Raw genomic sequence first — 57,671 nt, forward strand, 5'->3', positions numbered from 1 at the left:
TCCAGCAGGTCCAGTCGGTCCAGCAGGTCCAGTCGGTCCAGCAGGTCCAGTCGGCCCAGCAGGTCCAGTCGGTCCAGCAGGCCCAGTCGGCCCAATGATACCATTAGAGGTTAACTGAACAACTTGTTTCAATTTATTATCCAGTAATAATTCTTTTTTAATAGCCATAGCGAGTGTATCTTGCACACTAGTATTTACTGTCAAAATATCCTCAAGAGAGGCTGGCGGGGATAACCCGGGGATTGTCCCTAATGAGTATTGTATTTTTTCACCTTCAGCATTAATGATATGTGCTAGACCCAATTCTTCCATAGCAATTGATGCTAGAAGTAGATTAATTACAGAATTTCTGCTTAGGGAAATATTAGGGGTTATATTTGGTAAATTTGGTTGAGACATTCCACTTCTCCTTTCATATTAATTTGGTTGAACATATAACCTGATTTGAGTAATGACCAGACAAATTTTCTGTATTTGTTTGGCCATACACTCTTCTGTAATGTATTCCTTACAAACCAAGTAGTTAAGAATAAAAGCCTATATTAGGGAAACTTTCCCAAACTAAGGAAAACCAGCTCAGTTATATCAGGACTAAAAAATCTAGTTAATAAAAAAACTAGCGAATTAAATAAAGAACAAATATTTGGTAGAGTTATAATCTAGATGAAAAAAAGTTGAGTATTGCATAATAAAAAACTCGTTTCCCACTAAGAGTCAGAGAGTAAATCAATTACTTGTTTTAATTTATTATCCAGTAGTAACTCTTTTTTTATTGCCATAGCAAGTGTATCTCTTACACTTGAATTGACTTCTAATATGTCATCAAGTGAAGCTGCGGGGGATAAACCTGGAATTGTACCAATGGAATATTGGATTTTTTCCCCTTCTGCGTTTATGATATGTGCTAGACCTAATTCTTCCATAGCTATTGACGCTAGAAGAAGATTAATAACATCTTCCCGATTAATGGAAATTATCGGTGTAATGTTCGGTAAATTTGGCTGTGACATACACTTTCTCCCTTCTTAATTGACCCGATAAGCATGGTTGATTTAATCAAAACCTCAATTTAATTACTTCGTTTTGCCTTTATTCTTGTTATTGAAGACATCTACTTTGTAATATATTCTTTGTTTTCAAAAATGGCCTTAAAAATTTATGAAAATACTTAATCCTGCTTAAGAGAGGCTTCAGAAATACAAGATGATTATTGTACTGTTGAGGAGTTACAAATTCGATAGGCCCTACAAACTGTCCTACGCATACTCCAATTAATTTCACCATTTCAATAAAACCAATTTTAATTGCTGATAAATCACTACAGAAATTTCTGAGAGAATCTCCCTTACTTATGAAGTTAAAGGAATTTTGTTGAATTTGAGTGGATCGGTAAATCGTTTATCAAAAAAAGGGTTAGGTTGTTAAGGAATATGGAGTAGTATGATTACATTAACATTGGGTTATTTAGGATGATTACTCTGTGCAGCTTCGAATCCTCATACTTACATTTTTTTGGTTTGGATCTTAGTATTCAATCCAACGAGTTAAACTTTATTAAGGGCTTTTAAGTCAACCCTTCGATGACGATAAGGCTGACGTTACGGGGAGGGGACCATTAGATTGATAAGGGGATGCAGTTAATATGCAGATGCAGAATGCGGTTGGCACATAGAAACATCTTTTTCTGACAAAGAGAAAAAGACAAACGGTATGTTCAATTTCAATATACCGTTTGTCTTCAATTTTGAATGGCGGATTGGCGTCTACCTTTCAATTTCAATACTTGTAAAGACCCTCGATGAAGGAGTTTTCAATATCTTTTCATCTTTCTTTCGTGAAAATAGCTTCTGCCATCTCTGGATAATCAATAAATGGGTTCCGATTGCCTTGCAGTTCATGGATAGCTAGGTTGCGATGCTTTTCATAAATCGATACCGGAAATGTTTGATGCCATTTTACCATTAAAGAGGTATCCGCTAGCTCTTTTTTTATTGTATATGGGTAGCGAATTAGGAAGTAGAGTGTTGCTCTCGCAATGATTCCCTTGCCGTATTCCGGTTCGAATTTTCCTTCTTCAGCCTTGCCGCAGCCATCTTTGATTACCGCAATCAATGCTTCAGGGCTATAATCGTGAAAGTCGTAGTATGGGAAGTTGCTACGTCTGCTATTGCAGGTAGGTTCGCACGCAAATAGGTGATGCAAGTCTCCTCTAAACGGTTCTTTTTTATCGAACCAAGATTGGGGCACTACATGTTCACAGTTAAACTGATCGTCCGAGAGAATGCTGACTAACCCTTTTGCTTGCATATCATGGAGCCGAATGTCCTCCTCTATGACAGTAAGGGGATCCATTCGATTTCCTGAATATAGGCTTTTTAATGTTCCGTTTTCTTGCAAGTCCACCCAAGGGTACAGATAACGATGCGGTCTATAGGTTAACTGATTTGTATGTGTCTTTTTAAGCAATGTGTGAAGGGTGTCTTCAAGATTACCATCCGTGAATCTAAAGTCCAGATAATATTGAGTGATAGCATTCTTATCTTTCTCTTCGTCAAAATAGGGGCGATTTTCTTTATAGGTTAAAAAGTCGGATTTGGCCATTTCCCATTCAAAGTCAAGAGAATCTAGTTTTCCCATTATATTTCCACCGCCTATGCAGGAGATTTTGGTTGAATCAATCCATGACCACTATAATCGGTAAATACATCAGGTTGTACATCAGCAGCGTTGAAATCCCTTCCACCCACCACTCTAATCAGATTAGTTGCCTCAGCCGCCTATTGTTAAAATCTCGGCAAGCGAAATCCTTCCTTTGAAATTTTTTTGCGAAGTTTGAACCGAATACTTTGTCGCACCACTTTTCACCCATTTCATTAACTTGATACTGAAATAAATTTAATGCTGGGGTGCTCCTTCCCGGACTTCCTGTGTATTTTTGGAAGTTAATAATAGTTTAACTATTCAGAATATGAATTAACAGTTACAATAGATATGATCCTATCGAACTACCGGTATACCAAAGAAATAGAGAATTGGATGTTTACTATCAGTCTGAACGGTATGTTTCAACAGCCAAACGAGATTGCTAGGTGTAGTTTGGCAGTGTCTCGATAAGGACATTTGTCCAGCAGATATCTATACGTATGGAAAACTCTATTTTAACGCCGTTTGAGAATGATAAAATTGCTTCACAAACGGGTCATATTACGTTTCTATGAAAAGGCTTACATGATGTTTTACTACTAAATGGAGATGAAGGCAAAGGATAATTGATTGAACGACTTCAGACTAGACAACTTGTATTCTAATCCAGGATACCAGATGAAATACGCGTATCTAACCTTAAACTATCATTTTATTAATCAAGATGTGTTCGTTGAGCAATTTATACTTTTTGAGGGTATTTGACAGATTCACTAGGAATGGCTAATTCTGAAACAGGGTCGAAGAAATGCAATTTATCCTGCTGGAAAGTAAAGGAATACTGTCCGCCTAAAGCGAAATGTATTTCTCCAGAAACCCTGCTAATAAAACTATGACCATTCACCGTACTATGAATAAAAGACTCTGATCCTAGTGATTCCAGTACCTCGATTTCAGAATGGAAGCTATTTTCACCGCTTTGTCCAACTAGAATATGCTCGGGGCGAATACCAACAATTGTTTCAGAGACATTTTTTAATGCGTTTCTGTACGCTGGTGGAATCGCAAATTGATGTTCGCCAATGATAAAATGCTGGCCTGAAACGGTAGCATTAAAAAAGTTCATTGCCGGGGAGCCGATAAAGCTGCCTACAAAAACATTATTTGGGTTCGCATACACTTCTTCAGGAGTGCCGATTTGTTGAATAACCCCGTCCTTCATTACAACAATGCGAGTTGCCATTGTCATGGCTTCCGTTTGGTCATGCGTTACATAAATGGTTGTCGTATTTATATTTTGATGTAATTTTTGAATTTCGGCACGCATTTGTACACGTAATTTCGCATCGAGATTGGATAATGGCTCATCCATCAGAAATACCTTTGCTTTACGGACAATAGCGCGACCTAATGCCACCCGCTGACGCTGACCGCCGGATAAAGCTTTCGGTTTTCTCTTTAAATAAGGCTGCAGGCCCAATATTGCAGCAGCTTCATTTACCCGTCGCTCAATCTCTTGTTTAGGTACTTTGGCAAGCTTTAAACCAAAGGCCATATTTTCAAAAACAGTCATATGCGGATAGAGGGCATAATTTTGGAAAACCATTGCGATATCTCTATTTTTCGGTTCTACATCATTCATTAATTGATCGTCAATGAAAAGCTTGCCCCTCGTAATGTCTTCAAGCCCCGCGATCATCCGTAATGTTGTAGATTTCCCGCATCCAGAAGGTCCTACAAAAACAATAAATTCCTTGTCCTTAATGTGTAAATTGAACGCTTTTACCGCTTCATTCTCTTTATCATAAACTTTATAAATATTTTCAAGACGGATTTCTGCCAATAGATCCAACCCCCTTATGATTATAGTTAAAGGGTAATGGAAATCGGATTACGTGCCTAGTGGAATTTCTTCCACTCTTTCATTCGGGTAAGTGTGCATTTTGTACAATTTTAATGCAATGCTTATTTTTAAAAGGTCATCGCTGTCCTTCAAATTTCTGCCGCTTAATTCTTCAAAACGTTCCAGTCGCTTTTGGAGGGTATTTCGATGGATATAGAGCGCTTTAGCCGTTTGACTAAAATTACCAGTATGTTGGATATAACATTCAACCGTTTCCAATAGCAACGTTTCATAAGCCGAACCTTTTAAGACGACTGAGACGAATTGTTCACTTTCATATTTTAGTACCGAAGTAAGCATTTTCGTTAAAATCATCTCGTCGAGTTCAAAAACAATCTTTCGCTCAAAATAGCAAATTTCCTTTGGAATACTTTGCAGCAATCGATAGCATTCCCTGAGCTTCTCTTTTTGTTCAAGAGGAGTTGTCATTATCGTGAAAGATGTTTTAAAATCATCTTCAATCAATGCGATAAAAGGAGTGAAATTTGTAAATTGTTCAACATTCACTAGCAGAATAAAAAAAGTACACTCATCCACCGGCAATAGATGGCAACGGCAACCTGCAATGGACTCTAAAACTAGTTGCAAGTCATTTAGTTTATTAAAAGGTTCATAGAAAACGATTTTTAATAATTGAAAGAGATGAATATCTTCGGGCGGTTGTATGGATTCGTCTGTAAAAAAATGCGCCCAAAGATGCTGATGTTCGAAATGCTCGGGAAGTGGCTTCAAGAAAATAGACAGCACTTTATATTCGTGAACAGTTAACTGACTCTTGGGCACCTCCAATAAACCGTGCTCACTTTGAAAGATAAACTTGTTTTTCGTATCAGTTCGATAATCTGTTAATTGCGGAAATGTTTCATTTAACAATTCATAATCCATTGCGTTCCCTCCACTTTGACTAAAGGAATGATTTAATGAGAGCGTTTATCAAAAAGTATAATACATTACATAACCAAATCTTTTTGTTATTTTCATTGGTGTCTGTCATCAGTATTAGTGCTGTTACTTATATCGGATATAATAAATTTTCTTCTGTTTACAATGACGTGGTGCAAGCACAGTTGGAACAAACAAGCGTCGAATTAAACAGTACCATTGATGCAAAGTATACGCAGGTAAGTATGATCGCTTCCCAAGTTTCAACAGATGAGGACATTCAAAATGCGATGTATCAAATGCTAGGCAACCCTGAAATGGCTGGTTTGCAAAAGCAAACGTTTAAGCGGACACTAAATAGTTATTATCCTTATGTTGATAGTATTTTAGATTACCGTTTTTATGCATTGGATGGAACGGGCTTGTTTCCAACTTCGCAAGAATTAAATTTAATTATTGATGATGCATCGATTCAAAAGGCTCTGGATGCGGAGGGACAACTCATATGGGTAGGGCAGGATACGAAGAGTTATCGGTATTCCTATGCGATAAAAGTCATAAGATTAATGAACCACTCCTATGAAAATAGTGGTTTTCTTGTCTTGAAACTTGCAAATGATTTTTTCGATACGCGGTTTGGCGATCGCGATAACTTTATCCAAATTTTCGATAATTCCGGGCGTTTTCTAACAGGACAAAATTCTTCTAAATTATTATTTTCGGACGACGGTGAAATTTCCATCTCAGGAGAGCCATTTTATGTTGTTAAAAGTGTGTCGACCCGAACCGAGTGGACAATCTATGTTGCACAGTCAATGGTGTCTTACAATCAAGAAATACAAAAAATTCGGTTATTTCTAGTTGGAATTGCGATGATCGGTGTAGTGCTCGGTTTTTTATTATCTTGGATTATTGCGTCCTATATCACGTCACCATTAAAACGGTTAATTGAGGCAATGCGCAAAGGACCGAAAAGGCAACTGCTGCATATTGAAGAGACGAACAGCTCTATCGAAATGTATACTTTGCATCATACGTACAATCAATTCATAACGGATATCGAGAGGCTCATTGAAGAGGTATATGAAAAGCAACTACACCAACAGCAAGCAGAATTGAAAGCATTACAATCCCAGATCAATCCGCATTTCCTATACAATACGTTAAATACATTTTATTGGAAATTAATTGATGATGGCAAGGACGAACTTGCGGAATACGTGTTATCAATGTCCGCACTTTTTAAATATAGCGTTAGCTCTTCAACAACTGCAACGGATGTTGTGAAGCTTCACGAGGAATTGGATCAGATTGAGCATTATTTAAATTTGATGAAAATGCGCTTGGATGAGCGGCTGTCATGGAGTATACAATGCGAACCTGAACTGAAGGACGTGCAAATACCAAAGCTGATATTGCAGCCGTTTATTGAAAATGCAATTATTCACGGGATTGAACCAAAACGTACAAAAGGTATCATTAATATAAACATTCAGTCAAATGGGCCAAAACGGTTATCGATTATTATTGAGGATAACGGAAAAGGGATTCCTGCAGCGATGCTAGAAAAATTAAATAAAGGAACAGATATTTCAACGGGGATTCATCATATCGGTATTCATAATATACGGATGCGGCTTGCTATTCATTATTCGGTAAATGTTGCAGATTCACTATGCTTCTCAAGCGATGAAGTGCGGGGTACAAAAGTATCGCTAGTTTTGCCAAAGGGGGAAATAGAAGGATGACAATTCAGTTGTTAATCATTGAAGATGAAGCGATTGTTCGGAAGAGCATAAAAAATATGATTGAAAAAAATAGACAGTCCATAACGGTCTATACAGCAGCCGATGTTTATGAAGCCAATGAGTATCTTAAGGTGGCGCCAATACATTTATTAATACTCGATATCCAACTTCCTGAGATTGATGGCCTTACTTTCTTAAAACAACTCCGGAAAAAACATCCTGATTTATGTGTGATTATTTTATCTGCGCATGCTGATTTTGCGTATGCGCAACAGGCGATCGATTTAAATGTCGTTAAATATTTGGTTAAACCCGTTTCCAGAGAAGCATTATTGGAGGTGATTGATCAAAGCATTGGGCAGATGGAGATACCTCCAAGCACAGATCACACAAGTATCCAACAAGCGTTGCATTATATCCACTCACATTATAGTGAACCTCTAACTTTGCAGGAATTATCAGATATTGTGCACCTTAATACAAGTTATTTCAGCTCTCTTTTCAAGCAAACGGTTGGCGTGAATTTTATGCAATACATAACCAATTACCGGATTAAAGAAGCGAAAAAACTTTTATTGGAACACAATTATTCGATTGAGGAAATTTCGATTCGAGTAGGCTACAAAACTTCTAAATACTTCATCCAAATTTTTAAGGAGCATGAGAAGATTACACCTAATCAATACAGAAAACAAAGACATTCCAAAGATAATGGTGTTTATCCTAAATAATTTGGAATTTTCTGTTTATTGAATCTGCTATGATAAAGATAATCAAATAAGGGGGAGAGATTCAAAAATGCAGAGAATTAAGAAAGCGCATACATTATTCCTGGCTTTTATTGTAGGGGCGATATTGGTCTTGGGCGGATGCAGTTCTTCAAGCAGTGATAGTAGTGAAGAGAGTGATGGAAGCAAAGTGATAAAGTTCATGCACATTTGGCCACCGGGCAGTTCGAAAACGCAAAATCAAATTGTTGAATCGGTGGTTGAAAAGTATGAGAGTGACAATCCGGGTGTGAAAGTACAAGTTGAATATTTAGAAAATGAGCAATACAAAGATAAAATTAAAGTTCTTTCTTCTTCCAACGAATTGCCTGATGTAGGGGTGACATGGGCAGCTGGCTATTTAAAGCCATTCGTTGAAGGGGATTTAATCGCAGACTTAACCGACGTCTTAGCAAAAGATAACTTGAAAGATCAATTTGTTGGCGGTACCACAGAAGCATACGCTTTTGATGGCAAAACATATGGCCTGCCAATCGAGTTGAATATCGCACCAGTTTATTACAACAAAGAGATTTTTGAACAAAATGGTTTAGAAGTGCCGACATCATACGCTGAATTTGTGGATGTAGTAAAAACATTGAAAGCGGGTGGTGTAACACCAATTGCACTTGGAAATAAAGAAGGATGGACTGGCTCGCTGTGGTATATGTACTTAGCCGATCGAATTGGGGGCTCAACACTTATTTCGGAAGCGATTGCACAAGAAGTTTCCTTTGAAAACCCTGCATTAGAACAAGCAGCCGCAGATTTCAAGGAATTAGCGGAGTTAGGCGCATTTAGTAAAGGTACAAATGGATTATCGAATGACGAAGCAAAAGTTGAATTTTTAAATGAAACAGCGGCAATGTACCTTATGGGTAGTTGGGAACTGCCGAATTTCACAACGAGTGATGAAACAACACAAGAATTTAAAGACAAAATCGGCTACTTTAATTTCCCTAATTACGAAAGCAATGCAGGTGAAGCGGAAAGCTGGATTGGTGGACCGGGTGTCGGTCTATTTGTTTCGGAAAATTCGAAAGTAAAAGATGAATCAAAAGAATTCATTCGTTACTTTATCGAAGAATGGGGGAAACAATCATTCACCAAAGCGGGCGTGATTCCGGCTACGAAGGTAGATACGTCTTCGCTGGATTTACCGCAGATGAATATTGATGTTTTAGATGACCTGAACAAAGCAAAGAATATTACACTTTTTGCAGATGTACAGATGCCTGCCTCAGCAGCGGAGGTACATTATAATTTATTGCAATCATTGGTCAGTGGGGAAATAACACCAGCCGACTTTACTAAACAAACAGAAGAATCATTGAAGTCTGCTAAATAAACCTATTAGGACATATCTATTTTTGATATGTCCTATTTTTAAGAGGAGGGCTAGCTATGAATCGATTGAAAGCTTCGAAACTTGATATATTGATCTATGTCGGACCGGCGTTGGTATTACTGCTCGGTATTGTTTATATCCCTATTTTACAAACGGGCTATTTTGGTTTAATGGAATGGAACGGGATTGGACAAAAAACATTTGTGGGGCTTGAAAACTATTTTGTTTTGCTGCAAGATACAAAGTTTTGGAGCAGTGCCTATCATTCGCTTATTTTAGCAGTGGCTTCAATTATTAGCCTTGTTTTTTACTTGGCCATTGCAGTTATTTTAGCAAGCCGCATAAAGGGTGCGAACCTGCTGCGCAAAATTTACTTGATTCCGATGTTACTTGCCTCGGTTGCTATAGCACAACTTTGGATGAAAATTTACAATCCAACGAATGGTATGCTCAATATCTTTTTAATGAAAATTGGATTCGAAAATCCACCTGCATGGTTAGGCGATGCGAACTTGGCACTCTATGCAATCATCTTGCCAACGATTTGGCAATATGCAGGTTTCTATATTCTGATTTATTATGCAGCGTTAAAAAATGTCCCTGAATCTCTTGTTGAAGCAGCCCGTATTGATGGCGCTTCATCACTCCAAATTGCAACTAAAATTAAATTGCCTTTAATTATGAACGTTGTGAAGGTAACAATCGTACTAGCCGCTGTTGGATCGCTAAAATATTTCGATTTAATTTACATCATGACAGGCGGGGGCCCTAGCGGTTCAAGTGAAGTGATGGCCTCGTATATGTATAATACTGCTTTTAATAAATTTGATTTTGGCTATGGTAGTGCTATTGGCTTTTTCTTATTAATAATTTGCCTCGTGGCGACATTCATCATCCAGCGTTTGACAATCTCGGATAAGGATCTTTATTAGAAAGGGTGAGCAGCTATGGAAATTTTAGATGAAAAACTAAATATGCCGGAAGCAATAGTGAAGAAAGCGTCAGAGCGAAGTTTAATACATCGAATCGGAAAAGCCGCCCTTTATGCAGTATTAATTGTCATTGCCTTGATTCAGCTATTCCCTATCTATTGGCTTGCACTATTTTCATTGAAAAATAACTACGAAATTTTTAATTTATCACCACTTGCGTTACCGCAGGAATTACGGTTTGAAAACTACATTAAAGTATGGACCGAAGGAAATATAGCGACATATTTTTTCAATAGTATTTTTTACACGGTTTCGGCGGTTTTTTTAACCATTTTATTAGGGAGCATGATTACTTTTGCGATTACACGTTTGCAATGGAGAGGAAATAAGATTGTGCTCGGTCTTTTTATGCTTGGGCTGATGATTCCAATTCACTCCACGCTTATTCCATTGTTTAATACGTACACAGCAATAGGGTTGATTAATCATCCGCTTTCACTGATTTTGTCTTATACGGCATTTAACATGCCTGTAACGATCATGATTTTATTAGGATTTTATGAGGCATTGCCGCATGAAATTGAGGAAGCGGCCATTATCGATGGTGCATCCATCCATCAAATATTTTTCCGGATAACATTGCCGATGACAGCGCCGGTAATTGCTACCGCGGCCATCATCAATATGATCTATAACTGGAATGAATTTGTATTTGTAAATACCTTCATTAGCTCTGATGAACTGAAAACATTGACGGTAGGAATACAAAACTTCATCGGACAGTACTCGACAGATTGGGGGGCAATCGGCGCAACGCTAATGTTCAGTATCATTCCGATATTGATCATCTTCCTTATTTTAAGTGATCGAATCGTTGAAGGGATTGCTGCAGGTTCTATCAAAGGCTAAGGAGGAATGGAGATGTTGCAACAAACCTTTACCAAACTATTTATCGTTTGTGAGTGGATAATGAATCTGGTGCTGCTGAACCTGTTGTTTATATTTTTTAGTTGCGCAGGGCTGATTCTTTTCGGATTTTCGCCGGCGTTTGCGGCAATGAGCCATGTTTTTAAACAACTCTATGAGAGGAAAGATGTACGGGTTGTCCGCAGCTTTTATACAACCTTTAAAGGTGAGCTTATTAAGAGCAATAAATTTGGACTCTTATACGGGTATTTATTTTCACTCCTATTTATCAATTTTTTATTTATCCAGACATTCCCTGCATCCATTCAAACGGCTGCAATGCTTGTGCTTATTGGAATCGCGCTGCTTGCGCTATGTAGCAGTTTGTATGTCTTCCCTTTATATACAAATTTCAAGTCCACAGTATGGCAGCTCATAAAGAATAGTTTGCTTTTGGCCATTGCCTTTTTGCCGCGTACAATTTTCACACTCATCCTTATTTTGGCAGTGGCAATTATTTGTTTTTATCAACCAATTCTTATTTTCCTGATTGGGTTCAGTAGTATTTGTGCCATCACGATGCTAACTAGCCAACCATGCATTCAAAAAATAAAAACAGCCTAAGGAGTGTTTATATGATTCAAAATCCTATTTTAACAGGTTTTAATCCTGATCCTTCGATTTGCCGTGTCGGCGATGATTATTATATTGCAGTATCCACTTTTGAATGGTTTCCTGGTGTAGGCATTTACCATTCAAAAGATTTAGCGAATTGGACACTTGTCCGCAGACCATTGGAGCGCCTTTCCCAATTGAATATGATCGGCAATCCGAATTCCGGCGGTGTTTGGGCACCTTGCCTGACTTATAGCGACGGCCAATTTTGGCTTATTTATAGCGATGTGAAAGTTGTTGAGGGGCAATGGAAAGATGGTCATAATTACTTAGTAAATGCTGCAAATATCGAAGATGAATGGTCGGAGCCAATATACTTGAATAGTGCGGGATTTGACCCATCTTTATACCATGATGAGGATGGGAAAAAATATCTTTTAAATATGGTATGGGATGCAAGACACCGTCATCATCCGTTTTACGGCATTAGTCTTCAAGAGTATGATCACGAAAAAAAATCCCTTGTCGGGGAGCGTAAAATCATATTTAAAGGCACAAACGCTAAGCTGACAGAGGCACCCCACCTTTATAAAATAGACGGTTATTATTATTTATTAACGGCAGAAGGGGGCACACGCTATGACCACCGTGCAACAATTGCCCGATCGTCATCTATTGATGGACCATATGAAGTGTCTCCACATAATCCATTAATTACAAGTTTCTTCACACCAGAGGAGCCTTTGCAGAAAGCGGGGCATGCGTCACTTGTCCAAACACATACGGATGAATGGTACTTGGTCTATTTAGTAGGACGTCCATTGCAAGATGAAAACAAGCCATTACTTGATCCGCGAGGGTATTGTCCTTTAGGGCGCGAAACTGCAATCAGCAAAATTGAATGGAGAGACGGTTGGCCTGTTGTAGTTGGCGGCAATTATCCACAATTACAAGTCGAGGCGCCTGCAATCTCGCCGCAACCAGTTGATGGGCCGGCACCAACGATTACGTATTTTGATAGTGAACTGCCTTTGGATTTCCAAACATTGCGCCAACCGATGGACAGTTTTGCATCATTGTTGGAACGGCCAGGATATCTACGCTTGATAGGGAAGGAATCCTTAACTTCAAAATTTCAGCAGGCATTCGTTGCGAGGCGTTGGCAGGACTTCCACTTCGAGGCGGAGACAAAGGTGGATGTAACGCCGACAACTTTCCAACAATACGCGGGGCTTGTTAATTACTATAATACGGAAAATTGGACTGCCCTTGATATTACATTCGATGAACAGCTTGGGAGGGTTCTTACAATTTTAAGTAACGACAATGCAGTCTTTAGTGCGCCTTTGGAAAAGCCGGTTGTGCTTCCTGAGGAAGGTGAGGTCTATTTGAAAGTTTGTGTCGCAGCGAATGCTTATCAATACAGTTATTCATTGAATGGGTTGGATTGGGAGGAGGTAGGACCAAGATTTGAAAGCTATAAGCTTTCAGATGATTATGTACAAGGTGGAGGTTTCTTTACGGGGGCTTTCGTCGGAATGCATTGCGTGGATTTAGAACGGCAATCTCTTCCGGCTGATTTTGAATATTTCAGCTATAAACCGTTATAAAACATATATAATTATTTCGGAATATGTTGTAACATAAGGGTTCTGCCGGGGCTGAGGCCATCGATGCATGAGCCCTATTTTTGTTTTCCGGATAAAATAAAGTTGTTTTCATGAGGAAATGAACTTATAGTTTCGGGGGATCGGTATACATGAAAAAAGAGATGCTAACCCAGCATCTCTTTATAGCAAACCCAAACACCATCCATTACTTTCTAAGTAGGCCATATCCACCATGAATAACTTTCACATCGGATGAAGTAATAAGTGCTTTTTCAACTTTTTGCTCAATATCTCCAATCACTTTATCTTTGAGTTTGCGTTTCAAGTGAAGAATCAAGATGCTTCGATTGGTATCTCTTCCTTCTCCATGCATGACCGTAACGGCTACGTTATGGCTCCGTAAGTAATCCGCCAACCCTTTACCTTCACTTTCATCCACAATGACTTGAATGGTAATAAGCCCTATGGCTAATTTGGATTCAAGCCATATCCCAATATAATTCCCGATTGCAAAGCCGATCGCATAAGCGACCATATTCGCAGGATTCTCGCTGATATCGATTAAAACAACACTTACTACCTTAAGCCAAATCAGAACTTCGATGAATGCAATTAAAGAAGAATATCCTTTCATCCCTTTTGAAATAAAAACAGTCCGAACCGTACTCAAAGAAACTTCAATAACTTTCGCAAATAAGATGATGATAAATTCCATATCGTATTCCTCCGGATTTTGAAAATTATGACCTTCGAAATTGTATAGCTGCGACTCTTATGATTAGTAGTTGATCGGTTCTATACTGTTTATTATCCTTAATGCTCCATTGTAAAACGTAGTTCAACCTAGTTTCATTGGAGTAAATAACGGTTATTATGCAGGAACTTAATGAATGATCCAGTGCTATCCGTGGAAGAAATCAGATTGATGCATTTTCAAAATTGCTAGTACCTATTTTTATGCAGTTCCACATTACCAACTAATGATAAAATGAGAATGCTTGTTCCGATTATGGAGACGAAATAAAAAAGGAGGGAGAAGGAAATAGATGAGAAGGGGACTGCTGAAGTGAGATTCAAAAAAGTGTCGTATGATGTGGAAAAAGAGCTGGGAATTGCCGCTCAAAACAAACTACCTTATTTTGAACAATATAGGGAAATGCTCAAAACAGGGAAAACCTTTACCCATGATATTGAATTATTGCAAAAAATCAATGATCGAAACAATTATAGAGATGAAGTCAGCAACTTTTTTGAAGAAAGATATTGGAAAAGTAAAAAATAAATTAAATAAAGAATTGGGGTATAAACATTTAATAGAAACCAAGCCTGCTCATCATGACACTTGAGCAGGCCTTTGGGACTTTTCATTTTCATTTGTTCTAGGTAACGTCAAGCACTCCATTTACTCCATCCGTAATCGCTCTTCTCTATTTACTTGGCGTCATTTGCCAGCGCAGTGAAAATTACACCTAACCCGTATGCTCCGGCGTCTGGGTAACCTAAGCTGCGTTCACCGACAGTTCCTGCGCGTCCCATCCGAGCAACAATTTGTTTTGTAGCTTCCGCACCTTGAACAGCCGCTTCTGCACCGCGTGTAAAGCTTTCCGCAAATGTTGCACCTTCAATTGCGGCATCACGCCAAGCCATCGTGCATGGTACGAGCGCATCAATTAACGTTTTATCACCGACAACCGCACCACGTCCAAATGATCGTTCGCCAATCGTTTGAATCCCTTGTACAGCGGCTTCCAACATCGCCGCAAAATCAGTAACTGTCAAAGCTTCTTTTCCTTCAACCGCTTTTCCTGCAGCACGGAAAGCAGAGCCCCAGATTGGACCGGATGCACCGCCGCAATGCTCCATAATAATCATCGAGCAATTAGATAGGAACGCACTCATCGAAGTTGCTCGCGTCAGCTCGGACCATTCACGTTTTAACTGTTTGAATCCTTTTGCGATACTCATTCCGAAATCGCCATCACCTGCATGGGCGTCGAGCTCGCAAAATGGCACTTCGTTCTCAATGATTACCTCGCTCATTTTATCGATATAATAGTGCAGGTTGTCTAGCGTAAATTGTCCGTCTTTGATGTTGGCAAACTGTTTGTCAGTTTCAACTTTAAATGAAGGTTCAGCCATTCCAGTTGTTTTCTTAGATTGGATTATTTGAATCGCTGCTGCCTCCCCATCTACTTTAAATGCGGGTGTTGAAGCGGGGGAATCTAAAAATTGTTTCAGCTCATCATCCATTTTCAAAAGTGATAAAGATGCACCCGCCATATCGATGCTCGTCATATAATTTCCTACAAATATCCTGTGGACATGGACACCTCTTTCAACAAGTGTTCGGATGACGCTATTGTTAAATACATATAATTCCTGAAGTGGCGTCGAACCAAAGCCATTAACCAATACAGCTGCTTCACTTACTTCCCCCAAATCCCGTAATAAATCATTTACCATCCGTTCAGCCAATGCATCGGCACTCATTGTTTTTTCACGTCGAATCCCGGGTTCGCCATGAATTCCAACGCCATACTCCATTTCTTCCTCTGCTAAAGTGAAGGTTGGAGTCCCTTTTGCTGGAACGGTACAAGACGTAAGGGCAAAGCCGATGCTTCGAATTTGCGCGGCAGCTTTTTCTGCAATTTTCTTGACATTGGCCAGATTCAACCCAAGCTCGGCTGCAGCCCCTGCAATTTTATGGACAAATATTGTGCCGGCAACTCCACGCCGTCCGACCGTATACAGGCTATCTTCAACCGCGATGTCATCGTCTACTTTCACGTAATCCACTAAAATACCGTCTTCTTCAGCAAGTGCAGCACCATTTTTGAAATTCATCATGTCGCCTGAATAGTTTTTAATAATCATTAAAACACCTTGTTCAGTGGCTACTTGTTTAATTGATTGATAGACCTGAATTTGGGAAGGGGAAGCAAAGATATCTCCGCAAACAGCCGCATCGAGCATCCCAGTCCCGACAAATCCTGCATGTGCCGGCTCGTGGCCGCTACCGCCGCCGCTTATTAAGCTCACTTTATTCTCTTTTCTATTGCGCCGTGAAATGACTTTATACTTTTCGTTTAGTTGTAGTTCGGGGTGGGCAAGCACAAGACCATGGCACATTTCCATTACTAAATCTTCAGCTTGGTTCATTAGTTTTTTCATCAATAAAACCTCCATTTATTAAAATCTTATATGGGAAAAATTGTCCTTCTTGTAAATAATAACCGATATTGCGTTTAAGGGGGGATGTAAACATTCTATCCGTCAAAGTTATGGGAACACCAACGTGAAGCTTAATTGAGGCAATCAAGAAAAACGCATCTGCTAGTTTACTTTATGTAGGGCTTGGCTGCAAAATGAAGAAATCGTTTTCTTACTATGTAAAGTGACGCCAACATTTAACGACCATGTTTTACTTCACCATTAAATTGCATTATGGAGATGTTCCACGGCAACGCATAATAGTTAAAAAAGGATGAAAACAAACAGCCAGTCGCGGTGGGATACCGTCAACTGACTGCAATGTAGGCTTGCTTTTTGTTGTCTCAATATTAATGCTCAGTACGATTAAATGTCCTTCTTAGACTGGAGTTAAATATCAACAAGTCATAAATGTAATTTCATCCAAATCTATTGCAACTTGTTGGCCATTCGGAAGAAAACCACCTAAACTTTTTTCTGCAATCGATGTGACATATACATCTAATGTTCTTCCGTCTCTTAATTGCATATTAGCCCATCTTTGTGTACAACCTCCGACAGTTGGCTGCGGGTAAGGTTGCGGATACGGTGGATATGGCTGCGGGTATGGGTATGGATATGGTTGTGGTTGAATTGAACCCGGACTTAAGTAAGGCTGTGGTTGGATGGAACCTGGGCTCAGTCGATATGGTTGCGCTGAACCTGGACTTTGCGGAAATGGTTGCTGTTGGATGGAACCGGGACTTAGTTGACGTTGTTGTGGTTGGATGGAACCTGGACTTAGCCGACGAAATGGCTGATTCATGAATACACTTCCTTCTCTTTTGTTCATTTGCCTAAATTTTAATCCTAAATATCTTATGTAGAGCATCATAAATTGTCTCCGCGAATGTCACGGTTTGATGATGAAAAAATACAAATACGATTTGTTTCATAGTGCAGCCAATCGGTAATTTTCCGCGTTACGGGTGCTTGAAATGGTGTATTCCTTGCCGAAAGGACTCACTTAAAGAAGAGTGGGGAAAACGCAATTTGATCAGTCATTCCGGAAAAATATTATGAATAGAATAAACTAGTTGTGCCTCGGAACTAATTTGATGCAGTTGTCTACTTTTTCGTGAAAAGTTAAAAAATACGAAGGAGTGAAAACGTGGGGATATTAAACAGTGATTACGCATTTTTGGAAGCCGATTATAGTAACTCGAGCTTGAGTCGGCTCCAATTAAAAGTTGGTAGCAATCGTGTACAAAGTACTGGCCAGTCCGTGGATGAAGGAAATAGCCTCAAAAATATGCTTATAGGGCTATTAATCAAGGTAAACCCAGTGGCGCCAATATTGGCATGGATACCGGCGGATATTTATTGTATTGTTTTTCTGATGACCGGGGAATTGCTGACGTTCTGAAAGTCCTTTCTTTTTATCGATAGCAAAATTTTGCAAGCAGTGTTAAGTTATCAGTCTAACGTCGGGAGTGTACCCTCCCGGCGTTTTCTAATGGCTTATGGACCTGTAACTCGAGCAGTCCAACATTAGATCAAAAACGAGCAGAGTGCCCATAGAAGGATTATCGGTGATTTTTGTTGAATAAGTCTTTGAATCAATTATGTCCAAATAAAATCAGGTAAAATCCTATTTTTGAGGTGATATTAAGTGTTAAGTAGTGTGAAAATTGAACAATTATTAACGGTTGAAGCGCACATTGTGGAACTTTCAAATCTTCTAATCCAAACGGTGGAAGATGGGGCATCGATTGGATTTTTACCACCATTGCATCCTACAGAAGCTAACGAATATTGGAAAGATGTCCTCAATACAGAAACGATTCTATTGGTTGCAAAAATAGATAATCATATAGTAGGAAGTATCCAATTGCATCTAAATACAAAGCAAAACGGCAGTCATCGAGCTGAAATCGCGAAACTAATGACTAATCCCAATTATCGTCGTATGGGCATCGGACGCCAACTCATGAAACAAGCGGAAGAGCGGGCGAAGCGGGAAGGACGGACAGTGTTAGTACTCGATACAAGAGAAGGTGATCCTTCTAACCTGCTTTATTCCGCACTGGGCTATATAGAGGCTGGTAAGATCCCTTATTATGCAAAATCGGCCAATGGTGAGTTGCATGCTACTGTTTTTTACTATAAAACCCTAATGGATTGATCGATTTTTGTATATCCATCAAAATTGGAACAATTATACAGTTGACCACGACCTCTCATTTATAGAAGGAGAGGGAGGAATTCATATAAAAAAAGTTGTCCTTTATTTATCAGTTAGTAGCAGTTTAATAATTTTAGGGTTCTATTTATTTCGATGGGGTTTAATTGATGCGTTTTCTGTATTCTTAATGCCTTTTTTATGGTTATTAACCGTTGGATTTTTCATTGTAGGACTCGTTTTATCGATTATTGGAGTTTTTAAAAATAAATATTGGAAGCCACTTTTGATACATCTTATAACAATACTATTATTGTTCCTTGTTCCTTTCAATGAGTTATCATTGAAATTCGATTTTTTGATGAAAAAGGAGGATAGAGTTGAGGTAATTTCCATGATAAGTAGCGGAAACCTACAACCTAATGTTTCTCATAATAAATCACTAATTAAGTTGCCCTATAAATACAATCAATTATCAAGTGGTGGAGGAGAAATTGTTGTCGAAAGACAGGGTGATGCTTATTCTGTCTTATTCTTCACATTACGTGGAATCTTAGATGGATTTTCAGGTTTTATTTATTCCCCGGATGGACTTAAACCGGGAAAGAATGATTTTGGTGGAGATCTTAAAGAGATTGATAAGCTAAATGAAAACTGGTATTTTGTTGTTTCGTATTAAAAATATTGATATTTCTAACAGAAGATAAATTATATCCTAGGGGGGATCACATGATTGAATCTTCTCTAATCTATTGGCTTTTTTGCTATATAATAGGCAATTTCATGACGGCATATGTCGTTGGCAAGATGAATCATGTTGATTTACGTCTAGAAAACAGCCGAAATTTAGGTGCGCGAAATGCTGGGCGAGTCCTTGGGCGTTGGGCATTTATTGTTACGTTATTAGGCGATGCCCTTAAAGGGGGGCTGGTCATCGGTTTAGGTCGCTCGATGGGCTTTGAACAATGGGTATTGGCGGGAGGCTTATTTTTTGTCATTGTTGGACATCTATATCCATTTTGGCTTAAGTTTCACGGTGGAAAAGGCGTGGCTACCTTCATTGGAGCCGGGTTATGTTTGGAGCCATCGTTATTTTTATGGATGATTTCAGGTAGCATTTTGCTGTTGCTGATTGTACGAAGCTTAACAGTCTGTATGCTTGGGGGGTTCACTTTATACATAGCGGGCATGGTATGGGAAGGGAGTTTGATGGCGCATTGCGGTGTTGTTCTATCAATCTGTTTGATTATATGGAAACATCGGCGTAACTTTTGGCATATTATGGGACAGCAGAAATGAGGGGGATATGATGTATTGGTGTAAAATCGCAACTACGGAGAAGGAGTTTGAGGGCATTGCTGCGCTAAATTATGAAACCTTCGTGGAAGAAATTCCACAGTATGAGCCAAATAAAACGAAACGAAAAGTGGATCGCTTTCATGAAGAAAATCAATACATAGTTGTTTATAAAGAAACAGAAATCGTTGGGATGCTTGCTTTTCGAGATAAGCGGCCTTTTTCATTGGACGAGAAAATCGGAAATGTTGAACGATACTTAGAAGAAGCGGATTGCGGGAAGTTGGCTGAAATACGGTTATTAGCAGTAAAAATGCCATACCGGACAGGACGGGTTTTCTTTCGCTTAATCCAGGCGGTTTATGCATTCGCCTATCACCGTGGCTATACGGCGGCCGTCATCTCAGGAACCACGAGGGAACAAAAGTTATATAAGCAGATGGGATTCGTTCCTTTTGCTGAAGCGGTGGGGACGGAAGAGGCGAAATTTGTACCGATGATTTTGACGAAAAATAAATTTGAACAAGCGTTGGAAAAAAGAATTTCAAAGGGAAACCACTTTACATTTTACCCAGGTCCAGTAAAGCAAAATGTACCTTTGTCTCATACGAACTTATCGCACCGTTCTTCCGAATTTATGGACATATACACAAGGATGAAACAACAATTGCTAAAAATCTCTGGAGCAAATCATATTTCGACTGTTGTCGGGAGTGGCACGCTGGCAAATGATATTATGTTGGGGCAATTAAAAGTTAATTGCGAGAAAAAGGGACTTATTTTAGTAAACGGTGAATTTGGTGAAAGATTGGTGGAACAGGCGCGAAGCTGGGACCTTCCTTTTGAGCAAATATCTTGGGAATGGGGGATGGCATACGAGACGGAAGTGACCGAACGGTATTTAGCATCAGGGGAAATTGAATGGCTTCTAATGGTCCATGGTGAAACATCAACCGGAACACTCAATGCCATTGAACCGATTCTGGAAATAACAAAACGTAATCATGTGAAATTATGTGTTGACTGCATAAGTTCTTTTGGGGCTATGCCTTTCTCAATGAATGAATTGTATATGGCTACAGCTGTAAGTGGGAAAGCGATCGGTGCAATGAGTGGTCTTTCCTTTATTTTTTCGCAGCAGCTTGCGAAGGAGGCAAAACTGCCTTCGTATCTCAATCTAGCCAAGTATCAACATTCCAAACCACCATTTACCGTACCCGCAACCCTTGTGGCGAATATGTTGGAGGCATTAAAAGAATATCCGCAACGTTATAGATTGTTGGAACAACGTTTTATGGAATTGCAAAATTTGGGGATAGTCGAGAAATATGGGATTCCGACAAATAATTACCCGATGATCGTAACGTTGCAACTACCGAATGAATTAAACGGGTTGCACAAAGATTTAAAGTTAAATGGAATTCTGCTGCACGCAGACAGTGCCTACTTGCGTGAGCGAGGCTTAATGCAACTTTCCACTATCCAGCCAGATTTTGAAGAAGCATTCAAACAGCTAAAAGAAATCCTCGGTTATTACTTATCTGTTATGGAAGATGCCCGCGTAAATTCATAACCTTGCATGCTAATCCGCTGAACTGTCGGATTAGCATATTTTTGTTGATAGATAAATAGGGGCGTAAGTCTTGGAAATAATTTTACCTATCAATAGAAAGCAGCTAAAGCTATACTATGCTTAATGTTAATTGAAGGAGATCAAGAAATGAATGAAAACGCTGGATTACCAACTGAATTAATACATAAGAATGAAAAGAAATATTTTTGGCTTGTCCTTAGCATTAGTATGCTGATTTATATTGTATTGGCATTGTCGATTGTTGGGATAGTTGTTTTGGTTCTACTGATGTTGGTGTCATTATTCTTTAACGCGCTAATGATTGGAAATATTCGTTCGAATGCAGTGAAAATCAGCCCTGATCAGTTCCCGGAAATTTTTGGGAAAGCAGGGGAGCTATGCAGAAAGATGCAAATCGATAAAATTCCAGATATTTATGTGCAGCAATCAGGTGGGATGTTAAACGCCTTTGCAACAAGGTTTTTTGGACGAAATATGGTCGTGATTTATGCAGAGATTTTTGAATTATACGGTACGAACGAGGAAGAGGAACTGAACTTTGTCCTGGCTCATGAACTTGCCCATATTAAACGTAACCATTTAACAAAACAGATGTTAATTTTACCGGCAATGTGGATACCCGGCGTTGCTGAGCTGTATTTGAGAGCGTGCGAGTATACTTGTGATCGTTACGCAGCCTACTACACTGAAAATAGTGCTGCGGCCAAAAATAGCTTAACAATGCTCGCTATTGGAAAACAACTTTATTTGCATGTTAATAAAGAACACTATATGAAACAATTAAATGAAGAAAAAGGGTTCATTGTTTGGCTAAGCCAAGTCTTATCAACTCATCCACCTCTACCAAAACGAATTGATGAAATTGGGTTGTTCTTTGGAGAGAAAGAAAAAGCACTGATTGAGCCAAACAAGATGAAAATTATTTGGTTACTGGTAAGTATTGCGATTTTCGGGTTTGGTGCTATTTTGTCAGCAGGGATTTACTATTTTGCGAATACAGGACTATTAATTGACCTGATGGACGATTATGAGGACGCAGAATATTACGAGGACGAGGGGTATTATGAGGAAGAAATAGAAATCTCACCATTCATCCAAGCGGTAGTAAATGGAGAAATCGAGCAAGTAGCGGCGATGATTGCTGAGGGGGAAGATGTTCACCAAGAAGACTATTACGGAAATACAGTCTTGGATTGGGCTGTGAAGAGTGGTGATGCGAAAATGGTGGAATTGTTGCTCGAGTCTGGAGCAGATGCAAATTACGAAAGTAGTTATGGAATGACGGCATTAATGACGGCCGCTGAAATGGGTGACCCGGAAATGGTTAAGCTGCTGGTTGAATCTGGTGGGGATCCAAATTATCAAGAATACAGCGGACTGACGGCATTAACTTATGCAATTCAAAGCTCGGATATGGAAACGGTTCAAACTTTACTCGACCTGGGAGCAGATCCAAGTTTAATTGATTCAGAAGGCATGAACGCCTATATGATAGCAATTCAGGCAGGGAAGCGGGAAATCGCGGAACTTTTGAAGTACGATAATTAATAAGTGATTGAGTAAAAAGCGTCCATCATAAGTGGACGACCAGATTGTAGACAAAGTCGATATTCGACTTTGTCTACATGTTTTTTTAGGTTATTTCCTTACAAATAAAGAGTTATTCATACTGTCTTGAAAACGCTTCGCAGACAAGGCGGGCAGTTGAGTGAAGAGATGAATAGAACATTACGTTCACGAGGGGACGAACGAGACAACCAACGCAGGATGAAAGCGTTCGTCAACAGTCTGAGCGTCCGTCATAAGTGGACGCCTTTTTATATAGAGGAGTATTTAAAAGGATAAACAACAGCAAAACTAGAAGTTATAAAAGGGAGCGCAGTCCGTCACGGTTTGGTTAATGAAAAAAGCACTTAATGGAGGTTTGATATGAAATTAATGGACCCTAGCAAGCTGGTCGATTGGTTGCCACCGCATTCCATCGCGTGGTATCAACAGCTAAGTGATTCTGTAGGAAAGTACGTTTACCCGTGGAATTCCACCCTGAAAGAACCAAACGGAGAGTCGATATTCGAAAGGGATGTGGCTCAAATGATAGTAAATAAGAAGGTATTGGATGTTGGATGCGGTCATGGAGAATTCACAATTAAATGCAGTGATACAGCCAAAGAAATAGTAGGCTTTGATATAACAGATCATTTCGTTCAAGTAGGTCAAGACCTGGCGAATAGAAAACCAAATGTGAAATTCATAGCGGGTAATAGTAAAGATGGATTGCCTTTTAAAAGAGATGAGTTTGATTGTGCATACATAAGAAAAGGACCAACCTCCGCCTATCCATTTTTGAAAGCAGTTGTCAAAAAGGATGGCTCGATTATCGGTCTACATCCCGGTGATGATTCAGGGAAGGAGTTGGCCATGCTATTTCCCAACCTGTTTGAACAGGTAAAAGGAACACCAATTTTAGATACCATTGAAAAAAGATTGGCTAGTAGCCATTTTTCTTCCACAAGCTTGGAAAACGTAACTAGTATCGAATTTATCAAAACACCAATCGATCTAATAAAACTTCGTTGCTTTGGCCAAAAAATTGCCATTTATGAAACAACGAAAGAAAAAAATCTATCAATTGTCGAAAAGATATTTGAACGAAATGCAACTGATGATGGCTTACCGATAACATTTTCACGTTATTTGGTTCGTATAAGTGTTTAATAGAATCTCGTTATTAAAATCGGCTGTTAGCTTTAAGTTAAGAGGTATACAGGATATTTTTATTAGCTTTCTATGCAAGGCCCCTTTTTTCTTTTTGAAATTATGTTGATGGTGCAGGTGCAATAGAACTTCTAAAAAAAAGAATAGGAACATATGTTCTTTTTGTGGTATGATATGTTTAAAAAGTGGGAGGGACTACATGCCTTTGCTTAATATCAACATCAAGGAGCGGATGGAGCATTATCAAGTGACTGGTTTAAGTGTATCTGTAATACGCAATCATGAAATTAGTTTTGTTGAAAATTATGGCTTGCGAGAAGCTGATACTCTGAAAAAAGTGAATAATGATTCGATTTTTAGTGCTTGTTCAATCAGTAAGTTTGTAACCGCCATGCTGGTAATGAAATTAGTACAACAGGGGTCTCTAGATTTGGATGAAGATGTAAACGTGAAATTGAAATCGTGGAAAGTCCCTGATAATCATTTTACAGTGAAGAGATGTGTGACATTAAGAAATTTACTTGGTCATCAATCAGGGATAACTGATCCGGAAAAGAGTTTTATGGAACTGAACTCGGATGGCCGGTATCCTACGATGGTTGAGTTATTAACAGGAAAAACCCCATATTGTGATGTTCCGATTGAAGTAAAGTATGAGCCGGAAACAGATTTTCAATATTCCGATGCTGGATTTTGTATTATCCAGCTCATCATAGAAGATGTGTTGGGAAAGTCATTCGTAGAAGTAATTGACGAATTAATCTTTCACCCTCTAAAAATGACAAACAGCACATATACTTTAAACCTTCCAGAGAAGTTTTATGAGGATTTTACATCAGGCCATAACAATAGTGGATGCTTAGCAGAAAATAACTATCCTATTTACCCATACCCAGCGGCTTCAGGTTTGTGGACAACTTCGAAGGATTTGTCACAACTAGTGCTTGAGTTGATGAATGCTTTAAAAAATAAAAGTAAGCTTGGAATTTCTGTCGAGCAAGCAAATGAAATGATACAAGCTCGAGGCTGTAAAGGTTGGAATGGGCTTGGCGTGTTTCTGGAAGGCTCGGGAATTGAAATTGAACTTTCGTCTCTTGGGTGGGGCGAAGGCTTCCAATCGATGTTGGTAGCTTTTCCTTTAAAAGGTGATGGTATCGTAATTATGACAAATACAGACTTAGGCGTCCACCAAATGAAAGGAATCATTGGTGAAATCTATCAATCATTCAACTAATTGCTTCAACCAAAATGGATAAAGGAGATGGACTTAATGACAAAACCACTATTAAAGGGGATGGAAGGTGTTTTTATTCCAGTTAAAGACCCAAAAACATCTGCTAAATGGTACGAAGAGATTTTAGGCTTTCAACTGGTTTATATGGAAGAAGAGGCGTGCGTCATGAGAATTCACGAAGATGCCCAAACTGTTGTATGCCTTGTTCGAACTGAGGACCACGAACCGATGAAATTCCCGAAAAATGATTTTGGAGTGGGCAAGTATTATAATTTCATTCCTGATGATATCGAAGAAACATATCAGTCCCTAATTAAAAAGAATATTAAAGTAAACAAAATGGATGGGGAAGGAACAAGTAAATTCTTTACGTTTTATGACCCGGACGGCAATCCTTTAGGTGTCTGTGGATAAACCTTTTTGCTCCAAGAGGGGCTGGGACAAAAACCAAAAACACTATTTTCCTCGAGTAGGAATATAGTGTTTTTTTGACGAAATGAAAATTGATTTCCATTGTGAAGGGGCGCAACCAACGACACTGCCCGAGCCTGTAGTCTCTCGTTTGTTCTGTGACGTGCACCCAGGAGTCGGCCCTCCACTTCAATCAATACAGTTTCCTAATATGAATTCTTCCATCGTTCATAGAATTCTCTATTTCTGTCCAGGTCTCTTTTTTTAACCAAAATAAACAATAAATATAAGTTGGAAATTAATAAAAAATTATTGAAATGCGATAAATTTTATGTTAAATTCAATTTAACAATAAGTAAGTGAGGTGCTTTTGAATGAAACGAGGGTCAACACTCTTCTTAAAAATATCTGTTATTTTTATAGGGCTTCCGGTTCTGGCAATATGTCTATTTTTATTGCCTCAGATAGCAGGTGAAGCTAATGCTGCAGTTAAAAAAGGTTCAGATTTGGCCTATGTGGTATATGGCATTTTAATGATTATGTATATTTCGGCGATTCCATTTTACTTTGCTCTATACCAATCTTTTATCCTCCTAACATATATTGACAAGAACCAAGCGTTCTCTCTAAACTCTGTAAGAGCTTTAAAGAAAATTAAAAACTGCGCCATCACAATCAGCGGCTTATATGTGGTAGCCCTGCCATTGATCTATATTTTAGCAGAGGTTGATGACGCACCAGGGCTCATACTTCTAGGAATGGTCTTTATCTTTGCTCCACTGGTAATTGCAGTTTTCGCTGCTGTTCTCCAAAGACTGCTGCAGGAAGCCATTAATATAAAATCAGAAAATGATTTAACGGTCTGAGGTGAAAACAATGGCAATTATAATCAATATTGACGTCATGTTGGCAAAAAGGAAAATGAGTGTAACTGAGTTATCGGAAAGGGTGGGCATCACAATGGCCAACCTTTCAATCTTGAAAAATGGGAAGGCAAAAGCGATTCGATTATCTACGTTAGAGGCGATTTGCAAGGCGCTGGAGTGTCAGCCCGGGGACATTTTGGAATACAAAAATGACGAAGTTGGTCACGGGTAAAAATGATGGCGGAAAAGAACAAGACGGTTTATATTTTATTGACCGATACTGGTACCGTTCTGACAAAAGTCATCCAATGGTATACCAATGCGCCTTATAATCACGTCTCGATTTGTTTTGATGATAGACTCGATGAGATTTATAGCTTTGGGCGGAAAAATCCCGGTAATCCACTCATTGCTGGTTTTATAAAAGAAGATGTTTACTTTGGCACCTACCGATATTTTGATGATACGAGATGCCTCTTATTGAAAATTGAGGTTTCAGCAGGTGAATACCGTCGCATTCGAAATGTGATCGAAAGCTTTTATCATAATCAAGAACGGTATTCATATAATTTACTGGGGCTCTTCGGTGTGGCCATGCAATATCCTATCCATCAAAAGAATAAATACTTCTGTTCGCAATTTGTTGCGGAGGTCTTTGAAAAGAGTGGCTTACAACTTTGGAGGCAGCCAACTGCTTTAATTTCTCCCAATGACTTCTTGATGCATCCGCAATTCGAATTAGTTTATGAAGGTAGTTTATATCATTATCCTTTACTGGATCATGGTCTGCTTTCAATAGCTCCAGTTGCTCCCCGGTATGCTTACAGGCAACCTTTTGAGCTGCTTAAAAAGAAACTGACTCTTTAAGAAATTCAAGCTGATCTCCATTTGGGGATCGGCTTTTTTGTATTTTTAAAAGAAATCATGTCTAGCATTAGGGGAGAGGTACATATAGGTGTAGGACATGGAGATTTTTTATATAGGAGGGTTTATGGATGTTAGATTGCGTCATTATTGGTGGGGGTCCATCGGGCTTAAATGGTTCGCTTGTTTTGGCAAGGGCAAACAAAAATATCATCTTATTTGATGAAGATAAACCGAGAAATGCGGTCACTCACGAATCTCATGGGTTCATCACAAGAGACGGGATAAAGCCTTCCGAGTTTAAAAGGATCGCCAAAGAAGAATTGATGAAATATCCAAATTGCAAAATTGTAAATGAACGAGTTATGCATATAAAAAAGGAGAAGCAATCCTTTACCATTTACATAAAGACTGGTAAGGTCTATAAATCACGAAAAGTAATCTTATCAACAGGTTTAATTGACGTTCTCCCGTCGATACATGGAATGAGTGATTTTTATGGCACTAGCTTGTTCAGTTGCCCATTTTGTGATGGCTGGGAACTGAAGGATCTTCCGCTTGTGCTTATCGCAGAAAATGCAGGTGCATTTCATAAAGTAAAGTTGCTTTATAACTGGAGCAAGGATCTGGTTGTTTGCACGAATGGGAAGAGAGTATTTTCACAGGAGCAGCGAGATTTGTTAGCGAAGAAAAAAATCAAGCTGATAGAGGATGAGATAATGGTATTGCAAGGTGAAAAAGGGCAATTGAAGACGATTCGCTTCAAGAATGGCACCCAAATCGAAAGAAAAGGCGGCTTCGTAACGGCCGGTCTAAAACAAGCATCTTCATTAGCTATGACCATGGGGTGTAAGCAACATAAAAATGGAGGGATTGAAACCGATAGCTTTGGACGTACCAATATTGAAGGGGTCTATGCAAGCGGGGATATTTCACTATCTGCACCATCCCAAGTCATTAATGCAGCAAGTGAAGGTAGTATTGTGGCGATGGGTGTCATTCACGATTTAGTGAGAGAAGATTTTTAATGGTTTCCCTATAAGATAAAAAAGCGGCAGAATTCATTCCTGAAGTCTACTGCTTTTTTATGCACGATATAAACAATTTGATGGTTCCAGATCCCCTTGAGAGATAAAAGGGTCATGAGGAAGCTGGAGGGAAAATCCCCAGGATAAGCAAAATAAAAAGCAAGAGCCCGACGACTAGCAGGAGTATGGAAGCGAAAAAAATCGGCCCCCTTTTAAAAATAAAAGGTTCCCTTTTTTGCATGATCCCTGTCTAGGCACTTACTTCGGATGAGGCCATATTGGAAATAATGCCTCCGCTACTTGTGAAAAAGTAGATTATTACAGTGAAGGCAATCCCTGTGAAGAACATGACTTCAATCATTCTCACTGAGAAGAAAGATGCGACTAGATAAGTGGTAAGCAATTCTATAGTAAAGGCAATCATCATGGTTGCTAGAAATTTTCTTTTCACAAATTTCCCCCCCTTATTAGAAATTCATTTTAATATTCTTACGCAATACAATGGTGAAAGTTTCAAATTTTCATCGATTCATAAACAAATTAGCTTATAAATCTCCTGCATACACAATGAATGGGCTTGTTGCATATTGTAATAAAAGTCTAACATAAGGGGAAGAAATGCATGAATTCTAATTTGTTTCCGGCTCTATTGGCCGGTCCAATGGTACGGCGGGTGGATTCATCAGAAGCATTTATTTGGGCGGCAACAAGTGAAGAATTTGCTATTACTGCAGAAGTGTATGCCATTTTCACAAAGGGGGAATCAAATCATTATTCAAAAATAGACGCTAACACCGAAACACAAACCATTCAATTTGGAGAAAACTTGTATATCCATCTCATCAAAGTAACCCCCACTTCAAATACTTTTCCTACCAATCGATTAATCGGCTATAATTTGCATTTCCGAAATCAGCAGGAAAGCTTCGATCTGGATGATCTTGGCCTTCTTTCCCACACGAATCCAAATTGCATTGTCTATGGTTCACTTAAGTTGCCAACCTTTTTCCTTCCCGGAAAGGATTTGGAGCAACCCGCCCAGTTTTTATATGGCTCTTGCAGAAAACAGCATGGTGAGGGAGAAGATATGTTGGTCCGAGGCGACCACCTTTTGGAGGAACAGTATCTTAATCTAACTAAACGGCCACAATCACTTTTTTTAATGGGCGATCAAATTTATGCAGATAATGTGGCAGATCCACTTTTCCGTCCGATTAATGAATTGGGGAAAATGTTAATGGGTGTGGACGAGGCGCTCCCTTCAATCGACAAACGTTTGGAAAGCAATGCTTCTTATAACCGTATAAATGGAAGGAAAGAAATCATGAAGGACGTCGCTCGTTTTTCATCGAGGAATGCCTCCAATCATCTCATTCAATTTGGTGAATATGCAGCCATGTATTTATTCTCGTGGAGTCCTGTGTTATGGGAAGTATCTAGGGAGCAAAATCTTTTGGAATCCTTTGATGACTCATTTGAAAGAGGGCACTTTCATTTGAAATTAGCCAAGGCAACGGATAAATTAAAAAAACTAGAGAGTCTTCAATTGCAAAAGCGTTACACTGAACAGGAAAAGCTCATCCTGAATTGTCAATCTGCCTCTTATAGGATTAGAAGATTAATCGCCAATACGCCGACATATATGATATTCGACGATCATGAAATTACAGATGACTGGAACATCAATGCACAATGGAAACAAGCTGTTCAGGAGTCCGCACTGGGTAAACATATTGTGGCAAATGGTTTGTCGGCTTATTTTGCATTTCAAGCGTGGGGAAATGAGCAGGAAATCTTCGACGATGAATTCATTTCCAAAATAACAAAGCATTTCCTAGGATTACGAAACGGTCATATAATGACCAACTATGAGGAATGGGTTGAGTTATTATGGAACCATCATCCGTGGCATTTTGTAGCGCCAACCGTTCCAAAAGCTTTATTCCTTGATACAAGAACAATGAGGGAGTATGATGATTGGCCAATTATGGACCAGCAGCACGTGAATGGAAGTGCTAGTCCTAGTCCTCCTCAATTGATCAATGAACAAGAGTATAGGGCATTGACGAAAAAGCTGGGGGAATATGGCTGGGAAAAAGGAGATGCACTTATTATCGTTTCCCCAACGCCGGTAATTGGTTTTGAATATATCGAAAAGGTGATTGTTCAGTTTCTCCCCACTCTAGAAAGGCTGGGTTCCCAGGTCCAGACAATTTTTGATGTGGAGGCATGGAGATATAACGGGAGGGGACTTACGAATTTTTTGACTCAATTGGCACAATGGGCTCCGAAAAATCCTGTGATTCTTTCAGGGGATGTACATTACAGCTTTTCGGTTAATTCAACATTTACATTTAAGGATGAGAATGAACTGGATATAGTGCAAATTACTGCAAGCCCAATAAAAAATATGAGCTTCAAAAATTTCGGAACTCTCATGAAGGTGACAACAGCATTCAGTCAGTTGTTGCAGCAAACCGAAACCATTTACCAATACTGTGATTCGGCATATGAGCTTCATGATGCGGATGAAACCTTTCATCCAGTGAATGATTTTATATGGAAAGTGCGACTGCACTATGATCAAGTTGCTGGCAGTTTCATTATTGAAACGGAAAATAACTTGGGGCTGCTCTCGTATTCAACTGATTATATTGAAAATAAGTTTTTAAGATGAATTGAAACAACTAACTAAGAAGTATGTAGTCGTGCATCCATTTTTTTCTGTTAAAGACATAGACTATTATATTGATTAACGAAATCCTGCGCATGCAGGATTTTTGGCTTACTATATTTTATTTTGTTGGATAATAAAGACTATGTTAAAATTAGGAAGAGTTTAGCTTGGATCTTTTTTCTGGAGATCAGTAAATCACTATCGAACATGTAAATGTATTTTTATGACTGCATTTAAGACAGGAGGGCTGAAATGAAAAGAGGTATAGTTGCTTCCATTGCTTACATGACTACAGGAATAGGCATTTATCATACGTTTTTTGGTACTTCCGCAATATTCGGAATGCTATTCTTAATCATTGGGCTTGTAGGAATTTTATATGATATCTTTTATGAAAAGTTAGACACAGTATAACTCAACAAGAAAGAAAAAATAGAATCAATAAATGGATTTCTCTCAACTAGGTGTATTTTGAAAAAAGAAATATTTTTGTGGGGGCTCTTTCTGTTAAGGAAAGTGCTTTTTTTGTGTGGTATATTATAGGCCGGCAGCTGGCTTTATGGGCAGCCGATAAAACTCCGCAACAGATATCTTTACGAAAGTGATGTATCTACATAAAGTTGGGGATAGATGATTTTTTGTACCTTTCCAACGTATCCAATACGTATAGAGGAAACGATCGAGTATAAATTGAATATATAAGCAAGGGGGATGAGTTATGAAGAAAAGAATGACAATCGTTTTAAGTATTTTAGCAGTAGGGTTAGGGGCTGCATACATAGGAGTAGGAAATTATTTTTATAACTTTGCATTGAAAGCAAATGATGAAAAAGAATTTATGGAAGGAAATCCTCACTTGGAGGAGAGCATCGCCGTGGTGGCAGAGGTGGCAGAAGCAGCCGAGCTGGCAGACAGTCAATTCGAGTTGCAACATGAGGCATCTGCTATGTCGATCATTTCGGATGATGAGCTTCAGCTAAATTTACATGCGGACTATTATGCGAACGGAAGCGACAATCATAAATGGGCAATAGCTGTGCATGGCTATACCGGGAGCGCAGATGGGATGACAAGATATATTCGTAATTTTTATGAACAAGGCTTTCATGTAGTTGCTCCGGATTTACGGGGACATGGACGAAGTGAGGGAGAATATATCGGAATGGGATGGCATGATCGCCTTGATTTGCTGAAATGGATTGATGAAATCATTTCGTTGGACCCGGATGCGGAGATTGCACTGTTCGGTATCTCCATGGGGGGGGCAACCGTGATGATGACATCCGGCGAAGATCTGCCATCCAATGTGAAAGTAATAGTAGAAGATTGTGGTTACTCATCGGTTAGTGATGTTTTTGTTTATCAGTTGGATGATTTATTCGGGTTGCCCGAGTTTCCGGTACTCAATGCGGCCAACACCGTAACAAAAATGCGGGCTGGATTCGACTTATATGAAGCTTCTGCTGTACGGCAAGTCGCAAAGAGTAAAAAACCAATGTTATTTATCCATGGAAACCAGGATACCTTTGTTCCATATGAAATGCTGGATGAAGTGTATGAGGCAGCCAATGTGGAAAAGAATAAACTCATTATTGAAGGTGCCGGTCATGGAGAAGCGGAAAAAATAGACCCTGATAGCTATTGGAATGCGGTTTGGTCGTTCGTGGGGAAATATATATAAGCAGAAAATAAATAGAATGTGAGAATTCATATTTTGTGTTATAGAAGGAGGTACTTATGAGTAGAAAGCGGAAAATTGTCGTATTTATTGCATCTAGTCTGGATGGCTATATTGCCACAAAAGAAGACTCTCTTGACTGGTTATTTGAAGTTGAGGGCGAAGGGGATAATGGTTATTCAGAGTTTTATGAGACGGTGGACACGGTTGTAATGGGGAAACGGACATATGATTGGTTGATTAATCAAGGGCTTGAGGAATTCCCTTATAAAAATAAAGTATGCTATGTATACACACGCTCTTGCCTGGAGGATACAGAAAATGTGAAGTTTGTAAATGGGGATGTCAAGGAGTTTGTTGAAAAACTAAAAAGGAAGAATGGCAAAAATATTTGGCTTGTAGGTGGGGGAGAATTGTTGCAAGCCTTTATACAAGAAGAAATGGTTGATGAATTTATTGTTACAATTGCGCCCACCATACTCGGCAGTGGGATTCCCCTATTTCGAGAGGGTAGTTATCAGATGAATCTATCATTGTTGGGAACGAAAAATTACAAGCAATTTGTTGAACTCCATTATGAAGTGAAAAGGTAACAACGCTCTTGTTAAGTTGGAAATGCTTTGACATTCAATTCGTTTTATCACTACTCCAAAGAATTTTGGGAGTAGTTTTTTTTGCTGGAAAACAAAAGTCTGTATTATCAAATAATTGTTAGTAGTTTTGTTTCTGGAATTAAACTTCGTTTATTTTCATATACAAAAACCTTATAAAACTAACAATTTGTATAAAACGGAACTTTAACTATTTTTAGAATATTAGTTCTTTTGACATTCCGGTTAATAACTATTTGACTATAGTATTGAGGTGGTATAAAATTTTTCGATATACATTATTTATTTTCATTTTAATATAAGAAATCTAGCAGAATTTCTGATGAGGTTAATTTGAAATTATAACAATGAATAGGAAAAAACTACGTGGTGTATCATATCACCGAATCTAGGACAATTGAGGTAGAGAATCATGTCAATTTTAATCGGAATTTTAGGGTTAGTGGTAGTTTTTGGCCTAGCATACTTACTGAGTAACGACAAAAAGGCAATCGACTACAAAGCAGTGGGAATTATGCTAGTTATGCAAGTTGTTCTAACATTAGTCATGTTTAAAACGACAATCGGTTTAACAGTGATTGAGGCTATAGGAAATGGTTTTACGAAAGTAATAGAAATCGGACGTGAAGGTGTCGTCTTTGTCATAGGGGGCTGGGTGCCTGAAGGCAATTCAGTATTCTTTGTAAATGTTCTGCTTATTATTATTTTCACTTCAATGTTGCTTTCAGTATTAACTTACTTAAGAATTTTACCTATCATAATAAAATATCTAGGTGGATTCCTATCCAAAATAACAGGCTTATCTAGTGTCACTACTTTTCATGCAATCAATAATATTTTCTTTGGCCAATCGGAAGGGCTTTTGGCCATTAAATCTCATATTCATAAAATGACGAACAATAATTTATTTGTTATCTCAGTTTCCTCAATGGCTTCTGTATCCGCCTCAATAATGGCTTCTTACATAACAATGTTGCCTGCAAAATACGTCTTAGGCGCGATGGCTTTAAATGCTCTATCGGCATTGATAATCGGAATTATTATTGCACCCGAGAAAAATAGTGCCAAGAACGAAGTGATCGATACCAAGGATGCTACATCTGCAAAATCTATTTTTGAATCCATATCAATGGGTGCTTTGGATGGCGGGAAGGTGGCACTTATCGTTGCAGCGATGCTGATCGCCTATGTTGGCCTAATGGCGTTGATTGATGCAGGCTTCAATGCAGTGATCGGTTTATCATTTACTGAACTTCTAGGGTATATTTTCGCACCAATTGCATGGTTGATGGGTGTACCTTCCAACGAAATTTTAGTTGCCGGTCAAACAATGGGGACAAAATTAGCAACGAATGAATTTGTCGCAATGCTTCAATTTGTTCAACATATTCCATCCCTTTCCGAAAAAACAGTGGGTGTTGTATCTGTATTTTTAATAAGTTTTGCTAATTTTAGCTCGATCGGTATTATAAGTGGTTCTATGCAAGCTATCAATGGAGAGAAAGCTTCTGCCGTTTCAAAGTTTGGTCTGAAAATGCTGTTGGCTGCTACAATGGTGTCGATGTTAACCGCTACATTGGTAGGATTGTTTATTTAATAACTATTTAAGTGCCTAATTTCACTTTCGCTTTGAAGGGGAATTAAAAAGTACCTTATTCGAAAGCGATTGCCTCGAATAAGGTACTTTTTTTACTTATTAAGTTTTCGCACCTTGGATGCTCCGACTACGGCACCAATCGCAATGCCGACAATTGCGGGAACAACCCAACCAACACCTTGCTCGTATAGGGGGATAATGCCCAAAATATTTGACCATGCCTTGTCCAACAGTGCGGTGTTAATCGTATCGATGAAGCTAAATATGGCAGTTAGAATAATGCCATAAAGGTAAATTGAATGATTCACGAAGCGATTCAGCAATCCCAAAACAATCAGCACGATTGCCAGCGGATAGATGGCACCTAAAATCGGTACGGAAATTGCCAATATTTGATTCAAACCTAAATTTGCAATAATAAAACTGATGACTGCCACAATGGTTGCCCATGTTTTATAAGAGAAAAACGGTATTAGACGCGAGAAATACTCCCCACATGAAATTACCAGGCTGATGGATACGCATAAACAAGCCACTGTAAATAAAACACCTAAAAGAATGATGCCCGTTTGTCCAAACAATTCGTTCATTACTAATGTTAATACATTCGCACCGTTATTCATCTGTTCCAATGCGGAAACGGAGGCACCAAGGAAGGTCAATATGCTGTAAATGATTGCCAGCAAAATTCCTGCACCCAATCCTGCAAACAGCATATATCTCGAAATACTCGAATCGTCCTTAATTCCTTTCAAACGAATGGTATTCACCACCACTATTCCGTAAACAAGTGCCGCTAAAGCATCCATCGTCAAATAGCCGTCCAAAAACCCCTGAAAAAATGAATTGTTGGCATAAAGTTCGATAGGTTTAGCTAAAGAATCAACCGGCGTAAGAATTGCCTTCACAAAGATGATGGCAATCAAAAATAATAAAATCGGTGTTAATAGTTTTCCGAATCGATCCACTAGCTTTGATGGCGAGAGACTTAGATATAGGACTAATGCAAAGAACACCAAAGTATAGAGGAACAACATGGCCGGACTGCCCGAGAGAGCATTCGGCAAAAATGGTTTGATGCTCATTTCATACGCAACGGTGCCGGCGCGGGGGATGGCTAGACCGGGCCCGATTGATAAATAAATCAAAAAAGGAAATACCATTGCAAACCAAGGATGAACCCGTGTGGATAGGGTATTTAAACTTCCTGCTTTCCCTACGGCAATTACCCCCAAAATCGGGAGCCCCACAGCCGTAATAATAAATCCGGCTAGTGAAACCCACATTTCAGTACCTGCAGCGTTCCCTAAAAAGGCAGGAAAGATTAAGTTTCCCGCTCCAAAGAACATGGAAAATAACATAAAAACAATAAATAATAAATCTTTTGATGATAATGAATTCATAGATGACTCCTTTTGTATACAATAAACTGCATTATAACAGCTATAGTAGAGTGAATCCATAACAATTGAAATAATAGAAATATTGAATGTATTATGAATATTAAAAATAGATTCTATACATTATCCAGTGATATTTAAAACAGAATAAGAGGCTCAAAATGGAATTTGAGCCCCTTAGTTATTAAGCTATTTAACTATTAAAGCAACAGCAATATTTCGTCCGGGAGTTGTTAAATATTTACCGTTTGCATATAGACCACTCGAGGCACCGCCATCTAAATTGATGGCATCAATTGCGCCGAGTTGTTTCATAATGGAAGCTAAGTGCTCGACTGTCGCTCCAGAAGTTGTAACAAATATTAATTGGCGGTTTTTTAAAATACCAATCGCACTTCTCGCACCAGGGGAGCTTAAAATTTTGTGACTTGTAAACCCTTCTGATAGTGGATTTAGAGATACTTGGCCATTTGTTATAAGCCGGGGTCCAATTTGGATGGCTTCTTGGACAATCCCTTTATTGTATAGTTCTTTTACCTTGGCACCCGGCAAAATGCCAATATCGCCATCCTTCGTAGAATAAAAGCTAGAAAATTTCGGATCAAACTCCTGAACTTTTTTCCCGTTCATTATGAGCCCATTATAGACGGTGCGATAGGAATTATTCGTATAAGCATCAAAGAAGTTTGCATTAATGGCTGCTTTGGCATTGTGATTTTTTGCAATTGATGCCAAAGTACCGACAGATCCTATTTTATTATTTGCTGCCTCTACATGGAGGGTAGTATTCGGGGCTAGTAGATTTATGGAAACGATTTTTACTGGATAGCTCTTTACCCCTACCTTTATTGACTGATTTTTAACTTGGATTTTTGCTTTACCAACGACTGCTTCCCCGTAAACGGGTAGTGTATATAAAGAATGATCCACTGTATATTCAATCTGCTGTTTTTCTTTATTCCAAGAGATAGGTGTATTGAATAAATAACCAATCTCTTTTACTGGAACATAGACGGCGCTGTTTATCATTTTTGGCTGTGAATCCATGCTCTTAATGACTGTCCCATTTTGTTGCAAATTTTTGCTTCCGATGGATAATGTGTATTGCTGGTTAACTGTAACTACTTTTTTCTTATTATCCCATTCTACAGGAACATTAAAAGTTTCTGAAACCGTTCGCAGTGGAACTAATGTCCGATTCGTACTTTCCTCAATGACGCCATACGAGCTGGCATTGACTTGCGAATCGGTAAAAATTCCAATTAGTACAAAGAATAATAGACTTACTAGTGCATTTTTGGTCATGTGTATTTTCTCCTATGAATTAATAACTATCTATTACAATTATACAAGTTAATCCTTAATTGTTAAGACCTAACATGAAATTACAATAAATAAATATCAAAAAGAAAGAATGGAAAAGCCCTTTAATGGAGTACATTCGCTTTTATTCTGAATTGAAAGCGGAGTATAATAGAAGTTCCTAAAAGTAGATTATTTCTATAATGAAGTCATTTAACCAGGAGATCATAGATGAAAATTCTGAGTGAAAAAATAAAACTAAAGTATTTAATAATAGGATTAATCTCTTTAGCTTTTCTATTATCTGTGGCGAGCAGTCTGTATAGTAGTTATGAACGAAGTATCGCTTTATTAGAGGAACAATCGCTGGAAAAAAACCGGGTTTATGCACAAAAACTGTCCCAAACGGCCAACTTATTTCTTGAACATTCAATTAAAATACTCGATTATAGTGCATCGAAAATTGCCGATCAAATGAATGATGAAGAGGCACTGAATAATGAAGTAATGCGTCTATTTCATCAACAAAGTTCATTCAATTCCGTAGTTATAGCCAATTCCGAAGGCTTAATGTTGGCAGGAGCGCCTGATCAATATAGGCTGAAAGGAAAGACGATAACTTCCAAGGAAGGTTTGGAACAATTAAAAAAGCAAACGATTTCGATTTCTGATCCCTATAGAGCTTCCACCGGGAAATTACTTATAACGGTATCTTACCCAATTTTCTCTAGTGATGGGCAATTTAAAGGGGTCGTTAACGGAAGTATTTACATTCATGAATCAAACTTCTTCGAACAAATCTTGGGAGAGCATCACTACCATGACGGAACATATGTCTATGTAGTAGATTCTGAAGGGAAGCTGATCTATCATGTCGATAAATCGAGGCTTGGCGAGGATGTTTCCAAAAATCAGGTGGTGCAAAGGCTGGGACATGGCGACAGCGGAGCACAGCTTGTTACCAACAAGTTGGATGAAGAAATGCTTGCAGGATTCAGCCCTTTGGAAAAAGCGAATTGGGGAGTTGTCGTCCAAACTCCGCGTGAAGTAGCGATTCATTCGGTTGGCGAACAGGTATTGACAATCTTTTACTTCGAATTACCGCTGTTGTTCATCTCAATTATTATCGTATTAATATTGGTAGTCAAAATTACAAAACCATTGCAGCAGATTGCAACACTTACAGAATATAGTATCAATGAAAGCGAGATGGGTAATCTGGAAAGCCTTAATGCTTGGTTCTATGAAGCTTCCCAGATTAAAAAAGCGTTGATACGGAGTCTTTCCTTCTTGCACGGTCAAGTGAGTACTTTAAAGGATGAAAATTCCATCGATCCCCTTACGAATTTAACGAATCGGAGAGCATTGGACAGCGTGCTGCAATCATGGACAGTCCAGGGGAAAATGTACGCTGTGATAATGTTGGATATTGATTTCTTTAAATCAATCAATGATACTTATGGGCATACTATCGGTGATGAAGTGTTGAAATTTTTATCTTTCCAAATGAGAAATGCTGTAAGGGGACAGGATATCTGTTGCCGCTATGGAGGGGAAGAATTTATTATCTTATTACCTGAAACGGGCATCGAGAATGCTTTCGATATCGCGGAACAATTACGCAAGAGGGTCGAGAGTGCAACCAGCCCTTCTGGTAAACCTGTTACATTTTCTGCTGGAATTGCGGGGTTCCCTAAACAAGCGGCAAACCCGGACGAGTTGATCGAACTGGCAGACCGTGCGCTATATGAAGCCAAACATCTAGGGCGGAATCGCGTGGTAATTGCTGAAGCAAAAAACCAATTATAGTTTAGTTGATGTTGGAGAAACAAAAATGCAATTTGCGACGAGGCAAATTGCATTTTATTTTTGCGAAAAACAAAAAGGCGAATTTATTGGATTAGTGCTTTTATATCTTCTATAAGCTCCACACAAACTTCTTTTGTTGTTGACCATGAAGTGACGAACCGGATTGCGATTTTGTCTTCAACCAGCTCCCATATTTCAAAAGCATAGAGTTGTTGCAGTTTTTCAACTTGCTCTTTACTAAAGATGGGGAAGATTTGATTGGTAGGCGACTCACTTAAAAGAGGTATACTTAATTTTTTTAATTCATCGCTCAGATAACGTGCCAACTCATTTTCATGCTGCCCCATTTTAAAGTAGAGGTCATTTTCGAATGCCGCTTCGAATTGGATGCCGACAACATAACCTTTTGCTAGCATAGCTCCTTTATTTTTAATATGGTATCTGAAAAAGGGTTTTAACTGGTTGTGGAAAATGACAATTGCTTCACCGCTCAGCATGCCGATTTTTGTCCCGCCAATGTACATCACATCGCAAAGGTCTTTCAATCGGTTGAATTCCACATCGCTCGCTGCAAGACCACTTGAAAGACGAGCTCCATCAATGTAGAAATATAGATCATTCTCTTTACAAAAATCATATAAAGTTTTTAACTCGGCTTCACTATATACCGTTCCGATCTCAGTGGATTGGGAAATATAAACCATGCCGATTTTCACCATATGTTCGTCTTGGTGATACTTAAGGGCCGATTCGATATCTTTTGGGGTTAGCTTTCCATCCACTCCTGGAACCGTGTACACTTTATGACCTGTTGCTTCAATTGCCCCGGTTTCATGAACATTGATATGACCCGTGCTGCATGATAAAACCGCTTCGTATGGTCGGAGTATGTGGGAAATGACAGAAGCATTGGCTTGGGTGCCACCTGTTACAAAGTGGATATCGCAATCGCCGGATTCCAGTTTTTCTTTTATCAACTTCTTGGCAGAATCTGAATGCTTGTCCAAGCCATAGCCAGCATTTTGCTCATTGCTTGCTTTTTGTAATGCAGCCAGTAATTGCGGATGGCAAAGTTCACTATAATCATTTTTAAAACTATGTTTCATTTTTTGGACCTTCTTTTCTAGTTTATTTACTATAGTATACATTAATTGTTATTTTCGAGCTGTTTAGAATATTATATTAAAAGAGAAATAGATTAGGAAGGTCGCTTCTATATTGGAATTGAAATGTATGCAAAATGGAGCGGCTTTGGCATGAATACTATAAGTGTTCATGCCTCTTTGTTGACATGCTGAAAATTAAAAGAAAAAGTTTTTCAGATTAATGGCTTTAGAAAATAATCGGGCATCTTTTCCAAGTTTGTTGTTCATGTTGCTATATTGTCGCAAACATTGCTGGAATAAGTCATCGCAATATCTTCTGGAAGTTCTATGTCTATTGTATAAATAGCATTCATCATGAAATTTGCAGCAAGCGTCAACTGGGTTTGTGGGGGAACCGGGACCTGTGCAGCCGGGACCACAGTAGCGGTATCCGGGATAGCAGAAACCAATCTTCCCATTTCTCATAGGTGCGACCTCATTTCTGAATTCTAGTTTTTACTAGCATATGTATTTTCAATTATTCTAGTAACGGCTATTCATCTTATTTTCATGAAAGGGAAAAAATGTTTAAAAAAATCACCTCAATTTCCTGTAATAAAGGAAGTCAAGGTGCTATCTAATAATTAAACTTTTAAGAGTGTTAACGGCATCAGTCACCGCCACCACCACCACCATCGCCGCCACCGCCGCCATCAGCGCTGCCGCCACCGTCAGAACCAAAATCCCACCAATCAAATGCATTGCCGGAACTGGACCTTTTTCTTCTGATGCGTTTTTCGTAAGCGCGTTCCGCAGGTGTCATCTTGCGCCATTTGAAAAAGTAAAGGATACCGGAAATAATTCGGACTACAACGAAAATAGCAAAATATACGACAAAACAAATTGCTGCAATTCCGATGACAATCCCCAAAATCTCCCCCAATGTCTCTAGCATTTATCCACCAGCCTTTTATGTAGTGAAAGTTAGTAAATTTCAAAGTAAAATCAAGCTCAACTATCTTAATGGTTAAACTTAAACAGGAGCCAAGTTGTATATAATTGTACCAGATTTTTACTTATGATGACCAAGGTAGATATACTTAAAACTGTGTAGTGAAAAATGACTAAACATTTTACTAATGCATAGCCAAAAATGCGGGCTTCCTGTTGTAATGCCAAAAAAGAAAAGAGCACGTCATGTGCTCTTCCCATACTAACGACGATGTTCTACCAGGTCGATTGCCCCTAAAACGATGTGCGCCAAACCGAAACCGAAAATGGTATTCGCCAACATCTGGTTCGAACCTTTTTGTTTCATGGCATACCCTGCAGCAGTTACAGCTGACCCAAGTACAGTTGGAATTAAGCCTTCACGAAAATTGTTCATAAAAGTTCCCTCCACATCGAAAGTTAGTAGGTGTTATCTCACCATTCCTATTATGACTTATAAACACGTTGAATATTCTACAATCAACACTGAATGTACGTTCAGGATAAAACCAAGCGTGTAATGATCAATATTTGTGAGAATGATAAAAGTATTGGAAGGAAAAGGGCTGGATCTGTGGAAATATAAATCCATGGATTCATTAAAAGGGAGGAAAGAAATTTTTGATTTAGGGAAGTTCAATTTGGGCTTGATAAAAGGAGTGTAAATATGAACAAAAAAGCACGGGAATTGGGCGTTGAAATTGGAAAGCTTCCAACAGGAAAGAAAAACTGCATTACCGATGTAGCGGGTGTCAAGGTTGGCCATGTTACACTGGACTATCATTTGGAGAATGAGGGTGGATATGCCTGTACAGGAGTAACTGCCATACTGCCTCATGGTGGGAACCTTTTCAAAAATAAGGTCACTGCTGCATGCTATGTCATAAATGGCTTTGGCAAATCTGTGGGGCTCGTTCAAGTAGATGAGCTGGGTGTAATTGAATCACCAATCATGTTAACAAATACGTTTGGTGTGCCTCAAGTTACTCAGGGGACATTGCAATATATGCTGGAACTAAACGATGATATTGGTATCAGTACGGGCACGATCAATATCGTTGTGGGTGAATGTAATGATAGTTACTTGAATTCCATAAGAGCGTGTCCGGTAAAGCCTGAACATGCAATTGAAGCGATTCAGAGTGCAACCAGCGAAAGAGCGCGGGAAGGGGCGGTTGGTGCAGGTAAAGGAATGGTTTGCTTCGGATACAAAGGCGGGATAGGAACTTCCTCCCGGGTGGTGGAAATGGATACAGACGGAGAAAATCCTATTTGCTACACGGTGGGATGTATCGTATTGAGCAATTTTGGGAGCAGTACTGAATTTTTGAAGGAAAATTATAAAATTCCGAACTCCCACAAAGAGCCAATCCATAAGCCTGTGGATGGTTCCATCATTATTGTTTTGGCTACGGATGCGCCACTTAGCAGCAGACAATTAACACGGGTCATTAAACGCTGCGGAATTGGTTTGGGACGCATAGGGAGCTATTTTTCTCATGGGAGCGGCGATATTGTGATTGGGTTTACTACTGCCCATGATATACCACATACGACGAACGAATTTCTTGAAAGCCGTACACAGCTGCGTGAGGATCACCTCATAATGAATCAATTGTTTGCTGCCGCGGCAGAAACGACAGAAGAAGCGATTATCAACTCGTTATCTCAAGCAGAGACAACGACTGGTCGTGATGGAAATATAGTTCATGCATTTGATTTTGCACAAAAATGATATTGAAGTTATTTAAGGAATCGTCTCCTTGGATAACTTTTTTTAATTGTGCACCCTTTATTTTTCAAACGGAGAACTAAGGTTGAAAAATTAGGGAAATTCATTATTACGTAATAATGTTAAGTTCGTAATTATTCGCCATAAATATTATTTAATGCCTAGTAAAAAAATGTAAAGTATGATAGATTTGTTTTTAAATACGGAATAATCAAAATATTCATACTAATGAAATATCTCGATAAATCTGTGAGGTGATTTTTATACAAGGAAACATCTTTTCCCCGATACCCATCCTTGCTCCTGTTAATGGCAATTCCTGTCCGAACGTTTGTGAAAATCGTGAACCTTTACTGAACTTAACAAATCGCCACCCAAGAATATACTCAAAATCCATGTATTTTACACAACAAATCCCAGGCAGTCTGCAATCAATCTACGTAAGGCAAAACGCTTATGAAAGGTTGTTGCAGGCCCTAGCCTTATTGCCGGAAGAATATAGTTTCATAGTATATGATGGCTATCGCCCACTACAGGTGCAAAAGCATTTGTTCCAATGCTTTTATGACGAGATCAAAAAACGTCATTCTAATTTCTCGGATGAGCAGGTTCTGGAAGAAACGCTGAAATATGTAGCATACCCGAGTGTAGCCCCAACTAAAACCTCACCCCATTTAACAGGGGGAGCCATTGATTTAACGTTGGGGGATTTGCAGGGCAACCCACTGGATCTCGGAAGTGTATTTGATGAAATGTGTGTACGATCGGCAACCCGCTACTTTGAGCACAATCCTTTTGAGAATGAAGAAGCATTAAAACATCGGCGCCTTTTGTATAACAGTATGACCTCGGTCGGTTTTACGAATTATTCCGAGGAATGGTGGCATTTTGACTATGGAAATGTCGCTTGGGCAAGGCGCGTAGGATCGGCTGAAGCGGAGTATGGCGCAGTACAATCAATTATTGAGAGACATCAACTAAAGGAGTATGGATATTATGAAAGTATATATTAGTGCGGATTTAGAAGGAATAACTGGTACAACTGCTTGGAGCGAAACAGAGCTTAATACGCAGGATATTCAACCCTTTCTGAAGCAGATGACGAAGGAAGTGGAGGCTGCTATTGAAGGAGCCATAGCAGGAGGGGCTACAGAAATTTTGCTCAAGGATGCCCATGATTCTGCCCGCAATCTGGATATTTCAAATTTGCCAGTAAATTGCAAAGTGATACGCGGTTGGACAGGAGACCCGATGTGCATGGTTGCAGGGCTGGATGAAAGCTTCGATCGGGTCATTTTTATCGGCTACCACAGCAAAGGAGGGAGCCAGCGCAATCCGTTAGCCCACACATTGGTTGTGAATGCGGATGTAAAGATCAATGGGGAATATGCAAGTGAATTTTTAATTAATACCTATGCAGCCGGTTTGCACGGGGTGCCTGTTGCTTTTGTCAGTGGGGATGTCGGCCTTACTGAGGAAATCCGATCCGTTAATGAAAAAATCGTCACTTTTGCTACTAAAGAAGGTGTTGGTGGTGCGACGGTGAATGTGAGCCCGAATCTAACAATCAAAGAGACCAGGATACTTGTAGAAGAAGCGATGAGGGTTGATCGAGAGGCTCTGCAAGTCAAATTGCCCGAGCGTTTTGTTGTAGAAATCATCTATCGTGATCATGCCCGGGCGTACCGCAACTCCTTCTACCCGGGTGCAACTTTTAAACCGCATAATACAGTGGAGTTTGTAACCGACGATTATTATGAGGTTCTACGTATATTGCAGTTTTTGACGTAGAAAGGTGATGGAATGAAAATTACAGATATCAAAGTGGGGGTTGTGGAAGCACCCCTTATTACACCATTTAAAACAGCACTAAGGACTGTGGAAAAAATCCAGAATATAGCCATTTATATCCATACAGATGCCGGTCGGATCGGTATTGGCGAGGCGGCTCCGACAGCGGTCATAACAGGTGAGACAAAGGCATCGATCTCTAATGCAATCACTGAATATATAAAGCCTGCGATTATCGGAATGGATATTGAAGAATTTGCCCAAATAATGGAGCGTCTCGAAAAATGTATCCATAAAAATACAAGTGCCAAGGCAGCTGTTGATATGGCGCTTTATGATTTGCTTGCACAAAGCTATAAAACACCGCTTTTTAAGCTTTTAGGGGGTTATAGGAAGGAATTGATCACAGATATTACAATTAGTGCCAATGATGTCGATGAGATGGTGAAAGATAGCCTTGCTGCTGCAACAAAAGGCTTTCACATACTAAAGGTAAAGGTTGGCAAAGACCCTGCTGGTGACGTAAAGCGTATTGTTGCTATTCGCGAAGCGGTTGGTCCCAATGTCATTTTGCGTATAGATGCAAACCAGGGCTGGACTCCGAAACAAGCAGTCCAAATAATACATGCTTTAGAGGACGCCGACACAAATATTGAACTTGTTGAACAACCAGTTCACTATAACGACATAGAAGGTATGCGTTATGTAACCGCGAACACGCTAACTAAAATTTTGGCGGATGAAAGTGTTTTTTCTCCAAAAGAAGCAATCACATTAATCGAAAAGCGTGCCGCCGATTTAATTAATATTAAGCTGATGAAAACGGGCGGCATCTACCAGGCCCAAAAAATTGTCCATATTGCAGAGGCAAATGGCATTGAATGCATGGTTGGATGCATGCTTGAAACAAAAGTGAGTGTAAGTGCTGCCGCCCACTTTGCTGCATCCCAGAAAAATATCACCATGATTGATTTAGATGGACCTTTACTATGTGTGAACGATCCAATGCCTGGAGGCCCAACATTCGATGGGCAAGTCATTACAATGTCCATTAAACCTGGTATCGGATTTTCATTATAAAAAAGATATTCAAGAAACGGGAGGGGTTTTATGAGAAAGTTGTGGTTATTGCTTTTAGCTACAGTAACAGCTTTCGTTTTGGCTGCTTGTAGCGATAAAGGAGACGGGTCTTCCAAAGATGAAGTTTCAGAATACCGTACTGTATATTCAGGGGAGATTAAAACTTTGAATTACTTAAAAACAGCAGAAGCAAATGAATTTGCTATGTCGGCAAACTTGATTGACGGTTTAATCGAGTATGATCAGTATGGAATTGTACAACCAAGTTTAGCCGAGGAATGGTCTGCAAATGAAGATAATACAGTTTGGACATTCAAGTTGCGTGAAGGAGTGAAATGGGTTACGCATGAAGGGGAAGAATATGCGGATGTTGTGGCGCAAGATTTTGTAGAGGGCTTAAATTATGTTCTGGATGCCAAAAATGAATCATCCACTGCATGGATAGCTACGGTCGTTAAAAACGGCGATGCCTTCTACAATGGGGAAATTACAGATTTTGCGGAAGTTGGAGTCAAAGCTTTGGATGATTACACGCTTGAATACACGATGGAAAATCCAACACCTTATTTCCTATCAATGCTTAACTATGTATGTTTCTTCCCGGTTAATGGAGAGTTTTTAGCTGAGAAAGGTGACACATTTGGTACTACTAAAGAAACAACTCTCTATAACGGTGCATTTATCCTGGATAAATTTGAATCCCAGAATGAGCGTGTACTTGTAAAGAATGAATCTTACTGGGATAAAGACAATGTATACATCGACCGTATCAGATATAAATATAATAAAGAGGCTTTAACGGTGGCACCGGAATTATTTTTACGTGGTGAAATCGATTCGGCAGAAATTCCAACTTCAGTAGTTGATGAATGGTTTAATGATGAAGAGAAAAAATCGCAGCTTCGTCAAATCCGTAATAACTTCTATACGTATTTCTATGCGTTAAACTTTAATCCGCAATTTGATGAAGAATATGAACCGCAGAATTGGAAGGTTGCTGTAAACAATAAAAACTTCCGTAAATCATTATACCATGCACTAGACCGTGTATCCGCTATGTTGACAACGGAACCTTTCGAGCCGGAAAGTTTGCTTAACAACACTATCACACCTAAAAACTTCGTGGATGTTGATGGTGTGGATTATACACAGCTAGCACCATTAGCCGACATTTCGAATACTGATTCATTCAATTCGGATTTAGCATTGGAATTCAAAGAAAAAGCGATGGCAGAGCTTGATGGAAAAGCAACATTCCCGGTTAAGATGGTAATTCCATACAATTCTGGTAGTCCGGATTGGGCAAATCGTACACAGGTAGTAGAACAACAACTTGAAAATCTATTGGGAGCGGATTATATTGATTTAATTGTAGAAGCGGGTCCTTCTACCGGTTTCTTATCAGAAATTCGTCACCCAGGAAAATATGCATTACTTGAAGCAAACTGGGGTCCTGACTATGCTGACCCGGCTTCTTATACGGACCCATTCACGGAAGGTGGAACATACAACAAGCCAGAACTTGCTGAAGGCTACACAGATGCAAATGGAAAATCAAAATATCAAAACTTGGTAGATGCGGCAAAAGCAGAAATGGATCCAGCAAAACGTTATGAATTATTTGCTCAAGCGGAAGCCTTCCTAATCGAAGAAGCATTTGTTATCCCATATGCAGTAGGTGGTACTGGTTATATAGCTTCAAAGTTAAATCCATTTGAAGCACAATACTCTCCATTTGGTGTAACGTTAGAGAAATTTAAAGGGCAAAGACTTCTGGAAGAGCCAATGAGTAACGAGGAATTTAAAGAAGCTTTGGCAGCATGGGAACAAGAAAGAACGGAAGCATTGGCCAACGCAGGTGAATAGAAACTAGTAGTTTTGTAGACTAAGTGAAAGAAGGAGATGACCTGGAATAGCATTGGCATCTCCTTCCTTCTTTTGAGACTCTGGGGGGATAAGAATATGTTGTGGTATATAGGAAAACGTTTATTGCAGTCTGTGTTAACACTTTTTATTATTATCACGATTGTTTTCTCCTTACTACGCCTAATGCCGGAAGAAGGGTATCTAGGAGCTGCAGCCGAGAAAATGACACCGGAACAACAAGAAATAATTTTAACAAATTTAGGTCTGCGGGACCCGTTACTCGTTCAATTAGGTAATTTTTATATGGATTTATTTAAGGGAGAATTAGGCACTTCAGTTACATACCGTACCGATGTACCGGTCACGACCATCATTTCCGAAAAAATTATGTATTCGTTGCTGTTTGGGCTTGGAGCAGTAGTAATGTCGCTTGTTATCGGCGTACCATTAGGCATTTTAATGGCACATATGAAAGGACGCTGGCTCGATCGACTGGGTACTGGATATATTGTTTTTGTGGTTGCTGTTCCAGCTGCAGTTTATTATATTTTTATCCAAATGTATGTAACGGATCTATTCAACCTTCCATTATTATTTGATGAATACAATAAGATGAGTTGGATTTTACCATTGACATCTATGGCACTTGCACCTACCGCTTCGTATGCTATGTGGATGCGTCGATATATGGTGGATGAATTAAACAAAGACTATATAAAGCTTGCACGAGCAAAAGGTGTTAAAGAACGTACCCTGATGTTTCGCCATGTAATGCGAAATGCTTTCATCCCAATGGCTCAGTACTTACCGGCAACAATATTGTTTACAATCACCGGTTCGATTTATATTGAATCATTATATTCTATCCCTGGAATGGGTGGTTTGCTTGTTGATGCTATTCAGCGACAAGATAATTCAGTAGTGCAGGGATTGGTATTAATATTCTCTTCATTAGGAATTATAGGTCTATTTTTGGGAGATTTGGCAATGGCACTTGTAGATCCTCGAATTAAGTTAGGTAAAGGAGGAAGTACACGTTAATGGGCATCTATTCGGAGGAAATTTCAAATATTTCACAAAAGTCGAACGATAATTTATTTGATTTTGCTATTGTTGATGAGAAAAAGGCGGAACAAACAGGATACTCGAATTATTCTTATTGGCGTTCTACTTGGCAATCTTTTTTAAAAAATCGAATTGCTGTATTCCTATTAGTGGTAGTTGGACTAATTATTGCATTCGTAATTATACAGCCGTATTTACCATACCAAAAATCTCCAACAGAGATTTATATAGACGAAACTACAGGATCCCAAGCTCGGAATATTGCTCCAGGCTCAGAGTTTTGGTTTGGGACGAATTCAATCGGACAAGATTTATGGTCCCGAATTTGGACTGGTACAAGAACTTCTTTATTTATTGGGTTCGTTGTAGCATTTGCTGAAGTAATAGTGGGCATCTCTGTAGGTGCGTTATGGGGATTCTCTAGAAAACTGGAAACACCTATTACGCAACTTTACAATATTGTAGAAAATATCCCGACAACAATTGTTTTAATCTTGATGTCTTTTATTTTACGCCCAAGCATTTCGACGATCATTATTGCAATGTGTATTACTGGATGGGTGGAGATGGCAAGGTTTATTCGAAACCAGATTGTTATTTTACGGGACCGAGAATACAATTTAGCATCGAAATGCTTGGGGACACCAAGCTATCGAATTATTCTGAAGAACTTATTGCCATATTTAATCTCCGTTATAATGCTACGGATGAGTTTAGCTATTCCATTTGCTATTGGGGCAGAGGTATTTTTAACGTATATCGGTTTAGGATTGCCAATCAGTGAACCATCATTAGGAAATTTAATTAATGAAGGACGTGTGCTGATGATGTCACCGGATTTACGTTATCAGTTGATTTTCCCGAGTGTCGTATTAAGTATTATAACGATTGCTTTCTATATTATAGGAAACGCTTTTGCTGATGCAGCAGATCCAAAAAATCACGTGTAGAGGAGGATGGCGATGGGGAGTAACAACGAAAAGCCACGCATTTTATCCATTCAAAATCTAATCATTAAGTTTAAACTGCGTGGCCAAGTGCTAACCGCAATTCGTAATATCTCTCTAGATTTATACAAAGGTGAGAGTCTTGCAATTGTGGGTGAATCGGGTTCGGGTAAATCCGTTCTTGTAAAATCCATCATGGGTTTGCTAGATAAAAATGGTTTTATTGATCAGGGACAAATTCTCTATAAAGATTATGATTTAGCACAATTCAACACGGAAAAGGATTGGTTGAGAATCCGCGGCAAGGAAATTGCCATGGTAACACAGGATCCAATGACCTCGTTGAATCCGCTTAAAACGGTCGGGAAACAGATTGAAGAGTGTGTAGTGCTGCACCAAGGGTTAAAAGGGAAAGAAGCTTACGAACGCACACTAAAGCTGTTGAGAGATGTGGGTATCGGCGATGTTGAAAAGCGCTATAAACAATATCCGCACGAGTTTTCTGGAGGAATGCGTCAAAGAATCGTGATCGCCATCGCGGTCGCTTGCAATCCGAAAATTCTTATTTGCGATGAACCTACAACCGCGCTAGACGTGACGATCCAAGCACAAATTTTGCAGCTACTGAAAAATCTACAAGAAATGTATGGTCTTACAACAATCTATATTACCCATGATCTTGGGGTAGTTGCAAAAGTAGCCGACCGGATTGCAGTTATGTATGCCGGTGATATTATCGAGATTGGCAAAACACATGAAGTGTTTTTCGATGGAAAGCATCCATATACGTGGGCCCTTCTTTCTTCTTTGCCGCAATTGGGATCCAAAGGGGAAGAACTTTACTCCATTAAAGGGACACCTCCCAATCTATTTAATGAGATAAAAGGGGATGCTTTTGCACCTCGCAACCCATATGCTCTGAATATTGATTTTGTGGAACGTCCCCCGTTCTTTAAAGTGACGGAAACGCATTTTGCGAAAACATGGTTGCTGCATGCCGATGCACCAAAAGTAGTGCCTCCGCAAAGCCTGCAAGCATTTTTCGAAGAAGGGAGACGGTACGCCCATGAGTAGCAAGGAAGTATTATTGGAAGTCAAGGGCTTAAATGTAACTTTCGGCAAAGGAAAAAGTAAATTTGAAGCCATCAGGGATGTAAGTTTCGAAATCTACAAAGGTGAAACTTTTGGGCTCGTTGGGGAATCGGGTTCTGGCAAAACGACAATCGGACGTTCGATTATGCGGATTAATGAAGTGACGGGCGGAGAAATCTTGTTCAGGGGTAGGCCGATCAATGGCAATATCCCGAAGGAGTGGGATCGAGAAATTACCCAAAAAATTCAAATGATTTTTCAGGACCCAATGGCTTCTTTGAATGAACGAGCTAAAGTGGACTATGTTATTTCAGAGGGTCTACTGAATACGAAAAAGTTTGGAAATGATGCGGAACGAATGGAAAAAGTCCGAAATGCCCTGTTGGAAGTAGGGTTGCTGCCGGAGTTTGCCAGTCGCTTCCCGCATGAATTTTCTGGGGGGCAACGACAAAGGATTGGCATTGCGCGTGCACTTGTAATGGAGCCGGAATTTATAATAGCCGATGAACCGATTTCTGCATTGGATGTTTCGATTCGTGCTCAAGTTTTGAATCTATTATCGAATTTACAAAAACAAAACAATTTAACCTACCTATTTATTGCCCATGATTTGTCAATTGTTCGTTTTATTACCGACCGAACGGCGGTTATTTATGAGGGGGAAATCGTGGAACTAGCGCCAACAGAGAAACTGTTTTCGAATCCGATCCACCCATATACTAGGGCTTTGATTTCGGCCGTGCCGGAGCCAAATCCATACAAAGAGCGGGCCAAAAAAGTGGAAATCTATAATCCTGCCCAGCATAACTATGAGAAAGATCGCCCATCTTTCGTAGAGATAGAGGATGGCCATTTTGTGCATGCAAATAAAGAAGAAATTTCCCGTTACCGTACAATGTATAAAATAGGAGTGTGACTTGAATGAAGATTCCGAAGGGGTTAAAAAAGGGAGGTACGATCGGTCTTGTTGGCGCTTCCGGTGCTACGCCTCCTGAAAGCTTGCCGCAAGCTATCGATGCCGTTGAAAGACTGGGCTTTAAAGTAGTTGTGGGCAATTCCTGCCGAGAAAGACATGGTTATTTAGCTGGAAGTGATGAACTGCGTGCAAACGATGTGAATCGGATGTTCCTTGATTCATCGATTGATGGTATTTTCTGCATTCGGGGAGGCTACGGCGCCACCAAAATTTTGCCTATGTTGGATTACGGAATGATCAAGGAAAACCCAAAAGTATTTGCCGGCTACAGTGATGTTACGGCGTTGCATATCGCTTTCAACCAGTTGTGTGATTTAGTGACGTATCATACTCCCATGCCATCCACGGAATTCATTAAGCCGGAGATGGATGATTATACTTTGTCATCTTTTAAGGAAGGTGTGTCCTTTACAGAAAAAACGCATTATTACTTAACGAATCCACCAAATCAGGAAATGACAACCCTTGTACCAGGAAAAGCAACAGGTCGACTTGTAGGAGGAAATTTAACCTTAATAGCTTCTTCCCTTGGGACACCCTATGAAATTGATACGAAGGGGAAAATTTTATTTTTGGAGGATATAGACGAGTATGAACGAAGTATCGATCGAATGCTCACCCAACTGAAGTTATCTGGGAAGCTGGATGAGGCATCGGGAATCTTGTTGGGGGCATGGACAAATTGTGGGCCTCATAATTCGGGTAGTCCGGAACATAGTTTGCGATTGCAGACGATTTTTGAAGAAATCCTTGTTCCATTACAAAAGCCGATTCTAATGGATATAGCTTGCGGTCATTGCTTGCCAACCATGTCTCTTCCTCTAGGTAGAACTATTTCTTTAAATTCAGAAACAAAAACGATAGAAGTCATTCAATAGGTGCTGTGATGGAAAAAGCCATTCTACGATTGTTGGAACAGGCCCCATTCGATATCAGACTGATAATAAAGGATGCTGGGGGGAGTCAGTTCTTGCTTTCAAAAAATCCTGATGATGTATTTCAAAGTGCCAGCCTGATTAAAGTGCCAATTTTACTGGCCTTGTTGGATTCGATAGAAAACAGAAACTTCACATTGCATCAGACTGTGCAAATCTCAAAAGAAAACCGGGTGGAGTACAGTGTTTTAACTGAGCTTGGAACAGAGGAATGTTCTTTGCATGATCTGTTGGTGTGGATGATTATTACAAGTGACAACACGGCAACAAATGTGCTAATCGACTTGATAGGTCTTGAAAATATAAATCGATATTTTAAAAAAGTTGGTTTAACACAAACAAAAATTCAAAGAAAAATGATGGATTTTCATCAAATGGCAAGAGGCTTTGATAATGTAACAACTGCCGCAGACATGGCGACACTTTATACAGCGATTTATCGCAAATCATTATTATCGAAAGAACACAGTGAGTTAGTCATTGATATACTTAGCAGGCAACGCGTCCATGAGTCTTTAAGAAGATATCTAGTTGAGGATGTCAAAATGGCTCATAAAACCGGCAGCCTGGCTACGGTAGAACATGATGTTGGAATCGTTTTTTCCAGCAAGAGGGACTATATTATAGGTGTTTTTGTCACGGATCATACAAACAGCGAAGAAGCGAAACGATTCATAGGGCAGGTTTCCAAGATTGTATATGATCATCTGGCGAAGGAGGATGGAAGGCTTGATGAAAGCAGTTATAAAGTCAATGATCGCTAATTTACATGCTGCTCCTGATTCCGCATCGGAGCTGATAGATGAAGGACTATATGGAATGGTTGTAGAAATAGTGGAACAACGACATGACTGGTTCTTTGTAAAAACTCCTTACCGCTATGAGGGCTATTGCAAGGCGTCTGATTTAATATTGGATACAGAAAACGCAATTGAGTGGCAGGAAGGTGCGAACCATTGCATTTCTCAAGGTTTTGCGGATGTTTTGCAAGAGCCTAAAATTCAAAGTGCAAAAATAACAACGCTTGTGAGGGGTTCAATTATTCGTGTCTTGCCAAAGGAAGGATTAGGAGAAGAGTGGACTATAATCCAACTGGCGACAGGCGGAGTAGGATTTACCCGTAAGCAGTGGATTAAAGAGAAAGTAGATCGAAATGAATTAACCGAAGATAATTTTAGGGATCGAGTCGTACAGACGGCATTAAGTTATCTAACAACGCCGTATCGATGGGGCGGGAAGTCGCCTTTAGGAATTGATTGTTCAGGTCTTTGCTCGATGGCTTATATGTTGAATGGCGTAGTAATCTATCGGGATGCCAAAATGATAGACGGGTTTCCCATTAAAGAAATCGAAATGGAACAGATTCAAAAGGGCGATCTTCTATACTTTCCCGGCCATATTGCCATGTATATAGGGGATGATTTGTACGTGCATTCATCCTTGGGAGGGAATGAAGTGAGTATAAATAGTTTAAATAAGTCGCATTTTCACTATCGCGATGATTTGGCCACAACAATCACGGCAGTAGGTAGCTTATTTCCTGCAAAATAATGACAGTGAGGCACATCATCAAATAAGATGATGTGCCTCACTGTTGACAAACGCTTTCATCCTGCGTTGGTTGTCTCCTTCCCCCCTCATGAACGTAATGTTCTATTCATCTCTTCACTCGACTGCCCGCCTTGTCTGCCAAGCGTTTTCAAGACAGTCTGGGTAATTTTTCATTGAAAAAAATAGCCTAAAAAAACGTGTAGGCAAAGTCGAAGATCGATTTTGTCTACACTCTGGCACATCATCAAGTAAGATGATGTGTTTTTTTGAGGTTTTGGAAAAATTCGATTAACAAGTACCAGGCAATATTTTAGTTCGATTCATGTTTATCGGACATCCAAAATGATTAATACTACAAAAGTAAACAATTGCGTTTACATAGAACAAAAATGGGTACTATGAATTAAGGAAAAATGGAGGTCGATTATGATAAAACATTACGAAAAAATTGCGGTAGCAATAGATTTCTCGAAACTGTCCATGAAGGCTTTTCAACGTGCAATTCTTGTAGCAAAAGATAATAACGCAAGTATGCAGCTGGTTAATGTAATTGATACGAAATCCTTTGGTTCAGTAGCGGCGTATGACCTGGAATATGCAGAGCGATTAAAAGAGGAACGTATTACGAAAATGGATGAATTGAAAAATGAAGTGATTGCGGCAGGTGTGCCAATTGTAGAAGTTACAATTAAAGAGGGAGCGCCGGAAGAAATTTTAACTCAGCTCCCGGGAGTAGAATTGCTTATTTGTGGTGCCACAGGTGTAAGCAATATTGAAAAGATGGTAATTGGATCGGTCGCAGAGCGTATTGTAAGTTTGGCAAATTGCGACGTACAGCTTGTTCGGTGACAAAAGCTTCTAGTTGTTGATAATTGTTAATTGTAGTACTGCTTTGCTTGTTGATTTCAATAATAGGAATTAATTTGCCTGTTCACAGTTCTACTTGGCGCTTTTCTAACAATATTTTTCGAAAGGAATTATCGGAAAAATATGCAGACTAATATCTTTTTATACTTTAAACATCTATTTTATTTGATAATAGATGTTTTTTTTTGATTGTGATACATAAGGAATTTTCTCTTTAATGAAAGGTTATTCTGCATCATAACAAAATAATAGTATTAATAGATAGTTGAGCTTCTAAAGTTATTCCAATATATCGTATGTCTATTATGTAATAGTGAAAAGTGAGACTAGTAATCAAGTTTGCAAAAGTATTCTGCTAGAAAAATGAGGAAATGTTTATTCTGTAAAATGTATGCAATTAACTATAAAATGCATATAAATTCTAAACTATCTAATGTTGGTATCCGCTTTAATACCACCTGTTATCATCCTATAAACTGTGTTATAACAAGGGATTATCGCGGTCCGTTGAACTATAGGATGAAAGCATTTTTTTGTGTTTTTCATAACTTGCGATAAGTCGCAAATTTGCGTTTAACTTCATTTTTTCTATGAAATGCAGAAAAAATCTCTTTTACTCAAATAACTTTTTTAAAAAAACTATTGCTTTTCATATTTTGTAAATGTTATCTTGAGATAAGAGTTGTTCACAACTTTATCATATTTACAGAGAAAGGGGCTAAAAGAGAATTATGAAGAAAAATCGATGGTTAATCGCTCTTTCTGCCATTGCAATTCATCTATCAATTGGAGGAGCTTATGCATACAGCGTGTATAAAATTCCGATTGTAACAGAGATGGGATGGACTGAAACTAACGTTACTGTAGCATTTACAATTATGATGGGGCTTGCTGGTTTTGCAGCTGCACTATTTGGAAGTTTAGTAGAGAAAATGGGTCCTAGAAAATCAGCCATGGTTGCGGCTGTATTATTTGGAGCTGGACAAGCGGGTGCTGGACTGGCTATCATGATGGACTCGGTTGTACTATATTGGTTGACTTATGGAGTATTAAGCGGTTTAGGTATGGGAATAGGATATATTGCACCAGTGTCGACATTAGTAAAATGGTTCCCTGATCGTCGTGGTTTAGCAACAGGGATGGCTGTTTTAGGATTCGGTTCAGGCGCACTGATTACTGCACCGGTTGCCAATAGCTTGATGGAAGGTGTAGGAATTTCGACTACATACTTTATTTTAGGGGTTAGTTATTTTATCTTAATGATTTTGGGGGCTTCTTATATTGCACCTCCTGTTAAAGGATTTATGCCTGAAGGAATGAAGAAGGCAGCGGAATCCGGCGAGAAGAAAGTGAAGCAAGATTTAGCTCAGATGACAGCGAAAGAAGCTGTGAAAACAAGACAATTCTGGATGCTGTGGGCTATGCATTTAGTGAATGTGACGGCAGGTATCATGATGATTTCCGTAGCCTCTCCAATGGCACAAGAAATCGTTGGGTTATCAATGGCAGGCGCAGCAACAATGGTTGGTGTAATGGGATTATTTAACGGTGGTGGACGTTTGATTTGGGCCGCAATCTCCGACTATATTGGCCGAACGAATATATTTGTCATCTTCTTTACAATCCAGTTAATTACATTTGCAGTTTTACCATTTACAACAAACGTTATTATTTTCCAATTATTCATCTTCTTAGTAGTAAGTTGTTATGGTGGCGGATTCTCTAATCTTCCTGCCTATGCAAGTGATTTATTCGGAACAAAACAGCTTGGGGTTATCCACGGATATCTATTAACGACTTGGTCTTTAGGCGGAATTTTTGGTCCGATTATTGTAAGTACAGTGAAAAATATGTACGGCAGCTATGTGCCGGTGTTCTACCTGTTTA

55 protein-coding genes and 1 pseudogene (1 of these 56 running past the window's edge) are annotated in these 57,671 nt (G+C 39.2%); 41 read left to right on the plus strand and 15 right to left on the minus strand.

The genetic code is table 11. The features are described from left to right. The 5 genes from CD33_RS20265 to CD33_RS14050 form a co-directional block, all read right to left on the minus strand. A partial coding sequence (locus tag CD33_RS20265) for an alpha-helical endospore appendage domain-containing protein (protein WP_036201650.1) occupies window positions 1–399 on the minus strand: 399 nt, incomplete at its 3' end. 308 nt (window positions 400–707) lie between these two features. Continuing rightward, window positions 708–1,010: an alpha-helical endospore appendage domain-containing protein gene (locus CD33_RS14035; protein ID WP_036201651.1), complete on the minus strand. Its 303-nt coding sequence runs from the start codon at window positions 1,008–1,010 to the stop codon at window positions 708–710. Window positions 1,011–1,821: 811 nt separating this feature from the next. Then, a complete protein-coding gene (locus CD33_RS14040; RefSeq protein ID WP_036201652.1) occupies window positions 1,822–2,637 on the minus strand; it encodes an endonuclease I family protein in 816 nt (271 codons plus the stop codon). A gap of 748 nt (window positions 2,638–3,385) precedes the next feature. Next, window positions 3,386–4,486: an ABC transporter ATP-binding protein gene (locus CD33_RS14045; RefSeq protein WP_036201653.1), complete on the minus strand. Its 1,101-nt coding sequence runs from the start codon at window positions 4,484–4,486 to the stop codon at window positions 3,386–3,388. A 48-nt stretch (window positions 4,487–4,534) separates the two neighbouring features. Continuing rightward, window positions 4,535–5,431 (minus strand): PucR family transcriptional regulator, encoded by an 897-nt coding sequence (locus CD33_RS14050; RefSeq protein WP_036201654.1) that lies wholly within the window; start codon window positions 5,429–5,431, stop codon window positions 4,535–4,537. Between the two features lie 35 nt (window positions 5,432–5,466). On the opposite strand from CD33_RS14050, the gene CD33_RS14055 reads away from it, so the two are divergent. From CD33_RS14055 to CD33_RS14085, 7 genes are all read left to right on the plus strand, one after another. Then, window positions 5,467–7,176: a sensor histidine kinase gene (locus tag CD33_RS14055; RefSeq protein ID WP_036201655.1), complete on the plus strand. Its 1,710-nt coding sequence runs from the start codon at window positions 5,467–5,469 to the stop codon at window positions 7,174–7,176. Further along, window positions 7,173–7,907 carry a response regulator transcription factor gene (locus tag CD33_RS14060; protein WP_036201656.1) on the plus strand — a complete coding sequence of 245 codons (735 nt, stop codon included), beginning with the start codon at window positions 7,173–7,175 and terminating at the stop codon, window positions 7,905–7,907. Before CD33_RS14055 ends, CD33_RS14060 begins: the two co-directional genes overlap by 4 nt. 67 nt (window positions 7,908–7,974) lie before the next feature. Continuing rightward, window positions 7,975–9,291, plus strand: a complete 1,317-nt coding sequence (locus CD33_RS14065; RefSeq protein WP_036201657.1) for an extracellular solute-binding protein — start codon at window positions 7,975–7,977, stop codon at window positions 9,289–9,291. A gap of 56 nt (window positions 9,292–9,347) precedes the next feature. Continuing rightward, entirely contained in the window at window positions 9,348–10,223 is an 876-nt protein-coding gene (locus CD33_RS14070) for a carbohydrate ABC transporter permease (protein ID WP_036201658.1), read from the plus strand. Between the two features lie 42 nt (window positions 10,224–10,265). Further along, on the plus strand, window positions 10,266–11,132 hold the full coding sequence (locus tag CD33_RS14075; protein WP_036202244.1) for a carbohydrate ABC transporter permease: 867 nt from the start codon (window positions 10,266–10,268) through the stop codon (window positions 11,130–11,132). 12 nt (window positions 11,133–11,144) lie between these two features. Continuing rightward, the gene (locus CD33_RS14080; protein WP_036201659.1) at window positions 11,145–11,753 is read left to right on the plus strand and encodes a YesL family protein; all 609 of its coding nucleotides are present in this window, start codon (window positions 11,145–11,147) and stop codon (window positions 11,751–11,753) included. Window positions 11,754–11,764: 11 nt separating this feature from the next. Further along, window positions 11,765–13,354: a glycoside hydrolase family 43 protein gene (locus CD33_RS14085; RefSeq protein WP_036201660.1), complete on the plus strand. Its 1,590-nt coding sequence runs from the start codon at window positions 11,765–11,767 to the stop codon at window positions 13,352–13,354. Window positions 13,355–13,559: 205 nt separating this feature from the next. Here the strand turns inward: CD33_RS14085 and CD33_RS14090 are convergent, their stop codons facing one another. Further along, complete coding sequence (locus CD33_RS14090; RefSeq protein WP_036201661.1) at window positions 13,560–14,069, minus strand: DUF2179 domain-containing protein; 510 nt, start codon at window positions 14,067–14,069, stop codon at window positions 13,560–13,562. A 324-nt stretch (window positions 14,070–14,393) separates the two neighbouring features. Between CD33_RS14090 and CD33_RS14095 the strand changes: the two are divergent. Next, window positions 14,394–14,636, plus strand: a pseudogene (locus CD33_RS14095) (metallophosphoesterase family protein); the annotation flags it as partial. Between the two features lie 149 nt (window positions 14,637–14,785). Here CD33_RS14095 and dhaK read toward each other — a convergent pair. Together dhaK and CD33_RS20600 are read right to left on the minus strand one after the other, a co-directional pair. Further along, window positions 14,786–16,525 (minus strand): dihydroxyacetone kinase subunit DhaK, encoded by a 1,740-nt coding sequence (gene dhaK, locus CD33_RS19965; RefSeq protein ID WP_036201663.1) that lies wholly within the window; start codon window positions 16,523–16,525, stop codon window positions 14,786–14,788. A gap of 436 nt (window positions 16,526–16,961) precedes the next feature. Then, window positions 16,962–17,369: a hypothetical protein gene (locus CD33_RS20600; protein ID WP_084591377.1), complete on the minus strand. Its 408-nt coding sequence runs from the start codon at window positions 17,367–17,369 to the stop codon at window positions 16,962–16,964. A 345-nt stretch (window positions 17,370–17,714) separates the two neighbouring features. Between CD33_RS20600 and CD33_RS14110 the strand changes: the two genes are divergently transcribed. From CD33_RS14110 to CD33_RS14170, 13 genes are all read left to right on the plus strand, one after another. After that, window positions 17,715–17,969 (plus strand): hypothetical protein, encoded by a 255-nt coding sequence (locus tag CD33_RS14110; RefSeq protein WP_036201665.1) that lies wholly within the window; start codon window positions 17,715–17,717, stop codon window positions 17,967–17,969. Window positions 17,970–18,215: 246 nt separating this feature from the next. Further along, complete coding sequence (locus CD33_RS14115; protein WP_036201666.1) at window positions 18,216–18,728, plus strand: GNAT family N-acetyltransferase; 513 nt, start codon at window positions 18,216–18,218, stop codon at window positions 18,726–18,728. A 7-nt stretch (window positions 18,729–18,735) separates the two neighbouring features. After that, window positions 18,736–19,404 (plus strand): hypothetical protein, encoded by a 669-nt coding sequence (locus tag CD33_RS14120; protein WP_052130259.1) that lies wholly within the window; start codon window positions 18,736–18,738, stop codon window positions 19,402–19,404. A gap of 50 nt (window positions 19,405–19,454) precedes the next feature. Then, window positions 19,455–20,024 carry a glycerol-3-phosphate acyltransferase gene (locus tag CD33_RS14125; RefSeq protein ID WP_036201667.1) on the plus strand — a complete coding sequence of 190 codons (570 nt, stop codon included), beginning with the start codon at window positions 19,455–19,457 and terminating at the stop codon, window positions 20,022–20,024. A 10-nt stretch (window positions 20,025–20,034) separates the two neighbouring features. Beyond that, a complete protein-coding gene (locus CD33_RS14130; protein WP_036201668.1) occupies window positions 20,035–21,594 on the plus strand; it encodes a GNAT family N-acetyltransferase in 1,560 nt (519 codons plus the stop codon). A gap of 147 nt (window positions 21,595–21,741) precedes the next feature. Beyond that, window positions 21,742–23,163 (plus strand): M48 family metallopeptidase, encoded by a 1,422-nt coding sequence (locus CD33_RS14135; RefSeq protein WP_036201669.1) that lies wholly within the window; start codon window positions 21,742–21,744, stop codon window positions 23,161–23,163. 381 nt (window positions 23,164–23,544) lie between these two features. After that, on the plus strand, window positions 23,545–24,330 hold the full coding sequence (locus tag CD33_RS14140) for a class I SAM-dependent methyltransferase (RefSeq protein ID WP_036201670.1): 786 nt from the start codon (window positions 23,545–23,547) through the stop codon (window positions 24,328–24,330). Between the two features lie 199 nt (window positions 24,331–24,529). Beyond that, window positions 24,530–25,564, plus strand: coding sequence for a serine hydrolase domain-containing protein (locus CD33_RS14145; protein WP_036201671.1), 1,035 nt, complete (start codon window positions 24,530–24,532; stop codon window positions 25,562–25,564). Window positions 25,565–25,600: 36 nt separating this feature from the next. Beyond that, on the plus strand, window positions 25,601–25,978 hold the full coding sequence (locus CD33_RS14150; protein ID WP_036201672.1) for a VOC family protein: 378 nt from the start codon (window positions 25,601–25,603) through the stop codon (window positions 25,976–25,978). Window positions 25,979–26,349: 371 nt separating this feature from the next. Then, window positions 26,350–26,841 (plus strand): DUF2975 domain-containing protein, encoded by a 492-nt coding sequence (locus CD33_RS14155; protein ID WP_036201673.1) that lies wholly within the window; start codon window positions 26,350–26,352, stop codon window positions 26,839–26,841. A gap of 10 nt (window positions 26,842–26,851) precedes the next feature. Beyond that, complete coding sequence (locus CD33_RS14160; protein WP_036201674.1) at window positions 26,852–27,073, plus strand: helix-turn-helix domain-containing protein; 222 nt, start codon at window positions 26,852–26,854, stop codon at window positions 27,071–27,073. Between the two features lie 5 nt (window positions 27,074–27,078). Then, entirely contained in the window at window positions 27,079–27,708 is a 630-nt protein-coding gene (locus CD33_RS14165; RefSeq protein ID WP_215490544.1) for a C40 family peptidase, read from the plus strand. A 128-nt stretch (window positions 27,709–27,836) separates the two neighbouring features. Further along, window positions 27,837–28,733 (plus strand): NAD(P)/FAD-dependent oxidoreductase, encoded by an 897-nt coding sequence (locus tag CD33_RS14170; RefSeq protein ID WP_036201675.1) that lies wholly within the window; start codon window positions 27,837–27,839, stop codon window positions 28,731–28,733. A gap of 250 nt (window positions 28,734–28,983) precedes the next feature. Here CD33_RS14170 and CD33_RS20770 read toward each other — a convergent pair whose 3' ends face one another. After that, window positions 28,984–29,184: a hypothetical protein gene (locus tag CD33_RS20770; protein ID WP_235863155.1), complete on the minus strand. Its 201-nt coding sequence runs from the start codon at window positions 29,182–29,184 to the stop codon at window positions 28,984–28,986. A gap of 171 nt (window positions 29,185–29,355) precedes the next feature. On the opposite strand from CD33_RS20770, the gene CD33_RS14180 reads away from it, so the two are divergent. The 5 genes from CD33_RS14180 to CD33_RS14195 all read left to right on the plus strand — a co-directional run bounded on the left by CD33_RS14180 (window position 29,356) and on the right by CD33_RS14195 (window position 35,296). Continuing rightward, on the plus strand, window positions 29,356–31,410 hold the full coding sequence (locus CD33_RS14180) for a metallophosphoesterase family protein (protein ID WP_052130260.1): 2,055 nt from the start codon (window positions 29,356–29,358) through the stop codon (window positions 31,408–31,410). Window positions 31,411–31,662: 252 nt separating this feature from the next. Then, window positions 31,663–31,824: a hypothetical protein gene (locus CD33_RS20270; RefSeq protein ID WP_156967322.1), complete on the plus strand. Its 162-nt coding sequence runs from the start codon at window positions 31,663–31,665 to the stop codon at window positions 31,822–31,824. Window positions 31,825–32,128: 304 nt separating this feature from the next. Next, window positions 32,129–33,091 carry an alpha/beta hydrolase gene (locus CD33_RS14185; protein WP_036201676.1) on the plus strand — a complete coding sequence of 321 codons (963 nt, stop codon included), beginning with the start codon at window positions 32,129–32,131 and terminating at the stop codon, window positions 33,089–33,091. A gap of 56 nt (window positions 33,092–33,147) precedes the next feature. Then, window positions 33,148–33,681, plus strand: coding sequence for a dihydrofolate reductase family protein (locus CD33_RS14190; RefSeq protein ID WP_036201677.1), 534 nt, complete (start codon window positions 33,148–33,150; stop codon window positions 33,679–33,681). 430 nt (window positions 33,682–34,111) lie between these two features. Then, window positions 34,112–35,296 (plus strand): NupC/NupG family nucleoside CNT transporter, encoded by a 1,185-nt coding sequence (locus CD33_RS14195; RefSeq protein WP_036201678.1) that lies wholly within the window; start codon window positions 34,112–34,114, stop codon window positions 35,294–35,296. 92 nt (window positions 35,297–35,388) lie between these two features. On the opposite strand, the gene brnQ is transcribed toward CD33_RS14195, so the two are convergent. Further along, entirely contained in the window at window positions 35,389–36,699 is a 1,311-nt protein-coding gene (gene brnQ, locus CD33_RS14200) for a branched-chain amino acid transport system II carrier protein (protein WP_036201679.1), read from the minus strand. Window positions 36,700–36,885: 186 nt separating this feature from the next. Next, window positions 36,886–38,001 (minus strand): phosphodiester glycosidase family protein, encoded by a 1,116-nt coding sequence (locus CD33_RS14205; RefSeq protein ID WP_052130262.1) that lies wholly within the window; start codon window positions 37,999–38,001, stop codon window positions 36,886–36,888. A 228-nt stretch (window positions 38,002–38,229) separates the two neighbouring features. On the opposite strand from CD33_RS14205, the gene CD33_RS14210 reads away from it, so the two are divergent. Then, window positions 38,230–39,807: a sensor domain-containing diguanylate cyclase gene (locus CD33_RS14210; protein ID WP_084591379.1), complete on the plus strand. Its 1,578-nt coding sequence runs from the start codon at window positions 38,230–38,232 to the stop codon at window positions 39,805–39,807. An 83-nt stretch (window positions 39,808–39,890) separates the two neighbouring features. Here CD33_RS14210 and CD33_RS14215 read toward each other — a convergent pair whose 3' ends face one another. The 4 genes from CD33_RS14215 to CD33_RS14230 form a co-directional block, all read right to left on the minus strand. Further along, window positions 39,891–40,913 carry a threonine aldolase family protein gene (locus CD33_RS14215; RefSeq protein ID WP_036201680.1) on the minus strand — a complete coding sequence of 341 codons (1,023 nt, stop codon included), beginning with the start codon at window positions 40,911–40,913 and terminating at the stop codon, window positions 39,891–39,893. Window positions 40,914–41,108: 195 nt separating this feature from the next. Then, window positions 41,109–41,378, minus strand: coding sequence for a Parvovirus coat protein VP1-like protein (locus CD33_RS14220; RefSeq protein ID WP_084591380.1), 270 nt, complete (start codon window positions 41,376–41,378; stop codon window positions 41,109–41,111). 184 nt (window positions 41,379–41,562) lie between these two features. Further along, the gene (locus CD33_RS19570; RefSeq protein WP_052130264.1) at window positions 41,563–41,847 is read right to left on the minus strand and encodes a hypothetical protein; all 285 of its coding nucleotides are present in this window, start codon (window positions 41,845–41,847) and stop codon (window positions 41,563–41,565) included. 258 nt (window positions 41,848–42,105) lie between these two features. Continuing rightward, window positions 42,106–42,279 (minus strand): hypothetical protein, encoded by a 174-nt coding sequence (locus tag CD33_RS14230; RefSeq protein WP_036201682.1) that lies wholly within the window; start codon window positions 42,277–42,279, stop codon window positions 42,106–42,108. A 270-nt stretch (window positions 42,280–42,549) separates the two neighbouring features. Here CD33_RS14230 and CD33_RS14235 point away from each other — a divergent pair, with 270 nt between their 5' ends. The 14 genes from CD33_RS14235 to CD33_RS14300 form a co-directional block, all read left to right on the plus strand. Continuing rightward, a complete protein-coding gene (locus CD33_RS14235; protein ID WP_036201683.1) occupies window positions 42,550–43,617 on the plus strand; it encodes a DmpA family aminopeptidase in 1,068 nt (355 codons plus the stop codon). Between the two features lie 251 nt (window positions 43,618–43,868). Further along, window positions 43,869–44,627 (plus strand): M15 family metallopeptidase, encoded by a 759-nt coding sequence (locus tag CD33_RS14240; protein WP_235863160.1) that lies wholly within the window; start codon window positions 43,869–43,871, stop codon window positions 44,625–44,627. Beyond that, complete coding sequence (locus CD33_RS14245; protein WP_036201684.1) at window positions 44,611–45,405, plus strand: M55 family metallopeptidase; 795 nt, start codon at window positions 44,611–44,613, stop codon at window positions 45,403–45,405. The genes CD33_RS14240 and CD33_RS14245 overlap by 17 nt, the downstream gene beginning before the upstream one ends. Window positions 45,406–45,417: 12 nt before the next feature. Then, window positions 45,418–46,485, plus strand: coding sequence for a dipeptide epimerase (locus CD33_RS14250; protein WP_036201685.1), 1,068 nt, complete (start codon window positions 45,418–45,420; stop codon window positions 46,483–46,485). 30 nt (window positions 46,486–46,515) lie between these two features. After that, complete coding sequence (locus CD33_RS14255; RefSeq protein WP_036201686.1) at window positions 46,516–48,351, plus strand: peptide ABC transporter substrate-binding protein; 1,836 nt, start codon at window positions 46,516–46,518, stop codon at window positions 48,349–48,351. Window positions 48,352–48,447: 96 nt separating this feature from the next. Beyond that, entirely contained in the window at window positions 48,448–49,392 is a 945-nt protein-coding gene (locus CD33_RS14260; protein ID WP_036201687.1) for an ABC transporter permease, read from the plus strand. Beyond that, window positions 49,392–50,366, plus strand: a complete 975-nt coding sequence (locus tag CD33_RS14265; RefSeq protein WP_036201688.1) for an ABC transporter permease — start codon at window positions 49,392–49,394, stop codon at window positions 50,364–50,366. Before CD33_RS14260 ends, CD33_RS14265 begins: the two co-directional genes overlap by 1 nt. A 12-nt stretch (window positions 50,367–50,378) precedes the next feature. Next, window positions 50,379–51,437 carry an ABC transporter ATP-binding protein gene (locus CD33_RS14270; protein WP_036201689.1) on the plus strand — a complete coding sequence of 353 codons (1,059 nt, stop codon included), beginning with the start codon at window positions 50,379–50,381 and terminating at the stop codon, window positions 51,435–51,437. Further along, window positions 51,430–52,371 carry an ATP-binding cassette domain-containing protein gene (locus tag CD33_RS14275; RefSeq protein WP_036201690.1) on the plus strand — a complete coding sequence of 314 codons (942 nt, stop codon included), beginning with the start codon at window positions 51,430–51,432 and terminating at the stop codon, window positions 52,369–52,371. The genes CD33_RS14270 and CD33_RS14275 overlap by 8 nt, the downstream gene beginning before the upstream one ends. Before the next feature lie 5 nt (window positions 52,372–52,376). Continuing rightward, window positions 52,377–53,309, plus strand: a complete 933-nt coding sequence (locus tag CD33_RS14280) for a S66 peptidase family protein (protein WP_036201691.1) — start codon at window positions 52,377–52,379, stop codon at window positions 53,307–53,309. 8 nt (window positions 53,310–53,317) lie between these two features. Next, window positions 53,318–54,130, plus strand: coding sequence for a serine hydrolase (locus CD33_RS14285; RefSeq protein ID WP_036201692.1), 813 nt, complete (start codon window positions 53,318–53,320; stop codon window positions 54,128–54,130). Beyond that, a complete protein-coding gene (locus CD33_RS14290) occupies window positions 54,099–54,917 on the plus strand; it encodes a C40 family peptidase (protein WP_036201693.1) in 819 nt (272 codons plus the stop codon). The genes CD33_RS14285 and CD33_RS14290 overlap by 32 nt, the downstream gene beginning before the upstream one ends. Window positions 54,918–55,343: 426 nt before the next feature. Further along, the gene (locus CD33_RS14295; RefSeq protein WP_036201694.1) at window positions 55,344–55,766 is read left to right on the plus strand and encodes a universal stress protein; all 423 of its coding nucleotides are present in this window, start codon (window positions 55,344–55,346) and stop codon (window positions 55,764–55,766) included. 749 nt (window positions 55,767–56,515) lie between these two features. Further along, window positions 56,516–57,671, plus strand: the 5' portion of a protein-coding gene (locus CD33_RS14300; RefSeq protein WP_036201695.1) for an L-lactate MFS transporter. 122 nt of this gene lie beyond the right edge of the window; the window shows 1,156 of its 1,278 coding nt (coding positions 1–1,156); the start codon lies at window positions 56,516–56,518; its stop codon lies off the right edge, out of view.

The organism is Ureibacillus sinduriensis BLB-1 = JCM 15800 (assembly GCF_000772955.1).
GTDB lineage: Bacteria > Bacillota > Bacilli > Bacillales_A > Planococcaceae > Ureibacillus > Ureibacillus sinduriensis.

Excerpts from the sequence above, each read along its gene's own strand:
- CD33_RS14035 (WP_036201651.1), bottom strand. The coding sequence starts at position 1,010 with ATGTCACAGCCAAATTTACCGAACATTACACCGATAATTTCCATTAAT.
- CD33_RS14040 (WP_036201652.1), bottom strand. The coding sequence starts at position 2,637 with ATGGGAAAACTAGATTCTCTTGACTTTGAATGGGAAATGGCCAAATCC.
- CD33_RS14050 (WP_036201654.1), bottom strand. The coding sequence starts at position 5,431 with ATGGATTATGAATTGTTAAATGAAACATTTCCGCAATTAACAGATTAT.
- CD33_RS14055 (WP_036201655.1), top strand. The coding sequence starts at position 5,467 with ATGAGAGCGTTTATCAAAAAGTATAATACATTACATAACCAAATCTTT.
- CD33_RS14060 (WP_036201656.1), top strand. The coding sequence starts at position 7,173 with ATGACAATTCAGTTGTTAATCATTGAAGATGAAGCGATTGTTCGGAAG.
- CD33_RS14065 (WP_036201657.1), top strand. The coding sequence starts at position 7,975 with ATGCAGAGAATTAAGAAAGCGCATACATTATTCCTGGCTTTTATTGTA.
- CD33_RS14070 (WP_036201658.1), top strand. The coding sequence starts at position 9,348 with ATGAATCGATTGAAAGCTTCGAAACTTGATATATTGATCTATGTCGGA.
- CD33_RS14075 (WP_036202244.1), top strand. The coding sequence starts at position 10,266 with ATGCCGGAAGCAATAGTGAAGAAAGCGTCAGAGCGAAGTTTAATACAT.
- CD33_RS14080 (WP_036201659.1), top strand. The coding sequence starts at position 11,145 with ATGTTGCAACAAACCTTTACCAAACTATTTATCGTTTGTGAGTGGATA.
- CD33_RS14085 (WP_036201660.1), top strand. The coding sequence starts at position 11,765 with ATGATTCAAAATCCTATTTTAACAGGTTTTAATCCTGATCCTTCGATT.
- CD33_RS14090 (WP_036201661.1), bottom strand. The coding sequence starts at position 14,069 with ATGGAATTTATCATCATCTTATTTGCGAAAGTTATTGAAGTTTCTTTG.
- dhaK (WP_036201663.1), bottom strand. The coding sequence starts at position 16,525 with ATGAAAAAACTAATGAACCAAGCTGAAGATTTAGTAATGGAAATGTGC.
- CD33_RS20600 (WP_084591377.1), bottom strand. The coding sequence starts at position 17,369 with ATGAATCAGCCATTTCGTCGGCTAAGTCCAGGTTCCATCCAACCACAA.
- CD33_RS14125 (WP_036201667.1), top strand. The coding sequence starts at position 19,455 with ATGATTGAATCTTCTCTAATCTATTGGCTTTTTTGCTATATAATAGGC.
- CD33_RS14130 (WP_036201668.1), top strand. The coding sequence starts at position 20,035 with ATGTATTGGTGTAAAATCGCAACTACGGAGAAGGAGTTTGAGGGCATT.
- CD33_RS14135 (WP_036201669.1), top strand. The coding sequence starts at position 21,742 with ATGAATGAAAACGCTGGATTACCAACTGAATTAATACATAAGAATGAA.
- CD33_RS14140 (WP_036201670.1), top strand. The coding sequence starts at position 23,545 with ATGAAATTAATGGACCCTAGCAAGCTGGTCGATTGGTTGCCACCGCAT.
- CD33_RS14145 (WP_036201671.1), top strand. The coding sequence starts at position 24,530 with ATGCCTTTGCTTAATATCAACATCAAGGAGCGGATGGAGCATTATCAA.
- CD33_RS14150 (WP_036201672.1), top strand. The coding sequence starts at position 25,601 with ATGACAAAACCACTATTAAAGGGGATGGAAGGTGTTTTTATTCCAGTT.
- CD33_RS14155 (WP_036201673.1), top strand. The coding sequence starts at position 26,350 with ATGAAACGAGGGTCAACACTCTTCTTAAAAATATCTGTTATTTTTATA.
- CD33_RS14160 (WP_036201674.1), top strand. The coding sequence starts at position 26,852 with ATGGCAATTATAATCAATATTGACGTCATGTTGGCAAAAAGGAAAATG.
- CD33_RS14165 (WP_215490544.1), top strand. The coding sequence starts at position 27,079 with ATGGCGGAAAAGAACAAGACGGTTTATATTTTATTGACCGATACTGGT.
- CD33_RS14170 (WP_036201675.1), top strand. The coding sequence starts at position 27,837 with ATGTTAGATTGCGTCATTATTGGTGGGGGTCCATCGGGCTTAAATGGT.
- CD33_RS14180 (WP_052130260.1), top strand. The coding sequence starts at position 29,356 with ATGAATTCTAATTTGTTTCCGGCTCTATTGGCCGGTCCAATGGTACGG.
- CD33_RS20270 (WP_156967322.1), top strand. The coding sequence starts at position 31,663 with ATGAAAAGAGGTATAGTTGCTTCCATTGCTTACATGACTACAGGAATA.
- CD33_RS14185 (WP_036201676.1), top strand. The coding sequence starts at position 32,129 with ATGAAGAAAAGAATGACAATCGTTTTAAGTATTTTAGCAGTAGGGTTA.
- CD33_RS14190 (WP_036201677.1), top strand. The coding sequence starts at position 33,148 with ATGAGTAGAAAGCGGAAAATTGTCGTATTTATTGCATCTAGTCTGGAT.
- CD33_RS14195 (WP_036201678.1), top strand. The coding sequence starts at position 34,112 with ATGTCAATTTTAATCGGAATTTTAGGGTTAGTGGTAGTTTTTGGCCTA.
- brnQ (WP_036201679.1), bottom strand. The coding sequence starts at position 36,699 with ATGAATTCATTATCATCAAAAGATTTATTATTTATTGTTTTTATGTTA.
- CD33_RS14205 (WP_052130262.1), bottom strand. The coding sequence starts at position 38,001 with ATGACCAAAAATGCACTAGTAAGTCTATTATTCTTTGTACTAATTGGA.
- CD33_RS14210 (WP_084591379.1), top strand. The coding sequence starts at position 38,230 with ATGAAAATTCTGAGTGAAAAAATAAAACTAAAGTATTTAATAATAGGA.
- CD33_RS14215 (WP_036201680.1), bottom strand. The coding sequence starts at position 40,913 with ATGAAACATAGTTTTAAAAATGATTATAGTGAACTTTGCCATCCGCAA.
- CD33_RS14220 (WP_084591380.1), bottom strand. The coding sequence starts at position 41,378 with ATGAGAAATGGGAAGATTGGTTTCTGCTATCCCGGATACCGCTACTGT.
- CD33_RS19570 (WP_052130264.1), bottom strand. The coding sequence starts at position 41,847 with ATGCTAGAGACATTGGGGGAGATTTTGGGGATTGTCATCGGAATTGCA.
- CD33_RS14230 (WP_036201682.1), bottom strand. The coding sequence starts at position 42,279 with ATGAACAATTTTCGTGAAGGCTTAATTCCAACTGTACTTGGGTCAGCT.
- CD33_RS14235 (WP_036201683.1), top strand. The coding sequence starts at position 42,550 with ATGAACAAAAAAGCACGGGAATTGGGCGTTGAAATTGGAAAGCTTCCA.
- CD33_RS14245 (WP_036201684.1), top strand. The coding sequence starts at position 44,611 with ATGAAAGTATATATTAGTGCGGATTTAGAAGGAATAACTGGTACAACT.
- CD33_RS14250 (WP_036201685.1), top strand. The coding sequence starts at position 45,418 with ATGAAAATTACAGATATCAAAGTGGGGGTTGTGGAAGCACCCCTTATT.
- CD33_RS14255 (WP_036201686.1), top strand. The coding sequence starts at position 46,516 with ATGAGAAAGTTGTGGTTATTGCTTTTAGCTACAGTAACAGCTTTCGTT.
- CD33_RS14260 (WP_036201687.1), top strand. The coding sequence starts at position 48,448 with ATGTTGTGGTATATAGGAAAACGTTTATTGCAGTCTGTGTTAACACTT.
- CD33_RS14265 (WP_036201688.1), top strand. The coding sequence starts at position 49,392 with ATGGGCATCTATTCGGAGGAAATTTCAAATATTTCACAAAAGTCGAAC.
- CD33_RS14270 (WP_036201689.1), top strand. The coding sequence starts at position 50,379 with ATGGGGAGTAACAACGAAAAGCCACGCATTTTATCCATTCAAAATCTA.
- CD33_RS14275 (WP_036201690.1), top strand. The coding sequence starts at position 51,430 with ATGAGTAGCAAGGAAGTATTATTGGAAGTCAAGGGCTTAAATGTAACT.
- CD33_RS14280 (WP_036201691.1), top strand. The coding sequence starts at position 52,377 with ATGAAGATTCCGAAGGGGTTAAAAAAGGGAGGTACGATCGGTCTTGTT.
- CD33_RS14285 (WP_036201692.1), top strand. The coding sequence starts at position 53,318 with ATGGAAAAAGCCATTCTACGATTGTTGGAACAGGCCCCATTCGATATC.
- CD33_RS14290 (WP_036201693.1), top strand. The coding sequence starts at position 54,099 with ATGAAAGCAGTTATAAAGTCAATGATCGCTAATTTACATGCTGCTCCT.
- CD33_RS14295 (WP_036201694.1), top strand. The coding sequence starts at position 55,344 with ATGATAAAACATTACGAAAAAATTGCGGTAGCAATAGATTTCTCGAAA.